Here is a 56,154-nt window from a genome sequence, read left to right on the forward strand (position 1 = left end):
CCGTCACCGCCTGCGCGGTCCGTGTCGAGCAGGGCGCGGAACGCCCCTCGCGCGAGGAGGGCGCCGGGGTCGTCCAGGCCCTGGACGCGCTCGCGGACTCCCTGGACGGCCGAACGCCGGCCACCGTCCGGCCGGAGCTCCGGCAGACCCCTTCCTGCGCGTCTCTCGCCGACGTCGTGGCCGAGCTGCGGCACATCCAGGTCTTCACCGGCGCCCTCACCGCGGGATCCCGTACCGCCCGTACCACATAGCCGCCGGGGCCGGAGCCGTCGCGTGCATTCGTCGCGATCAACCCGGTGGAGCGGCTATGGTCGGGCCAGTCGGCGACACCGGGAGGTTGACGAGGTGGCCGTTTTCCTGCTTGGGGTGGGTGCAGCGTGCTGCCTGGGCTTCGGCTTCGTCCTCCAGCAGCTCGCCGCCCAGCGCGCCCCGCTGTCCAGCTTCCTGTCCTTCCGGCTGCTGCTGGATCTCATGCGGATGCCGCAATGGCTGCTCGGCATTTTCCTGATGATCTTCGGCATGGTGCTGAGCGCGCTCGCCCTCGCCGAGGGGGAGCTCTCCCTCGTCGAACCCCTCACCGCGACGAACCTGCTCTTCGCGATGGCACTGTCGCGCCATCTGACCGGCCAGAGACTCGGCCGGCACGGCTGGTCGGGCGTGGGCTTACTGGCGCTGGGCGTCACCGCCTTCATCGCGGCCGGACGGCCCACCGGCGGCGGCCAGGTCGGCGGCCCCTTGCGGCACTGGCTGGTCATCGGCATCGTCATGGGCATCGCGCTGCTGCTGGTCGCCTGCGCGAGGCGGCTGCGCCCGTCGCCGGAAGCCACCGTCATCGCGCTCGCCGCGGGCCTGCTCTACGGGCTCCAGGACTCCCTCACGCGCACCTCGGGCCAGATCGCCGAGGCGGAGGGCATCGCGGCGCTGCTCGTGCACTGGCAGCCCTACGCCATCCTCGGCATCGGACTCACCGGCCTCGTGCTGGTCCAAAGCGCCTTCGAGACGGCTCCATTGCGCATGTCCCTGCCCGCCCTGACCGCCGCGCAGCCGCTCGCCGGCATCGCCTGCGGTGTCGGCTTCCTCGGCGACCGCCTCCGTGTCACACCCGGGGCCCTCGCCTGGGAGGCGGCGGGCCTGGTCGCCGTCACCGTCGGCGTCGTGCTGCTCGGCCGCCATCCGGCGCTGCCCTGCGCCCAGAGCGCGCGCACGGGCACCCGCCCCGACGCGACGGGCGAGGAGGAGTCGGTCCGGGCGGCCGGCTAGTCACGCCGCCAGGAGCCGGGCGACCTCCGCGAGCGGGGGCCAGGACCACTGGCCGGCACGGGCGGCGAGGAAGTGGCGGCGCGTCCCCACCAGGGGGTCGAGCGGCCGGCACACGACGTCGGCGCGCTGCCGCTCGACACCCGACTCGGCGAGGAGCGCGACCCCCAGACCGGCCCCCGCGAGCAGGTTCACCAGGTGGAGGCTGTCGACGCGGTGGACGATGCGCGGGGCGAAGCCGGCCAGGGCGCACACGCGCTGCACGAGTTCGTCGTCGTCACTGCCCCGGGAGTTGGTGATCCACCCGGCCTCCGCGAGCCGGCGCAACCCCGCCAGGGGCACCGGGCCGCCCGGCCCGGGGTCGGACGGATGGCCCGCGGGCAGCAGCAGGAGCATCGGCTGCTCTGCGAACTGCCGCACCGAAAGCCCCTTCGGCACGGTGCGCGGCACCAGGCTGTAGTCGTACACGATGCCGAGGTCGATGTCCCCGGCGAGCAGCAGCTCCAGGGTCTGCTCGGGCTCGTGCTCGTTCAGCTCCACCTCGACGCGCGGGTACCGCTCGCGCAACCGGAGCAGGGCCGGCATCACGGCGGCCTCGACCGCGCTGACGAAGGTCGCCATCCGCACCCGCCCCACCGGTCCGGGCTCGCCGCGCAGCTCGGCGCGTGCCTCCTCGACGAGTGCCAGGATCCCGACGGCGTGCTCGACCAGCCGCTCCCCGGCGGGGGTCAGCCGGACACGGCGGCCCACCGGCGCCAGCAGCGGCGCGCCGACCTCCTGCTCCAGCACGGCGAGGTGCTTGGAGACGGCGGACGTGCCGTACCCCGTGCGCTCGGCGACCGCCGCCATGGTGCCCAGCCGGCTGAGCTCGACCAGGAGGCGCAGTCTGCCGAGGTCGGGAAGGGACTCGATCATCCACTGATGGTAAACAATGCGTCCACCTATGACGCGTGGACAGAAACAGACGTCGGGCGCTGCAATGGACGCGTGAAGCCGCATACCTTTGCAATGCCCCGTATGCCTGGCGCGGTGCTGATCCTGGCCGCGATGACGGTGCTGCACACCGGCAGCGCCCTGACGACCGAACTCTTCGACGACGTGGGCCCGGCCGGCACCACATGGCTGCGCGCCGGATTCTCCGCGGTCCTGCTGCTGGCCTTCACCGGCCGCTCCCTGTGGGCCGCGCTGCGCGCGGCCGCACTCCGCGACCTCATCGCCGCGGCCCTGCTCGGCATGGTCAGCGGCGCCATGATGCTGCTCTTCTCCGAGGCCGCCGCCCGCATCCCGCTCGGCACGGCGACCGCCCTGGAGTTCCTCGGCCCCCTGGCCGTCGCGGTCGCCTCCCTGCGGCGGCCCCGCGAACTGGCCTGGCTGCTGCTGGCCGCGGCCGGCGTCCTCTGCCTCACCTCGCCCTGGCAGGACGGCGCCGACCTCGCCGGCGTCCTCTTCGGCATGGCCTCCGGCGCCTGCTGGGCGTTGTACGTGATCGGCACCCAGCACGTCGGCAGCCGCTTCTCCGCCACGCACGGCCTCGCCGTCTCCTTCACCGTGGCCGCGGTCTTCACCGCGCCCTTCGGCGCCCCCGGCGTGGTGGCGGGCGGCACATTCCAGGTCGTCGCGGCGGTGGCGGGAATCGCCGTGCTGATGCCGCTGGTGCCGTTCCTGCTGGAAATGAAGGCGCTGCAACGCGTGGGCAAGACGGCCTACGGCACACTCGCCGGTATGGAACCCGCTGTCAGCCTGCTGGCCGCCCTGGTCCTGGTCTCGCAAGTGCCTACGGCCTTGCAGGCCGTGGGGACGGGGCTGGTGGTGGTGGCGGGCGTGGGGGCGGCACGCGGCGAGGCCCGCGGGCGGCGCGAGACCGCGCCGGTCACCATCCCCCCACCCGCGGGCGAGGCGCCCGTCCTTCCCCCTGCGGTCAGTTCCTCCCCCTGAGGACGCGCTGCGCTGGCTGCCTGGGTTTTTCCCCGCCCTCCCTCCCGATTGCCCGGCGCGGTAAGTGCGGGCCCCGCGCTGCGCGCGTTGTGGGGTCGGCGCCGCGCCGGGGTACGTCCTCAGCGCTCGCGGTTTGCCCCCACATCGTTCGGCATCGACCACGCGGTCGCCGCTCGTCGCTTCCGGGCGCACCCCGCCACACCCCCTCCTGGGCCGGTTGGGGCGACTTACGGCCGGTGGGGGTGACTGTTGGGCGGCCCCAGGCACGGTGCCGTCTCATCCACCCACCGGGGATCAGGCGCTTGCAACTACGGAGGGGGCGGGGTCGTAGGGGTGGCGTTCTGGACTGTGGAGCATATTTGGGTGCACAACCCGGAGTGCGCAGCGGAAAGTGCCTGAGGCACCTAAATGTGCTGTCCAGAATGGCAGCCCCGGAGGCCCCGGACCCGGCCCCCAACAACTGGCGTCGGGGCGCCCTGACTTCACAGGGCACACGGGCGGGAGGGCGGGGAAAAAACCCGGTAAGCGGCAACGCTAGCGCTTGCCGAAGTACTTGGGCGGGAAACCCCCGCCCGCCAGCACACGCCCCACCGCCCCACCCGCGATCACCGTGAGGCGCTCCACCCCCTCCGCCCCGAGGTACTCGTACGGCGCGCGGTCGAGGCGGTCCGTCACGGCCTCCACCTCGCGGCGCAGTTCCACGCCGCGCTCCGTGAGTTCGCCCTCCGCGTCGAGCAGGCCCCGGTCGCGGAGGCGGTCCTGCGCGGCGGCCCAGTCCTCGGCGGACCAGCCCCGGCTGCGCTGGACGAACCGCGGGGTGAAGCTCTTGCCCGTGGCGGTGTGCGTGACGAGCGCCTCGATCCCGTCGAGCCCTGCGGCGAGCAACGCGGCGAGATGGCCGTCCCCGCGGTGCTCGCGCAGCAGCGTCGCGGCGTGCCACAGGGCGAGGTGCGGCTGCTCGGGCACGGGGAGTTCCGCGTTGGCGGCGTAGAGGGGACGGGCCTCGCGGGTGCAGGCCTCGGCGGCGCGCAGGGCGAGCACGGCCGCGTCCGCGATCTCGGCGGAGGCGATGCCGTCCGCGCCGAGCAGCCGGGTCAGGACGGTGTCGGCGATGCGCAGCCGCGCGTCGAGGACGGCCGCGGGCGCGGCGAGTTCCCAGGCGCGCGGGATGACGGGCGCGATGACCGCGTGGTTGAAGTTGTAGAAGGTCGCGGCGACCGTTCCCGCCGTCACCGCGCCGAGCGGTGCGGCGCGCCCCGCGAAGTAGGCCATGGCGCCGCGCTCCAGCCCGATCGCCGAGAGCATGTCGTCGTACTCGGGGGAGAAGTAGACGACGGAGTGCAGGGAGTTCAGGGTGTTGTGGCAGCGCCGTCCGGCGCGCGGTTCCAGGGCGGTGGCGGTCATGGACAACAGGTTACCGACCGGTTGGCATGTCATAAGAGGTGCCTCTGGGGACAGCGGATTCCGTGGTGGAGAAGCGGCAACGACACTGTTTCCGCAGACATGGGGCATCACAAGCGCTGATATGGCTAGTCTGAGCGCCGCCCGCCCCGAAGCCCCTGGAGGCCCCCATGCCCGCCGCCGACCGCACGCTCCCGGTCACCGACCGGACCCGTCACCGGCGCCTTCGCGAGCAGGGCAGCGTCTCCCGCGACGACCTGGACGCGGTGCTGGGTGCCGGCTTCGTGTGCCATCTGGCCGTCGTGGTCGACGGCACCCCGCTCGCCGTGCCGACGGTCTACGGTCACGACGCCGGGACCGGCACGCTGTACCTGCACGGCTCGGTCGCCAGCCGCAGCCTCGTGCAGGCGCCCGGCGCCCAGGTCTGCGTCACCGTCACCCACGTCGACGGCCTGGTCCTCGCGCGGTCCGTCTTCGAGCACGGCGTCAACTACCGCAGCGCCATGGTCGTCGGAGTGCCGCGCCGGGTCACGGACCCTGAGGAGCGGTTGCACGGGCTGCGCGTGCTCAGTGAGCAGTGCGCCCCGGGCCAGTGGGACTACGCCCGCCGCCCCGACCGCCGGGAACTGGCGGCCACCGACCTGCTCGCCCTCGCCACCGACGAGGCCTCCGTCAAGATCCGCACCGGCCACCCGGGCGACGGCGACGGCCCCGACGCCGCGCTGCCGCTCTGGGCGGGAGTGGTCCCGCTCGGCACGACCCGGGGCACCCCGGTCCCCGACCCCGCGTTGCGCGCCGGCATCCCCCTGCCGCCGCACCTCGTGGATTAGCCCCCCACCGACCAGCTGAACCGCGGTTCGCGCCGCTCCAGGAACGCCGCCACGCCCTCCGCGGTGTCGCTGCTGTCCGCGGCCTGCCGGGCCCAGTGCTCCACACGGGAGGGGGCGGGGTCCGGGGCCGTGAAGTCCTTGGCTGCGGCCTGGGTGAGCTGCGAGCGGACGGCCAGCAGGCCCGCGTACTCCTCGACGCGCTTGTCCAGGGCGCCGTCCGGCAGCACCTCGTCCACCAGTCCGGTCCGCAGGGCGCGTTCGTGGTCGATGAGCTCGGCGGAGAAGAGCAGGTGCTTGGCCGTGGACGGGCCGACCAGGCCGGTCAGCCGGCGGGTCGAGGAGGCCGGGTAGACGATCCCGAGCCGCGCGGGCGTGACCCCGAAACGCGCGCCCTCGGCGGCGAAGCGCAGGTCGCAGGCGGCCGCGAGCTGGCAGCCGCCGCCGACGCAGAAGCCGCGGACGGCCGCCAGCGACGGCTTGGGGAAGGCGGCCAGCGCCTCCTCCGCCTCGACGGCCGCGCCCTGTGCCGCGCCCGGGCCGCCGGCCGCGTCACGCAGGTCGGAGATGTCGGCGCCCGCGCAGAAGGTGCCGTCGGCGCCGGTGAGCACCAGCACCCGTACGGCGGGATCGTCCGCCAGCCGGTCCAGCAGACGCGGGAGTTCGCGCCACATGGCCAGGGTCATGGCGTTGCGCTTGGCCGGATTGCTGATGGTCACGGTGGCGGTGGCGCCCGCCGTCTCCAGCAGCAGACCGGGCCCGGACGGGTCGGACATGCCCGCATCCCCCACTCGTCGTGTCGTCGCGGGAATCCGCGCCGGCCGTGTGCCCATTGGCGCGCACCACGGTCACGGGGATCCTATCGGTGCCTCCGGCCGGGCAATCGGGGGTATATGTCCGGTAGCCGGCCCGGACCGGTCCCGACGCGTTCAAGGAGGCGGCCATGGCTCCGTTCACGGGACGCAAGAAGTACCCGGACCCCCCGGAGGCCGGGCTCAAGCGCAGTTTCGGCTGGGTCGCCGCGCTCGGCGTGGTCCTCGTCGTCTGCGGCCTGATCGGGCTCTTCTACGTGGGAATCGCGACCATCACCTCCATGGTGCTGTTCGGCTGGCTGCTCCTCATCGGCGGGATCGTGGGTCTGGCGCAGGCCGTGCAGAACCGCGACCACAACTACTTCTGGCTGGCCCTGGTCGTCGCGGCCCTGTACATCGCGGCGGGTGTGGTCGTGATCCGCAATCCGGCGCAGACGGCCGCGGCCCTGACGATGTTCGCGGCGCTGCTGTTCCTGACCGGCGGGATCTTCCGGCTGTTCGGCGGGCTGGTGGTGCGCGGACCGCAGATGGTGTGGACGCTGATCCAGGGGGCGATCGGCATTCTGCTGGCCGTCCTGGTGCTGGCGAACTGGCCGCACAGCAGTGTCTACGTGATCGGCGCCTTCTTCTCTGTGGCACTGCTCTTCGACGGTCTGGGCCTGCTCGGGGCGGGTCTGGGCGGCCGCCGGATCGTCGGCATGGTGGCCGACGCCCGGCAGACCCCACTGGAGCATTGAAACCGGTACCGGCGCGTCATCATGGCGCATCGAGCCCACCAACTCCGGTCACTCCGTGTCGCAGGCGGTCGAAAGCTGCGGATTTACGGTCAGCGACTCGGGGTGGAGTCCCCGGCTGCCGACACTCGGAACGTGAGGCGGACCCCGTCGCCGCCCAGCGGGCCGGGAAGGGGAACCGCGGGGAGCATCGCTGAATGCGAGGGTGAACGCCGCCATGGACGTACGCGGGAGCGTCCCGCCCGAACCGGTGCCGCCGGTGGCACCGGACTTTCCGCGCCCCTATGAGGGCGTGTGGCGCTTCACCGCCTCCGCGCTGGACTCCTCGGTGCCGCAGGCCCGGCACGCCGTCCGGGACCTGCTCGTGCGGCAGCGCGTGCCCATCGACGACGACCTGCTGCAAGGCCTGCTGCTGATCGTCTCCGAGCTGGTGACGAACGCGGTGCGGCACGCCGCGCTGCTCTCCCCGGAGATCGCGGTGGAGGTCGCCGTCGGCCTCGACTGGGTCCGCGTGGCGGTCGAGGACAACCACCCCTACCGCCCCAAGGCGCTCCAGGTGGACGACGCGGACACCAATGGACGCGGCCTGCTGCTGGTCAAGTCGGTCACCGCCGAGGCGGGCGGGATGTGCGACGTGCAGCAGACCGCTTCCGGGGGAAAGGTCATCTGGGCGGCGCTTCCGCTGCCGCCCGGCGCTCCGTTGTGACGGGCGGCGGCTACCAGCCGGCGCGCTCGCCCGTGAGCTCGCGCACGGCGGGCAGTGCCGCCCCCAGCACGGTCCGGAACCAGGCGGAGAACGGCCCGGACTCCTCCAGCGCGGCCAGCTCCCGCGGGGTCACGAAGGCGGTCTCGCCGATCTCCTCCGGGTCCGGGTGCAGCGGCGCGGTCATCAGCCCCACGAAGAGGTGGTTGTACTCCTGCTCCACCAGGCCCGACGCCGGGTCCGGGTGGTTGTAGCGGACCGTGCCGGCCTCGCGCAGCGACGCGGGGGCCGCGCCCAGCTCCTCGGCGGTGCGGCGCGCGGCGGCGACGAATGGCGGCTCCTGCGGGTACGGGTGGCCGCAGCAGGTGTTGGACCACACGCCGGGGGAGTGGTACTTGCCCAGGGCACGGCGCTGCAGCAGCAGCCGGCCCTCGCCGTCGAAGAGGAAGACCGAGAAGGCCCTGTGGAGCCGGCCCGGCGGCAGGTGCGCCGAGAGCTTCTCCGCGGTGCCGATCGTCACGCCGGTCTCGTCGACCAGTTCGAGCATGATCGGAGCCGAGGCACCGTTGGCGGAGGTGTCCGGGGCGGGGGTGAGGGGCCGGCCGGCGGCGGGACTCGTGGGCATGGCCATCCTTTGCATCGACGACAAGACCTCAGTTTGCCTCACGCGGGGGGTCCGGAGGTCGTCGCAGCGCGCTCAATGTCGGTGACGCTGTGTCGATCGCGCCGCCCGGCCGCCCACGGCGTCAGTGGCACAGCCGTGCCTCGTGCTCCGCGTGGCCGCCGGGTTCCAGCTGGAATGTGCAGTGCTCCACGTCGAAGTGGCTGCCCAGGCAGCCCTGCAGGTCGTGGAGGACCTTCTCGTGGCCCACGGCGTCCAGGGTGTCCGGGCTCACCACCACATGGGCGGAGAGCACCGGCATGCCCGAGGTGATGGTCCACACGTGCAGGTCGTGCAGGCCCTCGACGCCGGGCAGTCCGAGGATGTGGTTGCGGACGTCCGCCATGTCGACGTCCCGGGGGGCCGCCTCCAGGAGGACGTCGATGGCCTCCCGCAGCAGCTTCCACGTGCGCGGGACGATCATCACACCGATGAGCAGCGAAGCCACCGGGTCGGCCTGCTGCCACCCGGTGGTGAGGATCACCACGGCCGCCACGACCACCGCGAACGAACCCAAGGCGTCCGCCATGACCTCCAGGAACGCGCCGCGGACGTTCAGGCTCTCGCGCTGCCCGCGCATCAGCAGCAGCAGCGACACCGAGTTGGCCACCAGGCCGATCACGCCGAAGACGACGGTGAGCCCGCCCTCGACCGCGGTCGGGCTGATCAGCCGGGAGACCGCCTCGTAGAAGATGAACGCGCCCACGCCGAACAGCAGCACGGCGTTGGCGACCGCCGACAGGATCTCCGCCCGTGCCAGGCCGAACGTACGGCGCTCGCTGGGCGGGCGGTTGGCGAAGTGGATCGCCACCAGCGCCATGGCCAGGCCCGCCGCGTCCGTGGCCATGTGGCCCGCGTCGGCGAGCAGCGCGAGGGAACCGGTGAGGGCGCTGCCCACCACCTCCGCCACCAGGATCAGCAGCGTGATGCCGAGCGCGATCCGCAGCCGCCCGCGGAACTGGGCCGCCGCCGTCCCGGTCAGCCCCGCGGCGGACCCGTGGCTGTGGCCGTGGTCGTGCCCGTGACCTGCCCCCATCGTCTGGGCCTCCCCTGTCGCCGTCCGTGCTCGGGCGCCGGCCCGCAACGGCCGGCGTGCCCCAGTGAACAACGGTGACCGTCCGTGGGCAACTCGCCACCGATCACCGTTGTCATGTGCGGTGACCTGCGGCGATGGCGCGGGTACGGGGAGTGTTCCGGAGGCCGACGGGTCAGGGGCGGCGGGCCTCCGGGTACCGCAGGCACCAGCCCTCCCACGCCGACTCGACCATCTCCCGGACCCCGCGCACGGCGCTCCAGTCCAGCTCCTTGCGGATCAGTTCGGCGGAGGCCACCACGCTCGCCGGATCCCCGGCGCGGCGCGGGAAGACCACCGGCGTCACGTCCGGGTACCCGGCGACCTCGGTGATGAGGTCGACCAGTTCACGAACGGAGACACCCTCGCCGCGTCCGATGTTGACGGTCAGGTCCTCGGCGGTGTCCCGGCCGGTGACCCAGCGGGCCGCCGCGAGATGCGCGTCGGCCAGGTCCTCGACGTGGATGTAGTCGCGCACGCAGGTGCCGTCGGGGGTCGGGTAGTCGTCACCGAAGATCCGCGGGGGCTCACCCTTGGTGAGCTTCTCGAACACCATCGGGACGACGTTGAAGACCCCGGTGTCCGCCAGCTCCGGCACGGCCGCGCCCGCGACGTTGAAGTACCGCAGGCAGGCAGTGGAGATCCCGTGGGCCCGGCCCGCGGCCCGCACCAGCCACTCGCCGGCGAGCTTCGTCTCCCCGTAGGGGCTCAGCGGCAGGCACGGCGTGGACTCGGTCACCAGCGGCACGTCGGGCAGGCCGTACACCGCGGCGGAGGAGGAGAAGACGAAACGGCCGATCCCGGCCGCGGTCACCGCCTCCAAGAGGATGCCGAGGCCGCCCACGTTCTCCCGGTAGTACCGCAGCGGCTGCTCCACGGACTCGCCGACCTGCTTCCGCGCCGCCAGGTGCACGACACCCGTGACGCCGTGCTCGGCGATCGTGCGGTCCAGCAGGTCCCGGTCGAGTGTGGAACCGGTCACCCTCGGCACGTCGGCGGGGACCCGCGAGGCCACGCCGGCCGAGTCGTCGTCGTAGACCACGACACGCTCCCCGGCGCGGGTCATCGCCCGCACGACATGAGAACCGATGAATCCCGTGCCACCAGTGATCAGCCACGTCATGGCGTTCACCCTAGCGGCGGATCCGCACGGAGGGTTGTCCCTTCGCCCCCGAACCGTGATGATGATCAAGCCATCCGCACGAAGGTCAGGGAAACACCCGGTGAACGGAACCTTCCGGGAATCCGATAGCCTCTGCCCTCACAGCCGCCCCGACATGGCGCGCCAGGATGTCCGGCCGGCATGTCAGCGCTCGGTGCCGACCGGCACCGCCCCACCCGTCCACTGCGTGTCCCAGGGAGTGAGTCCGTCTGTCGACCGTCATACTCACCGGTCCTCCGGTCGCGGGTTCACCGATCGAGGCCGATCTGCGCGGCCTCGGTTTCGAGGTGGTCGCGGCGGACGGCGCCGGTGCCCTCGCGGCACGCATGGCCGCCGTCCCGCCCGCCGAGCGCATAGCGGTCGTCGACCCGCGCTTCGTCGGTCATGTGCACGCGCTGCGGCTCGCGCTGACCGACCCCCGCTTCGACGCCGCCGCCGTGCCGGGCGCCCTGTCCGTCCGCGCGGCCGCCCGCCCCGCGCTCGTACGGGCTCTGGCACCGGCCGGCGGCCGGGACCGGGGCGCGGGCCGTACCGCCGTCACGGGCGCCGAGAGCCTGCCCGACGAGCTGGCCGCCGGCCTGGACGCCGAGGGCGTCACCGTGCAGCGCCCGGAACTCGGGGTCCTGGTCGCCCGGGTCCCGGCCGACGCGCCGGAGCGGGCGCTGGCCCAGGAGGCCGTCGCCGCGGTGGACGACGAGGCGGTGCGCCTGCGCGGCGCCGTGAAGGCCCGCGACGGCTTCTTCACCACGCACTTCGTCAGCCCCTACTCCCGCTACCTCGCGCGCTGGTGCGCCCGGCGCGGCCTCACGCCGAACCAGGTGACGACCGCCTCGCTGCTGGTCGCCCTGATCGCCGCCGGCTGCGCCGCCACCGGCACCCGTTCCGGCTTCGTCGCGGCGGGTGTGCTGCTCATCGCGTCCTTCGTGCTGGACTGCACCGACGGGCAGCTCGCCCGCTACTCGCTCCAGTACTCCACGCTCGGGGCCTGGCTCGACGCCACCTTCGACCGCGTCAAGGAGTACGCGTACTACGCGGGGCTCGCGCTCGGCGCGGCCCGCGGCAGCGACGACGTGTGGGCGCTCGCCCTCGGCGCGATGGTCCTGCAGACCTGCCGCCACATGGTCGACTTCGCGTTCACCGAGGCCACCTACGACGCGGACGCGAAGGCCGGCCGCACCGCCGCCCTGTCCGACCGGCTCGACCGGGTCGGCTGGGCGGTGTGGATACGCAGGATCATCGTGCTGCCCATCGGCGAACGCTGGGCGCTGATCGCGATCCTCACTGCGGTCGCCACGCCGCGTGTCACCTTCGTGGTACTGATCATCGGCTGTGTCTTCGCCGCCTGCTACACGACCGCCGGCCGTGTCCTGCGCTCGCTGACCCGTCGGGCCGTACGCACCGACCGCGCCGCCGCCGCGCTGGCCGAGCTCGCCGACACCGGGCCCCTCGCCGAGGCCGTCGCCCGCCTGCTGCGCGGCCGCGGTCTCCCGGCCGCCGCCGCGGTGGGCGCGGCAGTGATGATCGCCACGTCACTGGCGGCCCCGGCGGGCAGCTGGTGGCCGCTCGTGGCTGCCGCCGTCTACGTGGTCACCTCGGGTCTCGCCGTCGCGGGACCGCTCAAGGGCGGTTTCGACTGGCTGGTCGTGCCCCTGTTCCGGGTGGCCGAGTACGGCACCGTGCTGGCCCTCGCGGCCGCCTCCGAAGTGAACGGGTCCTTGCCGGCAGCTTTCTTTCTGGTTGCCGTGGTCGCCTACCATCACTACGACACGGTGTACCGCATCCGCGGCGGTACCGGGGCGCCCCCCCGGGCCCTGGTACGCGCGACGGGCGGGCACGAGGGACGGACGCTGCTGGTCACGGCCGCGTCCGTGGCCCTGGCGCACAGCACGGGGTTCACGGTGGCGCTGACGGTTCTCGCCGTCGTACCAGCCCTGCTGGTGCTCACCGAGAGCATCCGCTTCTGGATGTCCTCGGGAGCGCCCGCCCTGCACGACGAAACAGGAGAACCCGCATGATCGGCCTCGTGCTGGCGGCCGGCGCCGGAAGGCGTCTTCGCCCCTACACCGACACCCTGCCCAAGGCCCTGGTACCGGTGGACCCGGCGGGCGAGGGCAGGACGACCGTCCTGGACCTGACGCTGCGCAACTTCGCCGAGGTCGGCCTGACCGACGCCGCCGTCGTCGTGGGGTACCGCAAGGAGGCCGTGCATGAGCGCCGGACCGCGCTGGAGGCCAAGTACGGCGTCAAGCTCCACCTCGTCGAGAACGACAAGGCCGAGGAGTGGAACAACGCCTACTCCCTGTGGTGCGCCCGTGACGTGCTGGCCGAGGGCGTGATCCTGGCGAACGGCGACACCGTGCACCCGGTCTCCGTCGAGCAGAAGCTGCTGGAGGCCCGCGGTGGCGCCCGCCGCATCATCCTCGCCCTGGACACGGTCAAGGACCTGGCCGACGAGGAGATGAAGGTCGTCACCGCCGAGGACCAGGGTGTGCGGCGGATCACCAAGCTGATGGACCCGGCCACCGCCAGCGGCGAGTACATCGGCGTCACCCTCATCGAAGGCGCCGCCGCGGCCGACCTCGCCGACGCGCTCAAGGCGACCTACGAGCGCGACCCGCAGCTGTACTACGAGGACGGCTACCAGGAGCTGGTCGACCGCGGCCTGCGCGTCGACGTCGCGCCCATCGGCGAGGTCCCCTGGGTCGAGATAGACAACCACGACGACCTGAACCGGGCCCGGGAGATCGCGTGCCGGTACTGACGAGGCTCATCCCCTCGCCGGTCGTCGTCGACATCCGTGCCGGGGCACTCGACGACCTGGCGGTCGTCCTGGCGGACCAGCGCATATCCAGCTCCGGCCGGCTGGCCGTCGCGGTCAGCGGCGGCTCCGGCCAGGTGCTGCGCGAACGGCTGGCCCCGGCGCTGCCCGGCGCAGAGTGGTTCGAGGTGGCCGGCGGCACCATCGACGGTGCCGTCAGGCTCGCCGACGCCATGCGCGGCAAAAGGTACGACGCGGTGGTGGCCCTCGGCGGCGGCAAGATCATCGATGCCGCCAAGTACGCCGCGGCCCGCGTCGGGCTGCCGGTGGTGGCCGTCGCGACCAACCTGGCGCACGACGGCCTGTGCTCGCCGGTGTCCACGCTGGACAACGACAACGGCCGCGGCTCCTACGGCGTGCCGAGCCCCATCGCCATGATGATCGACCTCGACGTGATCCGTGAGGCCCCGGTCCGCTTCGTGCGCTCCGGCATCGGCGACGCGATCTCCAACATCTCCTGCATCGCGGACTGGGAGCTGTCCCACCGCGAGACGGGCGAGCCGATCGACGGCCTGGCCGCCGCGATGGCCCGTACCGCCGGCGAGTCCGTGCTGCGGCACCCCGGCGGCATAGGCGACGACGAGTTCCTGACCGTGCTCGCCGAGGCGCTGGTGCTCACCGGCATCGCGATGTCGATCAGCGGCGACAGCCGGCCCGCGTCGGGTGCCTGCCACGAGATCAGCCACGCGATCGACCTGCTGTACCCGCGGCGGGCCGCCGCCCACGGTGAACAGGTCGGCATCGGCGCCGCCTTCGCGATGTTCCTGCGCGGCGCCGAGGAGCAGGCGGGGCTCTTCGCGGAGACCCTGCGCACCCATGGACTGCCCGTCACACCCGGCGAAATCGGCTTCACCGAGGACGAGTTCGTCAAGGCCGTCGCCTACGCACCGCAGACCCGCCCCGGGCGCTACACGATCCTCGAGCACCTGGAACTTTCCACCGACGAGATCAGGGACACATACGCAGACTATGCCAAAACCATCGGTAGCTGAGCTGCGGCCGGTCGTTCACCCCGCAGGGCTGAAGGACCGCCGCAGCGGTGAGCACTGGGCCGGGCGCATCTACATGCGCGAGGTCTCCCTGCGCTGGACCCGTCATCTGGTGAACAGCCGGGTGACACCCAACCAGCTCACATATCTGATGATCGTCGCGGGCATCGCGGCCGGCGCGGCACTCCTGGTGCCGGGCCCGGCCGGAGCCGTGGCCGCCGCCTTGCTGATCCAGCTCTACCTGCTGCTGGACTGCGTGGACGGCGAGGTCGCCCGCTGGCGCAAACAGACCTCGATAACCGGCGTCTACCTCGACCGGGTGGGCCACTACCTGTCCGAGGCCGCGCTGCTGATCGGCTTCGGCGTGCGCGCCGCCGACCTCTTCCACCGGGACGGCGCGAGCACCCAGTGGGGCTGGGCGTTCCTCGGGACGCTGGCCGCGCTGGGCGCGATCCTGATCAAGGCGGAGACCGACCTGGTGGACGTCGCCCGGGCGCGCAGCGGCCTGCCCGCGGTGCAGGACGAGGCCTCCGTGCCGCGCTCCTCCGGTCTGGCGCTGGCCCGCCGCGCCGCGGCCGCCCTGAAGTTCCACCGGCTGGTCGGCGGGGTCGAGGCCTCGCTGCTGATCCTGGCTGCCGGCGTCGCGGACGCCTTCCACGGCGACCTGCTGTTCACCCGCGTGGCGGTGTGCGCCCTGGCCGCCATCGCCGTACTCCAGACGCTGCTGCACCTGGTCTCGATCCTCGCCTCGAGCAGGCTGAGGTGATCGCGGTGGGGACGTCGGCGGAATCGGTGCGCCTCGGCGCGGTGATCATCACTATGGGCAACCGTCCGAAGGAGCTCGGCGACCTGCTGGACTCGGTCGCCAAGCAGGCCGGCCCGGCGATAGAGGTCGCCGTCGTCGGCAACGGTTCCCCGCTGCCCGAGCTGCCGGCCGGCGTGCGCACCGTGGAGCTGCCCGAGAATCTGGGCATCCCCGGCGGACGCAACGTCGGCATCGAGGCCTTCGGCCCCGGCGGCCGGGACGTCGACGTCCTCCTGTTCCTCGACGACGACGGGCTGCTGCCCAACGAGGACACCGCGGCGCTGGTCCGCGAGGCCTTCACCGACGACGCCCGGCTGGGCATCGTCAGCTTCCGGATAGCCGATCCGGAGTCCGGCACCACGCAGCGCCGCCACGTCCCCCGGCTGCGCGCCTCCGACCCGATGCGCTCCTCGCGTGTCACCACCTTCCTGGGCGGGGCCAACGCCGTCCGCACCGCGGTCTTCCAGCAGGTCGGCGGATTGCCGGACGAGTTCTTCTACGCCCACGAGGAGACCGACCTCGCCTGGCGGGCCCTCGACGCGGGCTGGCTGATCGACTACCGCTCGGACATGGTCCTGTACCACCCGCTGACCGCTCCGAGCCGGCACGCCGTCTACCACCGCATGGTGGCCCGCAACCGGGTGTGGCTCGCCCGGCGCAATCTGCCCTGGGCGCTGGTGCCGGCGTACCTGGGCGTCTGGCTGCTGCTGACCCTGCTGCGGCGGCCGTCGCGTCCGGCGCTGCGCGCCTGGTTCGGCGGCTTCCGGGAGGGCTGGTCGACGCCGTGCGGCCCGCGCCGGCCCATGCGGTGGTCCACCGTCTGGCGGCTCGCCCGACTGGGCCGGCCCCCGATCATCTGACAAGCTCGAAAGTCGACAGCACTCGGCGCATCCGGCGCCTTCCGGCCGGATGCGCGCCCACGGGACGAAAGTGTCGACAGTGAGCGAGACAACGCACGACGGTACGGTCGCCGCGGGTGCCGGATCGGCGTCGTCCGCGGACGGCCGCCTGACGCCTGCGGAGCTCGCGGCCAAGTACGGCCTCGCCGTCAGCGGCGCCCGGCCGGGCCTTGCCGCGTACGTGCGGCAGTTGTGGGGCCGCAGGCACTTCATCGCGTCGTTCGCCAGGGCCCGGGCGTCCGCGCAGTACACCCAGGCCCGCCTCGGCCAGCTGTGGCAGGTGCTGACGCCGCTGCTCAACGCGGCCGTCTACTACTTCATCTTCGGCCTGCTGCTCGGCACCGACCGCGGGGTCGACAACTTCATCGCGTTCCTGGTGACGGGCGTCTTCGTCTTCACCTACACCCAGTCCTCGGTGATGGCCGGGGTCCGCTCGGTCTCCGGCAACCTCGGCCTGATCAGGGCGCTGCACTTCCCCCGTGCCTCGCTGCCGGTGGCGTTCACGCTGGTGCAGCTGCAGCAACTGCTGATGTCGATGCTCGTGCTGCTGGCCATCGTGCTCATGACCGGCGAGGTGCCGCGTACGGCCTGGCTGCTCGCCGTGCCGGCGCTGCTGCTGCAGTCGGTGTTCAACGCCGGTCTCGCGATGATCATGGCGCGGCTGGGCAGCAGGATGACCGACCTGGCCCAGCTCATGCCGTTCATCCTGCGCACATGGATGTACACCTCCGGCGTGATGTACAGCATCACGCACTTCACGGCGCACGCCACCGCGCCCGTGCAGCTGGCCCTGCAGCTGAATCCGGCCGCCGTCTACATCGACCTCGTGCGCTACGCGCTGATCGACAGCTTCACCGCGGAGCAGCTGCCCCCGCATGTCTGGGCCGTCGCGCTGGGCTGGGCCCTGGCGACCGGTGTGGGTGGTTTCGTCTATTTCTGGAAGGCCGAAGAGCAGTACGGCCGCGGCTGACCGCGAAATTCATCGCCTGTTGGGGCGGCCTTAGTGAGACAAGTGGCCGAAACGGTCATTCGGGACCTGTGTGGCTCCTGATTTTTCCGGGACTTTGCCAGCACCCTGGAAGGCGGCCCTCCGAATGTGCGTTGGAGCTTGCGGATCGACATCGTTGTGCACCCCGGCGCACGCCCGGGTGGCTCTGCGCCGTAAGCTGTAGCGGTACTCAATCGCCGGATCTCAGGTGATACGTCCGGAGAGTCGGTTCGGGTGCGCGGCGGCCCGGAGCAGGAGATATGGCAGCGGCGTGTCCGAAATTGGGTGTTATGGGCTATCAGTGTAGAACGGGGGATGTGACGGCTATGGCTCTGTGGACCCCTGGGGAGAAAGCGCCCACCGCCCGGACACCGGGACGTCCACGGTGACCGGCCTCCGCCCCGCGGCGTCGGGCGACGCGGCTCCGGACGCCCATTCACAGGCAGTGCTCGCCAAGGCGACCAGGGAGAACTTCCCGGTCGCCCCGTTCTTCCTGCCCCGCTCCTGGCGGGGCGACCTGATGGCGGTCTACGGCTACGCCCGGCTCGTGGACGACATCGGCGACGGCGACCTGGCCGGCGGGGGCCGCGAGGACGCCCTGCGCCTGGGGCTGCCCGCCGACGCCGCCGACGACCGCCTGGCCATGCTGGACGCCTTCGAGGCCGATCTGCGCCGGGTCTTCGACGGCCCGCCGGACACGGTCCGGCACCCCCTGCTCCGCGCCCTGCGGCCCACCGTGCTGCGGCACGGCCTCACCCCCGAGCCGTTCCTCGGTCTGGTGGAGGCCAATCGGCAGGACCAGGTCGTCCGCCGCTACGCCACGTTCGAGGACCTGCTCGCCTACTGCGAGCTGTCGGCCAACCCGGTCGGCCGCCTCGTCCTGGGCATCACCGGCACCTCCACTCCCGAGCGGGTCCGCCTCTCGGACGCGATCTGCACCGCGCTGCAGATCGTGGAGCACCTCCAGGACGTGACCGAGGACCTCGGCCGCGACCGCATCTACCTGCCTGCCGAGGACATGAAGCGCTTCGGCGTGACCGAAACCGATCTCACCACCGCTACCGCGGGCGCATCGGTGCGCGCGCTGGTGGCCCATGAAGCGGAACGCGCCCGCGATCTTCTGAATGAAGGCACCCCCTTGGTGGGTAGCGTCCACGGCAGGCTCAGACTGCTGCTCGCCGGATTCGTCGGGGGAGGGCGCGCCGCCCTCCGGGCGATCGCGGACGCCGGGTACGACGTGCTGCCTGGGCCGCCGAAGGCGGGCAAGTACAGCCTCCTGCGCGAGGTGGGGTCGACATTGCGAAGAGAGGGGTGAGCCGGACAGTGAACGGCTCCGATCGCATGTCCGGACCGGTGCTCGCGGCATACGCCTACTGCGAGAGCGTCACCGGCCACCAAGCCCGCAACTTCGCCTACGGCATCCGGCTGCTGCCCACCCCCAAACGGCAGGCGATGTCGGCTCTGTACGCCTTCTCCCGCCGGGTCGACGACATCGGCGACGGCGACCTCGCGCCCGCCGAGAAGCAGGCCCGGCTGGACCAGACGCGCGCGGTGCTGGCGCGGGTCCGCGCCGGCGAGGTCACCGAGGAGGACACCGACCCGGTGGCCGTGGCCCTCGCGGATTCCGCCCGCCGCTTCCCGATCCCGCTCGGCGGGCTCGACGAGCTGATCGACGGCGTCCAGATGGACCTGCGCGGCGACACCTACGAGACCTGGGAGGACCTGGCGGCCTACTGCCGCTGCGTCGCCGGGGCCATCGGCAGGCTCTCGCTCGGCGTCTTCGGAACGGCGACGTCCGCGGAGGAACGCGAGCGTGCCGCCGAGTACGCCGACACGCTCGGGCTCGCGCTCCAACTCACCAACATCCTGCGGGACCTGCGCGAGGACGCGACCAACGGGCGGACCTACCTGCCCGCCAACGACCTTGCCAAGTTCGGCTGTTCGGAGGGCTTCCACTCCGACACCCCGCCGCCCGGGGCGGACTTCGCCGGCCTGATGGAGTTCGAGGTGCGCCGGGCCCGCGCCCTGTTCGCCGACGGCTACCGGCTGCTTCCCATGCTGGACCGCCGCAGCGGCGCCTGTGTCTCCGCGATGGCGGGCATCTACCGCCGGCTGCTGGAGCGCATCGCCGCCGACCCCGAGGCCGTACTGCGCGGCCGGGTCTCGCTGCCCGCCCACGAGAAGGCGTACGTCGCGGCCCGCGGCCTTGCCGGAGTCGATGCCCGCCGGGCGGCCAGGAGGCGCGTGTGACACCCGCCCCAGCCGCCACGGGCGCCGCCGCCGCTCCGGGCGGCGCGTCCGAACCGGGTACGGCAGCATCCCCGCGGCGGACGAACGTGTTTTCGCGCCGGGTGGCAACCGGCACCGTGTCCGGTGCGTCACTGTCGGCAACGGTACGGTGCGCCTTTCGAGGCGGGCCGAGGGGGAGGGCGCATGGCTGAGCACACGGCCGTCGTGGTCGGTGGCGGGCTCGCGGGCACGACCGCGGCCCTGGCCCTGGCCGACGCCGGGCTGCGCGTGACCCTGCTGGAGGCCCGGCCCCGGCTGGGCGGCCTCGCGTTCTCCTTCCGCCGCGGCGACCTGACCGTCGACAACGGCCAGCACGTCTTCCTGCGCTGCTGCGACGCGTACCGCCGGTTCCTGGACCGGATCGACGCGGCCGACCTCGTCACCGTGCAGGACCGGCTCGACGTGCCCGTGCTCGACGTCGGCCGCACGCGGCCGCGGCTCGGCCGGCTGCGGCGTGCCGCGCTCCCCGTGCCGCTGCACCTGGCCGCGAGCCTGGCCACCTACCCGCACCTGTCGCTCGCCGAGCGAGCCTCCGTCGGGCGGGCCGCGCTCGCCCTGCGGGGCCTGGACCTCGCCGACCCCGCGCTGGACGCCGTGGACTTCGGCAGCTGGCTGAGCCGGCGCGGCCAGTCGCCGCGCACGATCGAGGCCCTGTGGGACCTGGTCGGCGTCGCGACCCTCAACGCCACCGCGGGGAACTCCTCGCTGGGCCTGGCCGCGATGGTCTTCAAGACCGGCCTGCTGTCCGACCCGGGCGCCGCCGACATCGGCTGGGCCTCCCGGCCGCTCGGCGAACTGCACGACGACCGGGCCCGCACGGCCCTGGACAAGGCCGGGGTGCGGACCCTGCTGCGGGCCCGCGTCACCTCGGTCACCCGCACGGACGCGGCCGAGCCGGTACGGTCCGGCGGCGACACGGACGACCATGCCGCTGTCTGGGAGGTCGAGGCCGAGACCGGCCCCGGCCGCGCCGAGCGCCTCACCGCCGACGTCGTGGTGCTGGCCGTCCCGCAGCAGGAGGCGCACGGACTGCTGCCCGCGGGCGCCCTGGAGGACCCAGGCGCCCTGCTGCGCATCGGCACCGCGCCCATCCTCAACGTCCACGTCGTCTACGACCGCGAGGTGCTGCGGCAGCCCTTCCTCGCGGCCCTCGGCAGCCCCGTGCAGTGGGTCTTCGACCGTACGGAGCCCTCCGGGCTCACCGGCGGCGGCCAGTACCTGGCCCTGTCCCAGTCCGCGGCCGAGGAGGAGATCGACCTCCCGGTGGCGGAGCTGCGGGCGCGCTACCTGCCCGAGCTGGAGCGGCTGCTCCCGGCCACGCGCGACGCCGTCGTACGCGACTTCTTCGTCACCAGGGAGCGGACGGCGACCTTCGCGCCCACCCCCGGTGTCGGCGCCCTGCGCCCCGGTCCCCGTACCCGGGCACCCGGCGTGTGGCTCGCCGGCGCGTGGACCGCGACCGGCTGGCCCGCGACCATGGAAAGCGCAGTCCGCAGCGGTTTGCAAGCCTCCCGTGCAGCTTTGACCGCACTCCGCCATCCCTTCGACCCACGCCCCTTCGAAATCGAAGGCCTGGAGCCGGCATGAGCCTCACCAGTGCAACCAGAGGAGACAATGTGACCGCTGGCCACGAGCAGATGAACACGGGCGTCGACAGAGCGACCGTGACCGCGCTCCTGGAGCGCGGCCGCGAGCTGTCCACGCCGGTGCTGCGCGCCGCCGTGGACCGTCTCGCACCCCCCATGGACACGGTCGCCGCCTATCACTTCGGGTGGATCGACGCCGCGGGCAACCCCACCCACGGTGACAGCGGCAAGGCCGTCCGTCCCGCACTGGCCCTGCTCTCCGCCGAGGCCGCGGGGGCGGGCCCGGAGACCGGCATCCCCGGCGCGGTCGCGGTCGAGCTGGTGCACAACTTCTCGCTGCTGCACGACGACCTGATGGACGGGGACGAGCAGCGCCGGCACCGCGACACGGTCTGGAAGGTGCACGGCCCCGCCCAGGCGATCCTGGTCGGCGACGCGCTGTTCGCGCTCGCGAACGAGATCCTGCTGGAGCAGGGCACCGCGGAGGCCGGCCGGGCCACCCGGCGGATCACCACCGCCACGCGGAAGCTGATCGACGGTCAGGCGCAGGACATCTCCTTCGAGCACCGCGAGCGGGTCACCGTCGAGGAGTGCCTGGAGATGGAGGGCAACAAGACCGGCGCTCTGCTGGCCTGCGCCTCCTCCATCGGCGCGGTGCTCGGCGGGGCCTCCGAGGCGGACGCCGACGCCCTGGAGGAGTACGGCTACCACCTGGGCCTGGCCTTCCAGGCCATCGACGACCTGCTGGGCATCTGGGGCGACCCGGCGGCGACCGGCAAGCAGACCTGGAGCGACCTGCGCCAGCGCAAGAAGTCGCTGCCGGTGGTGGCGGCGCTGGCCGCCGGGGGCCCGGCCTCGGAGCGCCTGGCGGAGCTGCTGGCAGCGGATGCGAAGGCAGCGGATTCGTTGGACCGTAATGATATTGAGTCCTTCGACGAGGAAGAGTTCGCGACGAGGGCGGCGTTGATCGAGGAGGCTGGGGGTCGGGAGTGGACATCCCAGGAGGCCCGACGCCAGTACGCCACCGCAATTTCCGCACTCGACAAAATGGACATGTCGGGTGACGTTCGCCGTAAGCTCGTGGGCCTGGCGGATTTTGTGGTGGTTCGCGAGAAGTAAGGACGCAAGTGGAGCGCAGTACGTCGCCGGCCGGGAGCGCGTAACGGCCGACGGCAGCCCCAACACCGCAGACAGAACGACTGTGCAAAGGGGAAGCCATGACAGCGACGACCGACGGCGGTTCCGGGGGCATTGCGGCCTCCGGGGCACCCTCGGCCAGCACGAGGACAGCGGGCAGACCGACGCATGCGACGCCCGGTTCGTCACGCGACGGCACGACACGTCCCATCGAGACGGAGGCGGCGCGCGCGGCGCGTCGCGCCACCGACCACCTGCTGGCCCGTCAGCACCCTGACGGATGGTGGAAGGGCGACCTCGAGACCAATGTGACGATGGACGCCGAGGACCTGCTGCTCCGTCAGTTCCTCGGTATCCAGGACGAACGGATCGTCGCGGCCGCCGCCCGCTGGATCAGGTCCCAGCAGCGCGCCGACGGCGCCTGGTCGACCTTCCACGGCGGTCCCGGCGACGTCTCGGCCACCGTCGAGGCGTACGTCGCGCTCCGGCTCGCGGGGGACGCACCTGACGCCCCGTGGATGGCGTCGGCCTCCGCCTTCGTACGCGAGCAGGGCGGTGTCGCCCGGGCCCGGGTCTTCACGAGGATCTGGCTCGCCCTGTTCGGCTGGTGGCGCTGGGAGGACCTGCCGGAGCTGCCGCCCGAGCTGATCTTCCTGCCCAAGTGGGCGCCGCTGAACATCTACTCCTTCGCCAGCTGGGCGCGGCAGACCATCGTGCCGCTCACCATCGTCGCCGCCCACCGTCCGGTGCGGCCGGTCTCCTTCGGGATCGACGAACTCCATGTCGACCCGGCGCTGCCGAACCCGCCGGTCAAGCGGGCGTTCCTGGGCAGCTGGGACGGGGTGTTCCAGCGGCTCGACCGGGCCCTGCACGCCTACCGCAAGGTCAGCGTCCGCCCGCTGCGCCAGGCCGCGCTACGCTCCGCCGCCCGCTGGATCATCGAGCGGCAGGAGAACGACGGCTGCTTCGGCGGCATCCAGCCCCCCGCCGTCTACTCGGTGATCGCACTCCACCTGCTCGGCTACGACCTCGACCACCCCGTGCTCCGCGCCGGCCTGCGGGCCCTGGACGACTTCGCGGTCTGGCCGGAGGAGGACACGCGCATGATCGAGGCGTGTCAGTCCCCGGTCTGGGACACCTGCCTGGCGGCCATCGCCCTCGCCGACGCGGGCGTCCCGGCCGACGACCCGGCGCTGGTCAAGGCGGCCGAGTGGATGCTCGGCGAACAGATCAGCAAGCGCGGCGACTGGGCCGTGCAGCGGCCCGATCTGCCGTCCGGGGGCTGGGCGTTCGAGTTCGAGAACGACACCTACCCCGACATCGACGACACCGCCGAGGTCGTGCTCGCCCTGCTGCGTGTCGACCACCCGGAGCCGGGCCGGCTGCGGTCCGCCGTCGAGCGCGGCGTCCGCTGGAACCTGGGCATGCAGTCCAAGAACGGCGCGTGGGGCGCGTTCGACGCCGACAACACCAGCGCCTTCCCCAACCGGCTGCCCTTCTGCGACTTCGGGGAGGTCATCGACCCGCCCTCGGCCGACGTGACGGCGCACGTGGTCGAGATGCTCGCCGCCCTCGGCATGGAGCACGACCCCCACGCCCGGCGCGGCATCGACTGGCTGCTCTCCGAACAGGAGCCGAACGGCGCCTGGTTCGGCCGCTGGGGCGTCAACTACATCTACGGCACCGGCTCGGTGGTCCCCGCCCTCGTCGCGGCCGGGCTCCCGGGCAGCCACCCCGCCGTCCGGCGGGCCGTGGAGTGGCTGGAGTCGGTGCAGAACGAGGACGGCGGCTGGGGCGAGGACCTGCGGTCCTACTCCTCCGCCGACTGGGCCGGCCGCGGCGAGTCGACCCCCTCCCAGACCGCCTGGGCGCTGATGGCGCTGCTGGCGGCCGGTGAGCGGGAGAGCGAGTGCGTCACACGCGGCGTGCGCCGGCTCGTCGAGACCCAGAAGGAGGACGGCTCCTGGGACGAGCCCTACTTCACGGGCACCGGCTTCCCACGGGACTTCTCCATCAACTACCACCTCTACCGGATGGTGTTCCCGCTCACCGCCCTCGGGCGCTACGTGCACGGGGAGCCCTTCGGCGGCGTACGGAAGGGGGACTGATGGGGCCGTCCGGCCCACCTCTGCTCATCGTCTGCGCGCTGCGGGTGGAACGGTTCGCACTGCGCGGCGGCGGCCGCGCACGCGCGGCGGCGGGGGCCCACCCGCGCGGCAAGGGGGAGGGACCCCCGGTCGTCTTCGTGCGCACAGGTATGGGGCCGCAGGCCGCGGAGCGCGCCGTGACCGAGGCGCTGCGCGACCCCGCGCTCGACGGGGCCCCCGTTCTCACCACCGGCTTCTGCGCCGGACTGGCCACCGGAATGCGGCCCGGCGACGTGGTCGTCGCCGACGGCCCGCAGGACGGTGCGACACTGGCCGCCGCGCTCAAGGCGGCCGGGCACACCGTGCACATCGGCCGGCTCGCCGAGTCGGACCATGTCGTACGGGGACCGGAGCGCACGGCACTCCGGTCCACCGGTGCCATCGCCGTCGACATGGAGTCGGCGGCGATGATGCGGGCCGCGCTCGCCCGGGGTCCTCGCCCGGTCGCGGCGGCACGTGTGGTCGTCGACACGCCCGAGTTCGAGCTCGTGCGTCTCGGCACCCTCCGCACCGGAATCACCGCGTTCCGCGTACTGAGGGATCTTCTTCCGGCGTTTCTTGATTGGCACCGCTCTACCGCGCTCCCCTGGAGGTGAGCTAGATGGCCATGCCTCTCCGTCAGTCCATCCGGGTCGGCACCTACCTCTTCGAACAGAAAATGCTCCGCAGGCGCGAGAAGTTCCCTCTCATCGTCGAACTGGAGCCGCTCTTCGCCTGCAACCTCGCATGCGAGGGCTGCGGGAAGATCCAGCACCCCGCCGGGGTGCTCAAGCAGCGCATGCCCGTGGCCCAAGCCGTCGGCGCGGTCCTGGAATCGGGTGCGCCGATGGTCTCCATCGCCGGTGGCGAACCGTTGATGCACCCGCAGATCGACGAGATCGTGCGGCAGTTGGTGGCGAAGAAGAAGTACGTCTTCCTCTGCACCAACGCCATGCTGCTCCGCAAGAAGCTCGACAAGTTCACGCCGTCGCGGTATTTCGCGTTCGCCGTGCACATCGACGGCCTGCGCGAGCGGCACGACGAATCGGTGGCCAAGGAGGGCGTCTTCGACGAGGCCGTCGAGGCGATCAAGGAGGCCAAGCGGCGCGGTTTCCGGGTCACCACGAATTCGACCTTCTTCAACACCGACACCCCGCAGACCATCGTCGAGGTGCTCAACTTCCTCAATGACGAGCTCGAGGTCGACGAGATGATGATCTCGCCGGCGTACGCCTACGAGAAGGCTCCCGACCAGGAGCACTTCCTCGGCGTCGAGCAGACCCGCGAGCTGTTCCGGAAGGCCTTCTCCGGTGGCAACCGGGCGCGGTGGCGGCTCAACCACAGTCCGCTCTTCCTGGACTTCCTGGAGGGGAAGGTCGACTTCCCCTGCACGGCGTGGGCCATCCCCAACTACTCGCTCTTCGGCTGGCAGCGCCCCTGCTACCTGATGAGCGACGGGTACGTGACCACGTACAGGGAGCTCATCGAGGACACCGACTGGAGCAAGTACGGCCGCGGCAAGGACCCGCGCTGCGCCAACTGCATGGCGCACTGCGGCTACGAGCCGACCGCCGTCCTGGCCACGATGACCTCCCTGAAGGAGTCCATCAGGGCCAGCCGCGAGACCGTCGCCGGAAACCGCGGGAAGTGACGTCGCGATGACAGCAGTCGAGCGTGTGTCGCTCGGCCTGCCCTCCGTACCGGCCCGACCGCTCGCGGAGCGCCGCCGTTCGCGGCGCATCCAGGTCGGGCCGGTGGCGGTGGGCGGCGACGCGCCGGTGTCCGTCCAGTCGATGACGACCACACTGACCGCCGACGTCAACGCGACGCTGCAGCAGATCGCCGAACTGACGGCGGCCGGCTGCCAGATCGTGCGGGTCGCCTGCCCTTCGCAGGACGACGCGGACGCGCTGCCGCAGATCGCGAGGAAGTCGCAGATCCCGGTGATCGCGGACATCCACTTCCAGCCGAAGTACGTGTTCGCGGCGATCGACGCGGGCTGCGCGGCGGTGCGGGTGAACCCGGGCAACATCCGGCAGTTCGACGACAAGGTGAAGGAGATCGCGAAGGCGGCCTCCGACGCCGGTACGCCGATCCGGATCGGGGTGAACGCCGGGTCGCTGGACCGGCGTCTGCTGGAGAAGTACGGCAAGGCGACGCCCGAGGCGCTGGTGGAGTCGGCGCTGTGGGAGTGCTCGCTGTTCGAGGAGCACGGGTTCCGGGACATCAAGATCTCGGTGAAGCACAACGACCCGGTGGTGATGGTCAACGCGTACCGTCTGCTGGCGGCGCAGTGCGACTATCCGCTGCACCTGGGTGTGACCGAGGCGGGTCCGGCGTTCCAGGGCACGATCAAGTCGGCGGTGGCGTTCGGCGCGCTGCTGAGCGAGGGTATCGGGGACACGATCCGGGTGTCGCTGTCGGCCCCTCCGGCGGAGGAGGTCAAGGTCGGCATCCAGATCCTGGAGTCGCTGAACCTGCGGCAGCGGCGGCTGGAGATCGTCTCGTGCCCGTCGTGCGGTCGTGCGCAGGTGGATGTGTACAAGCTGGCCGACCAGGTGACGGCGGGTCTGGAGGGCATGGAGGTCCCGCTGCGGGTCGCGGTGATGGGCTGTGTCGTCAACGGTCCGGGTGAGGCGCGCGAGGCGGACCTGGGGGTGGCCTCGGGCAACGGCAAGGGGCAGATCTTCGTGAAGGGCGAGGTCATCAAGACCGTGCCGGAGTCGAAGATCGTGGAGACCCTCATCGAGGAGGCCATGAAGCTCGCCGAGCAGATGGAGGCCGACGGAATCCCGTCAGGGGAGCCGCAGATCAGTGTGAGTTGAGCGAACCATCCCCGGAGGGGAGCGAGGTGGGAAAGTGTCGCTGCTCGAAAACATCCGTGGTCCGCGCGATCTGAAAGTCCTCCCGCAGGAGCGGCTGGTCGAACTCGCGTCGGAGATCCGTGACTTCCTGGTGCAGGCGGTCGCCAGAACCGGTGGCCACCTGGGGCCCAATCTCGGCGTGGTCGAGCTGACGATCGCGCTGCACCGGGTCTTCGACTCGCCGGCCGACCGGATCCTGTGGGACACGGGTCATCAGTCCTATGTGCACAAGATGCTGACAGGACGTCAGGATTTCTCCAAACTGCGCGGCAAGGGGGGGCTCTCCGGTTATCCGTCGCGCGCCGAGTCCGAGCACGACGTCATCGAGAACAGCCACGCCTCCACGGTGCTGGGCTGGGCGGACGGGCTCGCCAAGGCCAACCAGGTGCTCGGCCGCCAGGACCACGTCGTCGCCGTCATCGGCGACGGCGCGCTGACCGGTGGCATGGCCTGGGAGGCGCTGAACAACATCGCCGCCGCGAAGGACCGCCCGCTCATCGTCGTCGTCAACGACAACGAGCGCTCCTACGCGCCGACCATCGGCGGCCTCGCCAACCACCTGGCCGCGCTGCGCACCACCGACGGCTACGAGCGCTTCCTCGCCTGGGGCAAGCAGGTGCTCCACCAGACGCCGGTCGTCGGCAAGCCGCTGTACGAGTCCCTGCACGGGGCGAAGAAGGGCTTCAAGGACGCCTTCGCGCCCCAGGGCATGTTCGAGGACCTGGGGCTTAAGTACGTCGGCCCCATCGACGGCCACGACGTCGCGGCGGTGGAGTCCGCGCTGCGCCGGGCCCGCCGCTTCAGCGGGCCGGTCCTGGTGCACTGCCTCACCGAGAAGGGCCGCGGGTACGCCTTCGCCGAGCGCGACGAGGCCGACCGCTTCCACGCGGTCGGCGCCATGGACCCGCTGACCTGCGAGCCGCTGACCCCGTCGAGCGGTCCGAAGTGGACCTCGGTCTTCGGCGACGAGATGCTGAGGATCGGTGCCGAGCGCAAGGACGTCGTGGCGATCACCGCGGCGATGCTCCAGCCGGTGGGCCTGGACAAGTTCGCGAAGGCCTTCCCGCGCCGCGTGTACGACGTGGGGATCGCCGAGCAGCACGCGGCGGTCTCGGCCGCGGGTCTGGCCACCGGCGGCCTGCACCCGGTGGTCGCGGTCTACGCGACGTTCCTCAACCGGGCCTTCGACCAGGTGCTGATGGACGTGGCGCTGCACAAGTGCGGGGTCACCTTCGTCCTGGACCGGGCCGGTGTGACGGGCGACGACGGCGCCTCGCACAACGGCATGTGGGACATGTCGATCCTCCAGGTCGTGCCCGGCCTGCGGATCGCCGCGCCGCGCGACGCCGACCAGTTGCGCGCCCAGTTGCGCGAGGCGCTCGACGTGGACGACGCGCCGACGGTCGTCCGCTTCCCGAAGGAGACGGTCGGCGAGCCGCTGCCGGCCATCGACCGGGCCGGCGGCATGGACGTCCTGCACCGCGGTGAGCGCCCCGACGTCCTCATGGTCTCCGTCGGCGCGCTGGGGCACGTCTGCCTGGCCGCGGCCGCCCTGCTGCGCGAGCGCGGGATCGGCGTCACCGTCGTCGACCCCCGCTGGGTCAAGCCGCTGGACGCGGCCCTGCCGGGACTGGCGGCGGCGCACCGCATGGTGGCCGTCGTGGAGGACAACGGCCGTGCGGGCGGCGTCGGTTCGGCCGTGGCCCAGGCACTGCGGGACGCCGACACCGATGTGCCGGTACGGGACTTCGGCATCCCGCAGCAGTTCCTCGCCCACGCCAAGCGCGGTGAACTGCTGGCCGACATCGGGCTCACCCCGGCGGAGATCGCGGGCCGCATCGGCGCGACCCTCGCCCGTCTCGGGGCGCACACGGAGCAACGGACCGAGGAGTACACGAGCGATGACACCGCCCGATCCTGAGCCGAAGGGCTTCGACCTGGCGACGCTGCTGGCCGAGCGGGGCGCGGAGCGCTACGACCTGCACGGCCGCTACCTCAACCACCAACTGCCGCGGATGCTGCACACCATCGGCTTCGACCGGGTCTACGAGCGGGCGGAGGGCGCCTACTTCTGGGACGACGAGGGCCAGGACTACCTGGACATGCTCGCCGGGTTCGGCGTCATGGGCCTCGGCCGCCACCACCCGGTGGTCCGCAAGGCCCTGCACGACGTGCTGGACGCCGGTCTGGCCGACCTCACGCGCTTCGACTGCCAGCCGCTGCCGGGGCTGCTCGCCGAGAAGCTGCTGTCGTACACCCCGCACCTGGACCGGGTGTTCTTCGGCAACAGCGGCACGGAGGCGGTGGAGACGGCCCTGAAGTTCGCCCGCTTCGTCACCGGCAGGCCGCGCGTGCTCTACTGCGACCACGCCTTCCACGGGCTGACCACGGGCTCCCTGTCCGTCAACGGGGAGGGCGGCTTCCGCGACGGTTTCGCCCCGCTGCTGCCCGACACGGCGGTGCCGCTGGGCGACCTGGCGGCGCTGGAGCGGGAACTGGCCCGCGGCGACGTGGCGGCGCTGATCGTCGAGCCCATCCAGGGCAAGGGCGTCCACGCGGCGCCCCCGGGCTACCTGCGGGCCGCGCAGGACCTGCTGCACCGGCACAAGGCCCTGCTGATCGCGGACGAGGTGCAGACCGGCCTCGGCCGTACCGGCGACTTCTTCGCCTACCAGCACGACGAGGGCGTGGAACCGGACCTGGTGTGCGTCAGCAAGGCGCTCTCCGGGGGCTACGTGCCGGTCGGCGCCACGCTCGGCAAGGACTGGATCTTCAAGAAGGTCTACTCCTCCATGGACCGGGTGCTGGTGCACTCCGCCAGCTTCGGTTCCAACGCGCAGGCGATGGTGGCGGGCCTGGCGACGCTGTCCGTGATGGAGGACGAGCAGATCGTGGCCAACGCCCGGGCCAGCGGCGACTTGCTGCGCACGCGGCTGGCCGCGCTGGTGGACCGCTACGAGCTGCTGCACGAGGTCCGCGGCCGCGGGCTGATGATCGGCATCGAGTTCGGCCGCCCGAAATCGCTCGGCCTGCGCAGCCGCTGGACGATGCTGCAGGCGGCCCGCAAGGGGCTGTTCGCGCAGATGGTCGTCGTACCGCTGCTGCAGCGGCACCGCATCCTCACCCAGGTCTCCGGGGACCACCTGGAGGTGATCAAACTGATCCCGCCGCTGGTCATCGGTGAGCCGGAGGTGGACCGCTTCGTGACCGCCTTCACCGCCGTGATGGACGACGCACACGGCGGCGGTGGCCTGATGTGGGAGTTCGGCAGGACACTGGTCAAGCAGGCGGTCGCCCACCGCTGACCGCCCGCCCGACTGCTTTTGCCCCGGAGGCAAGTTTTTTGCCTCCGGGGCGAAGTGTGTCTATACCTGAAGCATGACCTCGACACCGGGGCAGGACGAGCCCCTGCCGGATGTCGCACCCCGGCTGCGGGACCTGCGCCGCCGCGGCGGCCTGACCCTCGAAGCGGCCGCCGCCCGCGCCGGGCTCTCGCCGGCGCACCTGTCGCGGCTGGAGACCGGGCAGCGGCAGCCGTCGCTCCCCATGCTGCTCGCCCTCGCCCGCACCTACGGCACCTCGGTCTCCGAGCTGCTCGGCGAGACCGCCCCGGAGCGCGACCCCGTCGTGCGCGCCGGGACCGCGGAGCCCGCCGACGCCGGCGGCTGGACGTACTGGCCGACGGGGAACCCGGGACGCGCGATGCAGGCCCTGCGCCTGCACGTCCCGCCGGGCCCCCAGGACGGCCTGGTGCGGGTGCACCCCGGGGAGGAATGGCTGTACGTGCTGAAGGGCGAGCTGCGGCTCACCCTCGGCGAGGCCGTGGACCGGCTCGCACCCGGCGACAGCGCCCACTTCGACTCCATGACCCCGCACCGCATCGCGGCCGCCTCGCCCGGCGGCGTCGACCTGCTCTTCGTCCACACGCTGCTGCGCAGCCCCGTCGCGGACCTCTGCCTGGGCAACGGCCGGGCACCGCGACCGCACGGCACCCCCTGACCCGTCCGATGAGAGGACTCCCCGTGTCCGTCAAGACCTCCGGTTCCGAAAAGGCCCCGATGGGCTTCAAGGTCCGTGCCTTCATCTACCTGGTGGGGGTGCACATCATCGCCGCGTTCTTCTTCCTGATCTTCCACCTGGCCGGGGCCAAGTAGACCCCGGCGGGCCGGTTCACGCCGGGTCCGCGGCCCCGTTCTCCAGGAGCAGCGAGCGCAGCCGCTCGCGGCGCTCCGGGGTGAGGCCCAGCCCGTCCTCCAGGTACCGGTCGACCGACCCCCAGTGCTCCTCGATCGTGTCGAAGGCGGCCTCCAGGTACTCCCGGCGGGCGTCGAAGAGCGGGCTCAGCAGCTCCATGACCTCGGGAGTGCCGGCCGGCTCGGCGTGCTCGCCGCGCTGGACGCGGTAGCGGCGGTGCGCCTCGTTGCTCTTGAGGTAGTCCGCCACGATCGCCTCCCGCTCGACACCCAGGGCCAGCAGGATCACCGCGATCGAGGTACCCGCGCGGTCCTTGCCCGCCGCGCAGTGCAGCAGCGCGGGCACGGACGCCTCCTCGGCCAGCAGCTCCAGCATGCGGCTGTGCTCGGCGGTGCGGTCCAGCACGATCCGGTGGTAGGCCTCCAGCATGCGCGCGGCGGCCCGGCCGTCGCCGAGGGTGGTGCGCAGCGCCTCGATGTCGCCCTCGCGGACGGTGGTCCAGAACTCGGCACCATGGGCGGGGTCGCTGAGCGGCATGTTCACGTTGCGCACGCCCGGCAGGTCGACGTCGGGGCCCTCCAGCTTGATGTCGGAGGCGTTCCGGAAGTCGAAGACCGTGTGCAGGCCGAGGGAGGCGAGGAAGGCGGCGTCCTGCTCGGTGGTGTGCGCCAGGTGCCCGCTGCGGAAGAGCCGTCCGTGCCGTACCCGGCGGCCGTCGGTCGTCGGGAGCCCGCCGACGTCACGGAAGTTGCGCACCCCGGTCAGCTCGGGCTCCGACGAGGCGGTCTGCGGCGTCTGCTGGGTCACCGGGGCTCCTTTGCTCGCGGGCCGGGCGGTGCTGGTCACCGGCGGCCGGACCACTGCTGACCCTACGACACCCGGGTTCCGTTGACGTACCGAGCGGTATGTGACGTCCGGGCACGGCCACCCCGTGGCGGGAGGGCCGCCGGACGGCCCGGGGGCCCGCCGTATTCCGCCCGCGGCGCATTTGAGCGGGTGGGATGAATCACCCCGCGTCAGGCCCTGGTTACGGTGGCGTAGCCCGTTTCGGTAGGTGGATGATCTGCTGACGTGGCAGACGATTCGACAAGAGACAACAGTGGCGCGATCGGGTCGTACGCAGCCGTAGGGGACAGCTTCACGGAAGGTGTGGGCGACCCCGGACCGGACGGAAACTTCATCGGCTGGGCCGACCGGCTCGCCGTTCTCCTCTCCGATCGCCGCCCCGAGCACGACTTCCGGTACGCGAACCTGGCGGTGCGCGGCCGGCTCCTCGACCAGATCGTCGACGAGCAGGTGCCCCGGGCCATCGAACTCCGTCCGGACCTGGTGACCTTCTGTGCGGGCGGCAACGACATCCTCCGGCCGGGCAGCGACCCCGACGACGTGGCCGAGCGCTACGAGGCGGCGGTCGCCCGCCTCACGGACGCCGTCGGCACCGTCGTGCTCTGCACCGGCTTCGACACCCGCGGCATTCCCGTGCTGCGCCACCTGCGCGGCAAGATCGCCACGTACACGGCCCACGTGCGGGCCATCGCCGACCGCCACGACAGCCCCGTGCTGGACCTGTGGTCGCTGCGCTCGGTGCAGGACCGCCGGGCCTGGGACTCCGACCGGCTGCACCTGTCGGCGGAGGGCCACACCCGGGTCGCGCTGCGCGCCGGGCAGGTGCTGGGGCTCGACGTGCCGGCCGACCCGGACCAGCCCTGGCCGCCGGAGCCGTTCCGTGCGCCCGCGGAGATCCGCAGGGACAACATCCAGTGGGCGCGGGAGTACCTCGTGCCGTGGATCGGGCGGCGGCTGCGCGGCGAGTCCTCGGGCGACCACGTGGAGCCCAAGCGCCCCGACCTGCTGCCGCTGTAGGTCCCGTTCGGCCGGTTCTCAGCCCGGTCGCCGGACCGCCCGGGCCGCCCGCACGGACGATGCGCTCACACGGCGCTCGCGCCGGCGACCAGTTCGGCCCAGACGACACGGCCCAGGCCGTCGTCGGAGGGCCGGACTCCCCACGCCCGCGACAGCGCACCCACGAGCAGCAGCCCGCGGCCGCCCTCCTCGTCCACGCCCGCCGCACGCGGCCGGGGCGCCGTCGGCGCGCGCCCCTGGTCGGTGACCTCGAGACGCAGCCGCTCGCCGTCGAACCACAGCGCGCACGCGATGTACTCGCTGCCGGTGTGCCGGACGGCGTTGGTGAAGAGCTCGGAGACGATCATCTCGGCGTCGTCGCGCAGACCTTCGTCCGCCTCCCACTCCCGCAGCCGCGCCCGCACGCGATGGCGTGCCGCGGCGACCGAGGACCCGTGGGCGGGCAAACGGAACAGGTCGTGACAGCGACGGGCGTCGAGGTCGCCACGGCGCTCTAACCGCAGAGCGTCTGGTGAGGAGGCCACGTCAGTACTATGCGGTTTCGTTCGAACTGTTGGCAAGATGCGATCTGTAATTTGCAGAACGACCCTCGCGCACTGTTCGATTCCGATGACGGCATGACACACTGCTCTCGGTCGAGGGGAGTTGGGGAAGTGGTCGTGACGGACGCACGGGCGGCCGGTGCTCCCACCGTCCTGCGGGTGGTGCTCGGGAAGCGGTTGCAGGACCTCCGCGAGAAGGCCGGGCTGAGCTTCGAGGACGCGGGCCGGGCGCTGGACGTCACCCATGCCACCATCCGGCGCATGGAGAAGGCCGAAGTCGGCCTGAAGATCCCCTACGTCGAGAAACTGCTGCACACCTACGGGGTCGTGGACCCGGCAGAGGTCGAGGCCTTTGTCTCCCTCGCCCGCGAGGCCAACCGCCCCGGCTGGTGGCACCGTTACCGCGACGTGCTGCCCGACTGGTTCAGCGCCTTCGTCAGCATCGAGGGCGAGGCCGGCGTCATCCGCGCCTACGAACCGCACTACATCCCCGGGCTGCTGCAGACCGAGGACTACGCGCGTGAAGTGCTGCGGGCCGGCCGTCCGCGAGCCTCCGCGGAGGAGGTCGAGCGGGTCGTCGCGGTGCGTCTGGAGCGGCAGGCCCTGCTCGCCCGCCCGGACGCGCCCCTGGTGTGGATCGTCATCGACGAGACGGTGCTGCGCAGACCCATCGGCGGCCCGGAACTGATGCGTGCACAGATCTCCCGGCTCATCGACAGCTGCGCGCTGCCGAACGTGCGGTTGCAGATCATGCGGTTCTCCGACGGCCCGCACCCCGCCATGTACGGGCCGTTCCACATCTTCCGCTTCCGGACCGACGAACTGCCCGACGTCGTCTACTCCGAGAACCTGGTCGGCTCCGTCTACTTCGACGACCGCGACGACGTCTCGTCCTTCCTCGAGGCGCTGGACCGGATGTGCGCACAGGCCGCGCCGGCCCAGCGGACCGAGGAGATCCTCCGCGACATCCTCCGGGAGACATGACGTGCGGCCGCAGCACCCCGACGGCCCGTACCCGGCCCCGGCCCCGTCTCGACGTACGCCCGCCCGGAAAGCACCTGCCCCACGGGCACCGGCGGGGGGATGATGTCATGCACACGGGGCGCCGGAGCGGGCCGGGCAGCCCCTCGACGCCCCGCGCGGCTGCCTCATCTGCCGCGACGCACCCCACCGCACCCCACCGCACCGACCTGGATCCACCCGGACCAGAGGATTCCGAACGGAGTACGGCGTTGACCGACAAGGGCTTCTCCGCGGACGAGATCGACACCAGCAGGCCTCACCCTGCCCGGATGTACGACTACTACCTCGGCGGCAAGGACAACTACGAGGCCGACCGCGAAGCCGCCGAGATGGTCATCCGCATGACCCCCGACGCGCGCCCCAGCGCCCGCGCCAACCGGGACTTCATGCGGCGCGCCGTTCGCCACTCCGCGGCCCAGGGCATCCGGCAGTTCATCGACATCGGCACCGGGATCCCCACCTCGCCCAACACCCACGAGGTCGCCCGGACCGTCGTCCCCGACGCGCGCATCGCCTATGTCGACAACGACCCGATCGTCGCCGCCCACGCCGGTGCCCGGCTCACCAACACCGGCAACGCGGGCTTCTTCCTCGCAGACGTCCGCGACCCCGACTCGATCCTCGAGCACGCCATGCTGCGCGAACTCATCGACTTCGACGAGCCGGTGGCGCTGATGCTCGTCGCCCTCCTGCACTTCGTGCGCGACGACGAGGACCCCACGGGCATCGTGCGCACCCTCGGCAAGAACCTGCCGAGCGGCAGCCGGCTGATCCTGTCCCACGCGACCACCGACTTCCACCGGGACGTGGACGCCGACGCGGGCGAGGCGTACAAGAACGCCACCTCCACGCTCACGCTCCGCGGCAGGGAGCACATCGAGCCCTTCTTCGACGGGTTCCCGCTGGTCGAGCCGGGCCTGGTGCAGGTCCCGAGCTGGCGGCCCGACACCCCGCTGCCCGAGACCGGCGAGCACACCCGGATCGCCTTCTGGGGCGGTGTCGGCCACAAGCCCTGACGGGCCCCTCTGGTCACCGCCCCTTGCCCGTTGCCTACGGCCCACGTCCGGCGTTCAGGCGCCGGGCACGGGCCGCGCGATCGCGTGGACCGGCCGGCGCGCCGCGGCGGGTATCCGCTCCAGGACCCCGCCGGCGAACACGTCGTACAGCGGCAGCGTCTCCAGGTGGACATAGCCGATGTGGCAGTCGCACACCGCCAGCGGGCAGGCGCGCGGCCCCAGCGCGGCCCGGTAGGAGCCGTCGTAGAGGTTGCCCAGCTCGGCCCTGACGAAGTGGCAGCGGCGGACCGTGCCCTCGCCGTCCACGGAGACTACCGATTCGCCGGTGCGGCAGGGCAGTCCCGCGCTGCGGTGCGGGTGGCGGCTCCAGGGGAAGAGCGGGTCGAGGGCGGTCCACTCGTCCGCCTCGGCGTCGGTGTAGGTGTGGCCCTCTGCGGCGTTGATCCACAGGTAGACATGGTCCGGAAGGTCCGCGCGCAGCCGGCGAGCGGCCTCCAGGTGGTCCGGCAGGCCCACCACGCCCACGCTGAAACGAGCCCCTCGGTCAGCGAGTTCGCGGGTCTTGCCGAGGAAGCGGTCATAGGGCGTCTGCCCGGGGTGGAAGGTGCACCACAGGGCGAGCGTGGACAGGTCGGCGGCGTCCAGCCAGTCCGTGCGGCAGCTCAGATTCGTCTGGATCGCCACCCGGCCGATGTGCGGCAGCCGGCTCAGCTCCGCCAGGGTGCGCCGGTACCAGGAGCGCACCAGGCCCTCGCCCCACGGCGTGAACAGCAGCGACAGGCGGTCGCCGTGCTGCGCGGCCGCCCAGCCCGCGAAGCGTTCCAGCGCGGCCCGGTCGGCGGCCAGCTCGGCGCGGCTGTCCCGGCGCTTGGCGAAGGGGCAGTACGGGCAGTCGTAGTCGCACGAGGCGAGCGGGCCCCGGTAGAGAACCGTCAGATCCATGGCGGGCACCCTCACTTCAGTTCGTACGCGGCCATGCGGGCCCGCACCGCCGCGGAGAACAGCGCCGGGCCGATCGCGTCGGAGTGCGCCAGGCCCTCCGGGGACAGGCGCAGCAGCCCCGGCCCCGCGGCGGGGTCCAGCCAGCCGCGATCGGTGAAGCGCTCCAGCTCAGTGGCGAAGTCCTCGCCGGGCGCCGTGCCGAAACGGTCCCGGTAGTCGGCCGCGCGCAGGCCCTCGGCCTGCAGCAGCGACTGCAGGAGGTGCCGGCGGCGGCTCTCGTCGGCGTCCATCGCCCAGCCGAAGTCGGCTTCCGCGAAGTCCTCCTGGGGGCGCGCGGTGTAGTCGTCGACGATCCTGCGTATCTCCTGCATGCCGACGGCGTAGTCGAAGGAGTAGTGCAGGGCCGAGGTGTAGGAACGGGCGCCGCAGCCAAGGCCCACCATGCCGTCGGTCTGGCAGGCGTAGTCCCCGCCGCCGTCGGCCGGTGCGCCGGACCGGCGGAACATGCGCATCGACACCTGCTCGTAGCCGTGTGCGAGGAGGTGGTCGCGCCCGTGGCGGTACAGGCGCAGGCGCTGCTCGTCCCACGCGGTGTCGCCGTCCGTCGAGGCCTCGCCCGCCAGCCGGCCGAGACCGGTCAGCGGGCGCACGTACAGCGGGTAGAGGTAGAGCTCCTCGGGCCGCCAGGCGAGGGCCGCGTCGAGGGACCGCTGCCAGGACGCCTCGGTCTGGCCCTCGATGCCGTAGATCAGGTCGATGTTCAGGACGGGGATGCCGGCGTCCCGGACGCGGCCGAGGGCCGCATCGACGTCGGCGCGGCGCTGCGGGCGCACGGCGGCGCGCGCCTCGGCGTCGTCGAAGCTCTGCACACCCAGACTCAGCCGCGTCGTGCCGCGCGCGGCCAGCACGGAGAGCCGGTCCGCGGTCGCCGTGGCGGGGGAGGCCTCGACGGACAGCGGCACCGCCGTCAGGTCGGCGCCCAGGCCGTGTTCCGCCAGATCGCACAGCCGCTCCAGTTCGGCGGCCTCCAGGAAGGTCGGAGTGCCGCCGCCGAAGGCCGCGTTGGCGAACCGCGCCCCGTCGCCCAGTGCCTCGCGGACGGCCCGCGCCTGGCGTTCCATGGCGTCCAGGTAGGCCGTGGTCAGGCCGTCCGGGGCGCCGATCCGGGTGAAGAGGTTGCAGAAGCCGCAGCGCACTTCGCAGAAGGGGATGTGGAAGTAGAGGGAGAGGGCGTCCTTGGGCTCGTCCGCCCACAGCTCGCGCAGCCGGGCGCTCCCGCGGGGCAGTGGACGGTAGGCCGTCTTGTGCGGGTACGCGTAGACGTAGTGCTGGTAGGGGCGCTCAGGCACGGGCGCTGTCGCCGCCGGTGCCTGGGGGACGGTCATGTCGGTGCGGGTCATCGGGCCTCGTCGAGGAAGAAGTGGGCATAGGGCACGGTCCAGACGACCTCGTGGCCGATGCGGTGGCCGGTGTATCCGTCCTCCCCGTACGCCGTGCCGTGGTCGGAGCAGACGACCGCGAAGCAGCGCCGGCGGCTCGCGGCGGCGGTGAACAGCCGCTCGATGTGGCGGTCGACGTACTCCAGAGCCGCCGCGTGCGAGGCACGGGTGTCGCCGGACTCGCGGGTGGCGCCGGGCAGGTGGAACCAGTTGGGCTGGTGCAGCGCCGAGACGTTCACGAACAGGAAGAGCCGCTGCTCACGCGGCAGCCCGGCCACCACCTTCTCCGCGCGGGCGACCTGCGCCTCGAAGGAGGTGGGGGAGGGCACCCCGAACTCCGGCTCCCAGTGGCTCTCCTGGAACACCCCGGGCAGCACCGAGCCCAGCGGCCCCTGCTTGTTGAAGAAGCCCACCCCGCCGACGCACACCGTGCGGTATCCGGCGGCGGCCAGCCCCGACACCAGGTCGGGTGTGTCGTACACGAAGGTGCCGTCCGCGGTGCTCTCGCTGCCCGCGAACCGCGCGGCGAACAGCCGCGGGTGCGGGCCCGGTTCGGCGGGCGTGGGCAGGAAGCCGGCGAACATCGCCTGGTGGGAGGCGTAGGTGAAGCTGCCGGGCGCATGCCGGCGCTCCCACCGGCCACCGGGCAGATGCCGCGCCAGGTGCGGGATACGGCCCGCCGCCGCCAACTCCTCGGCCACGTCGTAGCGGAGGGTGTCGAGGGTGACCATCAGGATGTCGTGGCTGCCCACGACCTCGTTCATGTCAGGCTTCGGCGGTGCCGGCCGGGTTCTCACGGTCTCGCTCCTTGCGTCGTGCTCGCTCGCGCTCCATCACGGTCGGTACGGCGGCGACCTGTGCGGCGTAGGTGTCCAGGCCCTCGGCTCCGCTGCCGGGCAGTCCGGTCAGCCGCGGCAGGAGGTCCCCGAAGGCGTTGACCTCGCCGACGGCGAAGCGCCGCCAGCCCGTCGCGGGCAGGACGTCGACGCCGACGCAGAGGGTGCCCGGGAAACAGGCCGCCGCGCGCTCCGCGAGGCGCAGCGCGTCGTCCAGGGCCCCTCCGGCGGCTCTGATGGCCGCGCGGGCCGCGCCGAGGTCGCCGCGGCTGCCGCCGAGGTGAAGGTTGGTCATCGGGTGCCGGCTCGTGCGGACGACGGCATGCGTGGCCCGGCCTGCGACGACCACCACGCGCAGGTCGGCCGCGCGGCCGCCGAGGGAGGCTTTCGGCAGCCACCGCTCGACGTGCAGGCCGTCGGGGGCCAGGGCGTCGACCAGGGCAGCAACCTGCGGCTCGGTCGTGTAGTGCCGCACCCGCAGCGAGTTGAACAGCCGCCCGTCGTCCGTGGTCTCCACCGAGGTGGTGGCCCGGACCCTGCCGGGTCCGGCGACGGCGAGCGCCACGACCCCGGATGCGGACGAGCCGTGCGCGGCCTTGACGAAGGCCCGCGGGACACCCGCGTCCCTCAAGCCGTCCCGCAGGTCGTCCCAGCCGCCGACCGGGCCGGTCAGGGCGGGCGGGACCGGGACCCCCGCGGCGGCGAGCCGGGCGTGGCAGCGCCGCTTGTCGAACATGACGGCGACGTCCTCCGGGTCGGCGGAGGGCACCGCGCCGGCCCGGCGCGCCGCGTCCGCGACCTCCCGCACCGCCGCGGTGAAGCGGCGGTACCACAGCGCCGAGCCCTCGACCCGGGCCGGATCGCCGGCACCCCGCAGCAGACGGTCCACGTCGGCGTTCTCGCCGGGGGAGTCGATCCGCACGAACTCGCCCGGCTCGAACCCGTACCCGCCGCCCAGCACCTCCCGCCAGGCCAGCACCCGCGGAGCGGGGTGCCCCGCGGCGCGTACGGCATCGGCGAAGAGTGACGTGCGGCGGTTCTCGGGATTGCCGACGACGGCGAAGCGGACCGCCTCCGCGGCCGGCCCGCTCCGCGCGGGATCATTCGGAGACGGCGACATAGCGCCACTCCTCGTCCCGCCACCGGCGTGCCGTCTGGGCCTCGGAGAGGTCGACCTCGGTCCCGGTGGCACCGAAGGCGGCCCGCACCCGCTCGGCAACGGCCTCGCTCAGGAAGTGGTGGTGCAGGTCGAGCCGCTTGAGGTGGGTGAGGGGCTGCCCGTTCAGCAGTGCCTCGGCGCCGGTGTCGGTGAGGGTGCCCATGGACAGGCTCAGCGACTCCAGTTGCGCCACCACCGGCGCGGATGCCACAGCGGCGGCGATCTCGTCCTGCAACTCGCTGTCCTGGAGACCGAGGTGACGCAAGTCCGGATGCCGGCCGCCCGCCAGCAGCGGCGCCAGGTCGGCGACGGTCGCGTCGCCGCCGTAGTTCGACACCCCGAGCCACAGCTCCAGGCGCTCCAGGGCGGGCAGGTCGCTGGCGCCGACGGCGCGGACGACCTGCCCCGGCAGTCCGCCGGACTCGAAGCGCAGCACGCGCAGCGCCTCGTGCCGCACCGGGCGCAGGGTGAGGGGCTCCTCGCCCGCCCCGTGGGACCCCCCGCCGCGCACCCCCAGCTCCTCCAGCAGCGGGAAGCGTTCCAGCACGGGTGTGACGTCGGTCAGCGGGACCCAGGAGATCTCGCACTCCTCGCTGGTGACGTCGGCGAGGAACAGGGCGCGCAGGGCGGGGAAGCGCGCCGCGTCGGCCAGGATCAGCTCCAGGGCCGGGCGCAGTTCGGCGTACTCGTCGTCCCACCACGGGCCGAGGACCAGGGCCCGCACCTGCCGGGTGTCGACGGCCTGCGTGAAGCCCCGCCACAGTTCGTCGAAGGGCGTCTCGTCGGCCGCGAAGCAGTCCAGCCGCCAGGCCACGTCGCCGGCCGCGGGCAGATCTGCCCGGTCGGTCCCGGTCAGGGTGTGCACGGGCAGCCCGTGCAGAGTCCGAAGGTGTTCGGCGAAGGTCATGGCTGCCTCACTCCGCCACGGCGGTGTAGCGGAAGACGGAGCCGTCCTCGTCCTCGTCCTCGTCACCGGGCTCGGACAGGTCGACCTCGACGCCGGAGGGCTCCAGAGCCGCGCGCACCCGTTCGGCGACCGGGTCGCTCACGAAGTTGTGGTGCAGGTCCAGCCAGGACAGATGGGTGAGAGGCTGACCGGCCAGGAGGGCGGCGACGCCCTCGTCGGTGAGCACACCCAGCGACAGGTCCAGCGACTTGAGCTGTGCCACGACCGGCGCGGAGGCGACGGCGGCGGCGATCTCGTCCTGTATCTCGCTGTTGCGCAGGCCGAGATGGCGCAGTGCGGGCAGGCGGCCACCGGCGAGGAGCGGGGCGAGGTCGGCGACCGTCGCGTCGCCGCCGTACTCGTCGACGCCGAGCCACAGCTCCAGGTACTCCAGCGCGGGCAGTTCGCTCGCCGCGACACCGCGCACCACCTCGCCGGGCAGGCCGCCGGCCTCGAAGCACAGCGTGCGCAGGCGCTTGTGGCTCACCGCGGGGAAGCGCAGGCCCGTGCCGCCGCGGACGCCGAACTCCTCCAGCAGCGGATAGGCGTCGAGGACCGGGGTGACGTCGGACTGCTCGATCCAGGAGATCTCGGCCTCCTCCATCTCCAGGTCGCCGATGAACACGGCCTGCAGGGCGGTCAGCCGGTCCCGGGCTTCGACGAGCCGCTGTACGACGACCCCGGAGTCGTTGTCGTAGGGCTCGCCCCACTGGCCGATCACGAGGGCGCGGACCGATGCCGTGTCCACCGTATTGAGGAACCGGTCCCACAACGCCTCGAACGTCTCCGGGGCGTTGTTGCGGTAGGGGTCGACGGCCAGCCGCCAGGCCACGGCCCCGGCCTCCGGAAGTTCCCGCCGGGCGTCGGGTCCGGGGAATGCGAAGGCCGGCAGGCCGTGCAGTTCCTGCAGGTGTTCGACGTGGGACATGTCGCTGGTCTCCTGACGTGACGGGCCGGTGCTCTGCGCTCGCGAAGAGTTGTACCAAGCCCCTCCGACAGCGGTACGCGCGGGCTGTGGACGGCGAAGCCGCGCGGGGCCGTTGTCGGACCCCCCGCGTAGCGTCGTGGACATCGGGTCGGCGAGGCGCGCCGACGGCGAAGGGAGACACGCATGTACCGGCAGGGGGACGTCCTGATCGTGCCCGTCGCGGAGGCCGCCGTGCCACCGGGCACGGACCGGCTGCCGCGGCAGCCGAGGGACGGGCGGGGCAGGCTCGTGCTCGCGCTCGGCGAGGTGACCGGCCACGCCCACGCGGTCGTCGGGCCCGGCACGCTGGTGCGCGAGGCGGGGCCCTTCGGGGTGGCGTACCTCCATCTCCCCGACGGGGGACGGGTGGTGCACGAGGAGCACGCCGCCATACCCCTGCCGAAGGGCTGGTACCGGGTGGTGCGGCAGCGCGAGTACGTGCCCGGCGCGGTGCGCGTCGTGGCGGACTGAGAAGGACCGGGGAGCGGGAGCGATGACGGTGGCAGAGGCAGCAGGGGCAGTGGCGGTGGAAGCGGCGATCGGGGCGGCGGCGACCCCGATGGAGACGGCCGCGGTGTGGCGCGAGGTCGCCGCGGCGACGGGCCCGGCAGACCGCGCGGCGGCCGAGGAGGGGGTGCGGCAGTCCTACCGGCTGGCGGGTCTGCCCGTGCCGGAACGCATCGTGTGGGCCGGTTCGCCCCGGGAGGGCGTGGCCCTCGCGGCCCGACTGAGGCGGGAGGGGTCCGCGGGCCCGAGTGTCCGCGAGCGGGTGCGCACCCTGCCGTGGGCGGCGGCACGGGAGCGGGTCGCCGAGCGGATGGGCCCGGCCGGATGGGCGGCCCACTGGGCCCTGACCGGGGCCCCGTTGTGGGACGGCACCGTGCTGCTCGCCGAGCGGATACGGACCGGGGTCGCCGAGTCCGCCGCGAATGTGCCCGGCGGGGAGCCGGCGGTCCGCTCGGCCCTGCTCGACGCGGTCCTCGGCCAGCACGACGCGGCCTGGCTCGCGGCGTTCGACGGCCAGGAGGGCACCGGGGACTTGGCGGGGCTGGCCGCGGTGGCCCGGTCCGCGGGCTGGTGGTGGCCGTACGAGCGGATCGCCGTCGTCGCCGAACGCCCCGTGGAACTGCACCGGGACGAGGCCGGCCGCCTCGACCGGGGCGACGGCCCCGCGCTCGCCTTCCCCGACGGCTTCGCCCTGCACGCATGGCGCGGCATGCCGGTGCCGGCCGCGTTCCTCGACGGGCTGTCGGAGCTGACCCCGGCCCGGATACGCGAGGAGGAGAACGCGGAGCTGCGCCGGGTGATGCTGGAGTTCTACGGCTACGACCGCTACTTGGAGGAGTCCGGGGCGCAGCCGGTGCAGCGCGACGCGGCCGGCGTGCTGTGGCGGATCGAGCTGGTGGGGGACGAACCGCTCGTGATGGTCGAGGTCGTCAACTCCACGCCGGAGCCGGACGGCACCCACCGCACGTACTGGCTGCGGGTGCCGCCGCGGACCCGGACCGCGCGGGAGGGCGTCGCCTGGACCTTCGGCCTGGAGGAGGCGGACTACATACCGGAACGGGAGACCTGAGCGTCCAGGGTCTCCGCGTCCACGAGGGCGGCATTGCCCTCCGTGGCGCAGGCGTGCGCGCCGGCGACCGCGCCGAGCCGGGCACTCTCGGCGAAGTCCAGGCCGCGCGCCCTTCCGTACAGGAAGCCGCAGACGAAGGCGTCGCCCGCGCCGTTGGAGTCCCGCACGGGGCCGGGCGGGGGCACGGCGGGGATGTGCCGCGGGGTCCGTCCGCCGTCGCGCGCCAGGAGGTAGGCGCCCCCGGCGCCGGCGGTGGCGACAACCGCCGTGGCGCGTCCGTCGCGCAGGATGCCGCGCATGACGTCCGCGATGCGCTCGCCCGAGCCCGCCGCGCTGAGGAACACCAGGTCGGAGCGGCGGGCGAACTCCCGCTGGTGCTCAGCGAGTCCGTCCCAGTCGTGCAGATCGGTGGAGACGGGCAGGCCCAGCGCCTCGATGTCGTCGTACAGGAAGCGGGTGAAGTGCGAGATCGACAGATGCACGTGCCGGGCGCGCCGCAGGTGCGGGAGGTAGAAGTCGCGGGGCATCCGCAGGTCCGCGGGGTCACGGCCGTCGTAGAAGGACATACGGCGCCCGGTGGTGTCCACCAGGTTCACCGCCCGGCGGGTGCCCGCCGGTGAGATCAGTGCCTCGAAGTCCACGTCGCCCTTGGTGAGGCGCTCGCGGACCAGGCCGCCGAGCCAGTCGTCGCCGGTGAAGTCGAGGAACTTCACCGTCATCCCGAGCGCGCGGCAGCCGAGCGCCACATTGCCACCGGTCTGCCCCGGCCACTCCAGGATCGGCGGCACACCGAGGGAGTCCGCGGCCGGCACGGGCAGGCTGTCGACCCGCACCACCGTGTCCACTCCCGAACCGCCGACGACGAGGATGTCGTACAGCGCCTCATCCGTGGTCATGTGCACCTCCAATAGACCGCCCGGTGCGCCATGTTACGGCTGTGGCGGCCGTTCGGACGTGCGCTCGGCGATACGTTCGGACGCCCACTGGGCCCACTCCTCCTGCATGCGGGTGAAGCGCAGCCCCCATTCCAGGGCGAGCCGGCCGTAGAAGGAGAGGTCGCCCTCGTCCCAGTCGACGGTGCGTTCCAGTTCGGCCAGTTCCTGGTGGTACGCGACCGCGGTCGTGCCCTCGCGCTCCACGTACGTCCTGGCCTGCTCCGGGGCGACCTGGTTGAGGAAGAACACGCGCAGCAGTCCGTCGCTGCGGCGGACGCGCTGCGGTTCCACCTCGACGAGCCAGTGCAGCAGTTCCCGGCGGCCCTCGTCGGTGAGCGTGTACTCCTTGCGGCCGCGCGGGCCCTCGGCGGTGACGGCGACCAGCCCGGCGTCGGCGAGCCGGTTCAGCTCGGTGTACAGCTGGCTCTGGGTCGCGGGCCAGACGTTGACCAGTGACGTCTGGAACCTTCCGAGCAGGTCGTACCCGCTGGCCGGGCGCTCGGTGAGCAGCCCGAGGACGGCATGGCGCAGGCTCATGCCGCGCATCGTAACATGTCACCTTTGACAGGTGGCGGGTGGACAGTCCCCGCCGGACATGTCAGGAGTGAGGCGTCCCGTGCCGTCCGGGACGGCCACGGTCCGGCCGCGGGACGGGTGATCGCCCGTCCCGCGGCTCGGCCGCTCAGTGTGCCGCGGAGCCGGTGAGCAGCTCGGTCCACGCGGCGCGGACCTTGTCCAGGCCGAAGGACTCCCGGAGCCAGCCGCGCGCGTGCCCGGCCTCGGCCTCCCAGCCGTCCTCGACCAGGGTGTGGATCGCATCCGCCATCGCCTCGGGGGAATCGTGGATCCACCGGCGGTCGTAGATCGTGTCCGCGCCCGGCCAGGGCAGCAGTGCCGGGACGGCGCCGGAGGCCATTCCCTCGGCCGGGGCCAGGTGGAAGCTCTCGTCGTCGCTCGTGGAGAGCACGAAGCCGATCCGCCGCAGCCAACTGGCCACGTCGGCGCCGAAACTGTCGAAGACGACCGCGTCCTCCAGCAGCGGAGCGGACTGCACCCGGCGCAGGATCGCGTCGTAGTGCGTGCGCTCCTCAGGCTTGTTCCAGATCCACCAGTAGTCCCACGGCATCTTGGACTTCACCGACAGCTGCCAGCGCGGGTCCCGCGCGCGCAGTGCCTCCAGCACGTCCAGCCCCAGGTCCAGCCGCTTGCGGGCGGGGGCGATGCCGATCATGCCCAGGCGGTAGCGGGCGTCGGCGGACTTGGGACGGTCGAGCTGGCGGTCGTCCACCCAGTTGGGGATCGTCACGATCTTCTCGGCCGGCCAGCCGGTGCGCTCGCGGGTCAGCTCGCTGTAGTGCGGGCTGACGCAGACGATCTGGTCGACGGCGTCGATGTCGACCTTGTCGGGGTAGCCCGCGTACAGCTCGAAGCGGTGCAGCCGGACCAGCAGCCGGGAGCCGCGCCGCTTGTTGTGGCTGTACCAGATGGCCGCCGGGCCGCACCATTCCACGACCACGACATCGGCCCAGGCGGCCAGTTCACGGCTGACCGCCACATCGTGCTTGGCCAGCGCGGGCCACGCGTCGATGCGCACCTCGACCCCGGGCAGTGCCTGGAAGTGGTCGAGCAGCCGGGTGAAGAACTTCAGGTCGTGGCTGGCCACCACGACGCGCAGTGGCCGCGTGCGCTTCCCGAGTCCCGCCGGCTCCGGGGGGAAGGCCCGGTCGAGGTGACCGCGCAGCCGCTCGGCGGCCCGTTCCAGCGAGAAGTGCGCCGCGGCCTCCTGGCAGCGCTTCGCCGCCAGCCGGTAGGCCTCCTTGGAGCCGGCGGCGACGGCCACCGCCTCCGCCGCGTCCTCCAGGGTCCCGCGGCCGGGGACGAAGAGCGGGTAGTCGGCACCGAGCAGTGCCTCGTGCGCGGGTGTGCGGTTGAGCACCACCGGCAGCCCCAGGGTGCCGAACTCCAGCACCTTCGTGGACAGTTCGAGGCTCGCGTCCAGATCCGGGTGGCGCCAGCCGAGCCCCACGTCGCAGCCCGCCGCGATCCGCATCGCCTCCTGGCGGGGCATGCCGCCGTGGTGCACCACGCCCGGGGTGGTGCCGAGCGCGCGCTCCATGCGGTCGTGGAACTCCGGGTGCAGCGGGTCCTCATGGATCTTGTCGCCCACCGTGTGGAGCTCGGCCCGCACACCGCGCGCGGCGAGCGCGCGCGGCAGCTCCGTCATCTCCAGGGTGTTCCAGCGCGGCGCGAACTTGCCCGTGTAGACCATGCGTACGGGGTCACCCGCCGCCTGGTGCTCCTGCAGGTCGAAGTCGGGCAGCGGCACGCTCGGCGGGTAGAGCACGCACTTGCCGCAGGCCTCGGGCACGTACGCCTCGATGAAGCAGCGCAGTTCCTCGGTCTGGCACAGCAACTGCTGCGAGGCCTCGGCGATCCGGGCCAGGTCCTGGGCGGCCTCGGCGGTCATCTCCGCCGCCGACTGCGGGATGTCGGTCAGGTACGCCCAGATCCGCCCGTCGAAGTCGCCGTCCGCCACGATCTGGGTGACCGCCCGGCGGCCGCGCAGCACCAGCAGGTCGCAGGGCTGCTCCTCGTCCAGGGCACGCAGCTTCCGCGAGGCCTGGACGGGGGAGAGCACCCGGTCGGTCGTCACGACGGTGACACCCGGCAGAGCCGCGAGCGGGTCGACCAGCCGCCCGGTGCGCACCGGTGCCTTGAGGACCAGCCGGACCTCGCACCCCGCCAGCGACAGGGCCTGCACCATCGACTGCGCCCAGACCGCGGAGCCGTCGATGAGATTGAGGTCCACGTCCCCGTAGACCATCGCGCGAATCGTGCGCGGCGCCGTCATCGTGCGTCCTCCTGGCGGATCGTGAACAGCCGTGCCGCGCCCTCCGGGGCGCGCCACAGTGACTTGCGGACGAGTGCGGGCCGGAACCCGTTGACCTGCGGCACGAACCCCGAGCCGTCGGCGCTGTAGCCGACCGCGTCGGCGCCGGAGCACTCCTGGGCGCACATCAGGTCGAGAAGGTGGGCCGCCTCGCGTTCCTCGCCGAGGTCGGTCCAGTCGGCGACCCAGGGCGTGGTCGGCCCGTCGCCGGAGGCCCGTACGGTGACACCGCCGGCGGTGAGTTCCGCCAGTTCCGTGCCGGGCGTGGGAACCAGCACCTCGGCGGGCCGGTGGAGCTGCGCCAGGACCTGCCCGATGAGCCGGGAGATCTCCTCGCCGTCACGCGGGTCGGCGAGCACGGCGATGCGCCGGCCGTCCAGCGGGTCGACGGCGCCGGCGATCCGGGCGAGCTGCGACAGCCGGACCCGGGTGGCCCGGGCGGCGAAGATCTCCCGCAGGTCGGCCCGTTCCGTGGTCGCCAGGTCCAGCCGGGCCGGCTGCACGCCGGTGTCGCCGTCGATGACGGCGTCCCAGGGGAAGCGGGACAGCCCCGGGGCGCCCGACGCGGGACCGTCGCGCCACAGGACGGTCGGGCGGCCCGCGGCGCGCGCGGTCGAGAGCAGCTCGGCGAGCCGCCGGTCCAGGTCGGGCGCGAGTCCGGTGCCGGTGTGCGTCCACGGGCCGGGGCCCGTGCAGGCGCTGAGCTGCACGACCAGCACGTCGGGGTCCGTGCGCTCCGCGACGAGCGTGGCGTCGTGCGGCAGCGCGCGGTTGACGACCGCGTCATGGGCGAAGTCGGCCGCCGTCGCCGCGTTGAGCACACCGGCGACGACCAGGCGGTCCCGGGGCCCCGCGGAGAAGGCGCGGTGCGCGAGGTGCAGCCGGTCCCCGTCGGCCGCGGCGGCCTCGGCCAGCGCGGAGGCACCCGTCTTCGGCCGGGCCGCGACCGGCCCGCCGCTCTTGCTGCGCCCGCGCCACATCCCGTACAGCTCGCGCGGCAGCCGTGCCGAGCCGCGCAGCGGGGAGCGGGCCGCGGAGATCAGCACCTGGCCGACCCGCAGCGAGGTGGAGCCCTGGAGCATGGCGACCCGGGCCTCCAGCACGCCGACCCGGTCCCGGGCCTGGCGCAGCGCCGCGGCGATCTGGTCGCGTTCGCGGACCGCGGCGACCGCCCGGTCCGCGCCGCTCTCGTCGCGCAGCGTCTCCAGGGCCCGGCTGTCCTCCTCGTGGCGCCGTTCCAGGTCGAGCAGCCGGTCGCGCTGGGCGCGTGAGACGAAGTCGGTCAGGACGTACTCGCCGGCGATGCGCAGCGCGGTGGCGTTGCCGTCGCCCTCGCCGGGCACCGGGCGGCCCGCACCGTCGTGGAGCGGCAGCAGGCTGTCGGTGCACGCGAAGACGGCGCCGCCGTGCAGGTGGACGTAGCCCAGCCCGGCGGCGCGCAGCACCTGGCAGCGGTGGGCGACCAGCCCGTCCAGCAGCCGGTGGTAGGGCAGTTCGGTCGTGGTGTGGCCGAAGACGACGAGGCCGCGGCCGCCGGGCCGCATCCGGCCGAGTGCGGCCGTGAACGCTTCTTCGTTTCCGTGCCGCGCGGGATCCGGGCCGTACGACAGCAGGAGGAGCTGTCCCTCGCCGACCGGTTCCCGGTCGTCCGGGCCGGAGCGGGTGAGGCCGATGCCCTCGGGCAGGTGCAGATACGGCTCGAGGGGAATGCCGCCGCCGGTCGCGTCGACGATCTCGGTCACGCCGTCAAGGTGCGGGTGGAGCAGATCGAGCAGGCGCATCAGGAGGTCCTCGTGAAGACATGGAAACCGACCCGGTTCTCCCGGAAACCGTACGGCGTGAAACCCGTGTGGCGCAGGCCCAGCGGTTCCACGACGGCCCGGTACTCGGCCGCGGGGCGGTGCAGGATGTAGTCGCCCCGGGGCGTCCGGACCGGCGCGTCCTCGTCGGAGACGATGAGACGGCCGGTCAGGCGCACCAGGGAGGCGAGGTTGATCAGGGACGACTCCCAGAGCGCGTCGTCCATGACGTGGAAGAGCACATCGACGCCGAGCACCACGTCGTACAGCCACGGGCTGCGCCACGCGTCGAGCTGCGAGACCGCGTAGCGCGGGCCGCCGCCGAGTGCGCGGGCCTGCTCGACGGCCTCGGGGCTGGCGTCGAAGGCGTCGACGCGGTGGCCGCAGCGGCTCAGGGCGCGGGCGAACCACCCCTTGCCGCAGCCGGCGTCGAGCACGAACAAGGGGTCGGTGCCGTTGCCGGCGTCGCCGGTGTGGCGCAGCAGCTCGGCCAGGCGGACGGCGTAGAAGACCTCGTTGCCCGCGCGTTCCAGGCCGATGTGCCCGCTGGAGGCCAACTCGTCGTGGCGCCGGTGGCGGTTCTCCCAGTAGTCCCGGGTCTTCTGCCCCGACGGATCAGACATGGTGCTCCAGCCATTCGGTCATGATCCTGGCGATGCGCTCGCCCGAGCGGCCGTCCCACAGGGGCGGCCCCTCCGGGGCGGCCAGCCCGCCGTTCAGCACCTTGAGCAGCGCGGGCACCAGGCTGTCGGGGTCCACCAGCCGGTTGGTGCCGTGGGTGACGGTCACCGGGCGCTCGGTGTTGGGGCGCAGCGTCAGGCACGGCACGCCGAGTACGGTCGTCTCCTCCTGCACGCCGCCGGAGTCGGTGATGACGGCGGTGGCGCCGCGCAGCAGGCCCATGAAGTCGAGGTATCCGAGCGGTTCGACGATCCGCACGCCCGGCGCCCCGGCCAGGCCCGCCGCCTCCAGGGCGGCGCGTCCGCGCGGGTGCAGCGGGATCACCAGCTCCAGCTGCTCGGCGGCGCCGCGCAGTGCCTGCACGGCGGCGGCCGCCGCGGCCGGGTCGTCGACGTTGGCCGGACGGTGCAGGGTCACCACGCCGTAGCGTTCGGACAGTCCGTGCGCGGCGCGGGCCGCCTCGGGGTCGAAGCGCGGCAGGTGGGACATGAGGGTGTCGATCATGGGGTTGCCCACGAAGTGCACCCGTGCCGGGTCCACACCCTCGTTGGCGAGATGGCCGACGCCCTCGGGGCTGGTGACGAAGAGCAGGTCGGACAGCTGGTCGGTCACCCGCCGGTTGACCTCCTCCGGCATGGTCATGTCGAAGCTGCGGAGCCCCGACTCGACGTGGGCGACCGGCAGTCCCAGCTTCGACGCGACGAGCGCCGCCGCGAGCGTGGAGTTCACGTCACCGTAGACGGTGACGAGTGCGGGGGAGCGGGCGGACAGCTCGTCCTCCAGCGCGACCAGCAGCGCGGCGGTCTGCCGCGCGTGGCTGCCGGAGCCGACGCCGAGGTCCACATCCGGCTCGGGCAGGCCGAGTTCCCGGAAGAAGATGTCCGACATGCGCTCGTCGTAGTGCTGCCCCGTGTGCACGACGGACTGCGGCTGACCCGCTGCCCGCAACGCGGCGACCACGGGGGCGGCCTTGACGAAGTTCGGCCTGGCGCCGACTACATGGACTACCGAGCCGAGCACGGTGACTCCTGTTGGGTGGAGGTGCGTAGGGTGGACTTGTGCGACGTCGTACTGTGCGTGCCTTGATTCTTGCCGCTTCCGTAGCGGCCCGTCATCTTCGTAGCGATCCGGTGCGGGCTGCCGGCCTCGCCCTGCGCCTTGCGCCGGGCCCGGTCCGCCGTCCCGCCGGCTGGGCCCTGTCCCGGCTCCCGGCTCGTGATCCGCACCGGGTCCGTGGTGCAGGGGGTGATGCCTACGGACCGACCGCGGTGCTCGCGCCGCGCGGTACTCCGGGGACCCCGGTACCGGGGCGTGTGCTGCACCTGGTCACCAACTCGCTGCCGTACCGGAACGCCGGGTACACCGTACGCACCCACGCGATCGCGCGCGCCCAGCGACAGGCCGGGCTCGACCCGCAGGTGGTCACCCGGCTGGGCTTCCCGGTGGCGCAGGGTGTGTGGGACGGCCGGCCCACGCAGGTGGTGGACGGGGTGCCCTACCACCGGCTGCTGCCCGCGACCATGCCGGCGGCACCCGGTGCCGTTCTGGCCCGCAACGCGGAACTGGCCGCCCGTCTGGTCGAACAGCTGCGCCCGTCGGTGCTCCACGCGGCCACCGACCACCCGAACGGCCGAGTGGCGCTGGCGTTGCGCGAGTCGTTCGGACTCCCCGTCGTGTACGAGGTGCGCGGCTTCCTGGAGGAGACCTGGCTGACCCAGGGGCCCGGCCGTAGCCCGGACTCCGCGTCCTTCCGCGAGCGGCGGGCGCTGGAGACGCACTGCATGCGCGAGGCCGACATGGTGTTCACCCTCGGTGAGGCCATGAAGGAGGAGATCGTCTCGCGCGGAGTTCCCGAGGAGCGGATTCTCGTTGTGCCGAACGCCGTGGACGACGTCTTTCTGGAACCGCTTCCGGACGCGGGTCCGCTGCGTGCCCGGCTGGGTATCGCCCCGGACGAATTCGTCGTCGGCACGGTCTCCACGCTCACCCCGCACGAGGGCATCGGCACCCTGCTGGCAGCGGGCGCCGAACTGCGGCGCCGGGGCGTGCCCCTGCGCCTGCTCATCGTCGGTGACGGACCGTTGCGCCCGGCGCTCGAGCGGCAGGCGGCCGAGTTGGGCCTCGGCGACAGCGCGATTTTCACCGGCCGCGTACCTTACTCGGAGGTGCGGTCGTATCACGCGGTATTGGACGTTTTCGCTGTTCCGCGGACGCCCGATCGGGTATGTCAATTGGTGACCCCACTGAAACCGGTCGAGGCGATGGCGAGTGGTCTTCCTGTTGCTGCAAGTGATCTCAAGGCCATGGGCGAACTCGTCGAAGACGAAGTGAACGGAAAACTAATTTCATCAGACGATCCTTACGCGTGGGCAGAAACGCTCGAAGTATTGCTCTATAGTGCGAAACTACGACGGATCATGGGTGAGGCTGCCCGCACCCGAGTGGCTAGTGATCGTACCTGGGCACATATCGCCGGGCGGACGCGCGACGCCTACCGGAGGCTGGGCGCCTCATAGCGCTCGGGATGGTGCGGCAAATGACGGTGGACCTCGCAGTTGTAGGCCTCGGATACGTGGGACTTCCTCTCGCCCGCGAAGCCACGGCAGTGGGACTCAGTGTGGTGGGGCACGACCTCGACGCCAGAGTGGTGGACGGGCTCAACGCCGGCCGTTCCCACGTGGACGATGTCTCCGACCTCGATCTGGAGCGGATGCTGGCGGCGGGTTTCACCGCCAGCACCGCGCCGGACAGCCTCTCGGAGGCCCAGACGGTCATCATCTGCGTCCCGACCCCGCTGTCCGCCGACGGCGGGCCCGACCTCACCGCCGTCACCGGCGCCGGTGAGGCCATCGCGGCCCGCCTGCGGCCCGGGATGCTGGTCGTCCTGGAGTCGACGACCTACCCGGGCACCACGGACGAGGTCCTGCGGCCCATCCTGGAACGCTCGGGACTTCGCGCGGGAGTGGACTTCGCGCTCGCCTTCTCACCCGAGCGCATCGACCCGGGCAACAAGAAGTACGGCCTGCGCGAGACCCCCAAGATCGTGGGCGGGCACACCCCGGAGTGCGCGGAGCGCGCCGTCGCCTTCTACAGCAAGCTGGTCGACACCGTCGTCCAGGCCAAGGGCACCCGCGAGGCCGAGATGGCCAAGCTGCTGGAGAACACCTACCGGCACGTCAACATCGCGCTGGTCAACGAGCTGGCGGTGCTCTGCCGCGAACTCGACGTCGACATCTGGAACGCCATCGACTGCGCGGCGACCAAGCCGTTCGGCTTCCAGGCCTTCCGGCCCGGCGCCGGCGTCGGCGGCCACTGCATCCCCATCGACCCGAACTACCTTTCCTACAAGGTCCGCACCCTCGGCTACGAGTTCCGCTTCGTCGAGCTCGCCAGGGAGATCAACCACCGCATGCCCGAGTACGTGGTGCGCCGTTCGCAGGACCTTCTCAACGAGGCGGGCAAGCCCGTGAACGGCTCACGGGTGCTGCTGCTCGGCGTCACCTACAAGCCCGACATCGCCGACCAGCGGGAGACCCCGGCGATCCCCATCGCCCGGCTGCTGCGCAAGCTCGGCGCCCATGTGAGCTATGACGACCCGTACGTGGACAGCTGGACCGTCGACGGCAAGCCGGTGGCACCGGCCGGGGACCTGCCCTCCGCCCTGGCTGAGCACGACCTGACCATCCTTCTCCAGGACCACAGCGCGTACGACCTGCAGGACATCGCCGATCGGGCGCGCCTGCTGTTCGACACGCGCGGACGCGTGAACCGGCCCGACGTCGAGGTGCTGTGATGCACGTTCTTGTGGTGACCATCGTGCACCACCCCGAGGACGCCCGGATAATGCACAGGCAGATCGCGGCGCTCCTCGACCGCGGGCACACCGTCACGTACGCCGCGCCCTTCAGCGCGCGGGGCGTGACGCCACGGCCCGACGTGGAAGCGGTCGATCTGCCGCGCGCCATGGGGCGCGACCGGCGCGCCGCGGTGCGGGCCGCGCGCCGGATGCTCGACGCGCGCGGACCCGCGGCGGACGTCGTCCTGCTGCACGACCCGGAGCTGCTGCTCGCCCTGCCCGGTGCGCTGCGGCACTGGCGGCGCATCGGCGCCCGGCGGCCCGCCGTGGTCTGGGACGTGCACGAGGACACGGCGGCGGCGATCGCGATGAAGGGCTGGGTGCCGAAGCTGCTGCGCCCGCCGGTGCGGCTCGCGGTGCGCGCCGCGGAGCGGATCGCCGAACGGCATCTGCACCTGCTGCTCGCCGAGGACGCCTACCAGGAGAGGTTCCGGCGCATCCACCCCGTCGTGCCCAACCTGGTGACGGTGCCGCCGGGCAACCCGGTGCCCCCGGGCGACGACCGGGTGGTCTACCTCGGGCAGCTGTCCCGTGCCCGGGGCACCGAGGAACTCATCGCCATGGCACGGCTGCTGGCCCCTGAGGTCAAGGTCGAGGTGATCGGCGCCGCCGACGGCGACGTTCGGGCTTTACTGTCCGCCGCCGACCGCGACGGCGTGCTGCGCTGGCACGGTTTCCTGCCCAACGACGAGGCGCTCGGCCGGCTGCGCGGAGCGCTCGCCGGGATGTCCCTGCTGCGTGACGAGGCCAATTACCGCCATTCCCGGCCGACCAAGGTCGTGGAGTACATGGCGTACGGCATCCCCGTCGTCAGCACCCCCAACCCGCTCGCTGCCGATCTGGTCAAGGAGCACGACTGCGGGATCCTCGTGCCCTACGAGGACCCCGCCGCGGCGGCGGAGGCCGTGCGGCGGCTGCGCACCGACGCGGAGCTGCGCGGCCTGATGGGCGCGCGGGGGCACGCGGCGGCGCTGTCGGTTCTCAACTGGCCCGACCGGGCTGGGGAGTTCGTCGCAGGTCTGGAGGACTGGGCGGCAGCGGCCGCTGCCGCCGCCGCCCAGCCGGGTGCCGCGGCGATCACCTCACGGTGAGCGCGGTGTCGTCGATGACGAAGGACGTCGGGATCTGCGAGCCCTCGGTGCCGGTGAACCTGAGCGTCACCGTCTGGCCCGCGAAGCCGGCGAGGCTGAAGCTCTTGAGCGCCCAGCCGGAGCCGGCGTCCAGGTTGGACCAGGTGCCCAGGGTGGTGGAGCCGGCGGCCGCGGTCAGCTTGTCGTAGGCCGTGGTCGTGGTGGTCTCGTCGGTGTCCACGTGCAGGTAGAAGCTGAACGTGGCCGAGGTGCAGGCCGCGGGGATCGTCACCGTCTGGGCGAGGGTGTCGGTGTGCGCGGAACCGTAGCCGTCGAGCCACGCCTTGTAGGAGCCGGTGCGGGCCGCCTGGTCCGCCGAGTTGGTGATGACACCGCTGGAGGCCGTCCAGGCGGTGCTGCCCGACTCGAAGCCCGGGTTGCCGAGCAGTTGGGCGGCGGTGCAGGTGCCGCCGCCCCCGCCCCCGCTGCCGGTCGCGCCCGAGAGCCACTCGGTGGCGTTCAGGGCGAGCGCGGCGTTGGTGGCGCCGGAGTCGTTCCAGCCGTCGTAGAGGGTGTTTCCGGAGGCGCCGGTGCCGTCGTCGATGGGCGAGCTGTCGCCCCAGAAGGCGACCCGGCCGCTGCCGAAGGTGCTGGTGGCGAAGAAGGCGCCGGTGTTGCCGGAGTAGCCGGTGCGGTAGAGCAGGCCCTTGACGGAGGAGTTGTCGGCGGGCTTCAGGGTGGCGGTGGTGCCGCTGGCGATCAGGCTCTTGGTGACGGTGCCGAAGGAACCGTGCAGCACGGCGTTGGTGCTGTCGCTGACGGCCTTCGGGTAGTCCGAGCCGATGCTGAGCGTGTCGACGGAGAAGCCGAACGGGTCGGTGCTGTCGACGGAGTTGTTGCCCATCAGGTCGTTGATGACCTCGACCGCGTCCTCGCCGTCGTTGTTGCGGTCGGCGCCGGTGTGGTCGGAGATGAGGAAGAGCCCGCCGCCGGCCTGCACGAACTTCATCACGGCGGTCTTCTCGGCGGCGGTGAGCAGCACGTTCGGCTCGGGCAGCACGAAGGTGTCGAAGTTCTTCAGGTCCGTGGCGCTGGACGTGCCGTAGGTGATGGTGCCGCCCGACGGCAGGGTCTTCAGGGAGTAGGCGCCGGTCCGCTGCAGGGCCACGCCCCAGGAGGACAGGGCGCCGGTCCAGTCGGTTTCCGCCGAGGGGGTGGCGTCCTGGCCGAGCGGGTCGGGCTGGCTGGTGCTGATGACCCAGTCGGCGTTGCCGGCCGTCTCGGCGTGGGCGTTGTCGAACAGGACGCGGTGCGGGGTGGCCGCGTGGACGGCGGTGGGGGCGGCCGCCTGCAGG

The 56,154-nt window shown here is 72.4% G+C and carries 53 protein-coding genes (2 of these 53 cut by a window edge); 32 read left to right on the forward strand and 21 right to left on the reverse strand.

Annotation, left to right across the window (positions count from 1 at the left end; all coding sequences use genetic code 11):
* On the forward strand, positions 1-251 hold the final stretch of the coding sequence (locus ACIP64_RS13910) for an FUSC family protein (RefSeq protein ID WP_401585355.1). It extends 1,804 nt beyond the left edge of the window; 251 of the gene's 2,055 nt are visible here — the last part of the coding sequence; its start codon lies beyond the left edge, outside the window; its stop codon occupies positions 249-251.
* 94 nt (positions 252-345) lie between these two features.
* On the forward strand, positions 346-1,260 hold the full coding sequence (locus ACIP64_RS13915; RefSeq protein WP_401585358.1) for a DMT family transporter: 915 nt from the start codon (positions 346-348) through the stop codon (positions 1,258-1,260).
* Here ACIP64_RS13915 and ACIP64_RS13920 read toward each other — a convergent pair whose 3' ends face one another.
* Positions 1,261-2,172, reverse strand: coding sequence for a LysR family transcriptional regulator (locus tag ACIP64_RS13920; protein ID WP_401585361.1), 912 nt, complete (start codon positions 2,170-2,172; stop codon positions 1,261-1,263).
* 93 nt (positions 2,173-2,265) lie between these two features.
* Between ACIP64_RS13920 and ACIP64_RS13925 the strand changes: the two genes are divergently transcribed.
* Positions 2,266-3,192, forward strand: coding sequence for an EamA family transporter (locus tag ACIP64_RS13925; RefSeq protein ID WP_401585364.1), 927 nt, complete (start codon positions 2,266-2,268; stop codon positions 3,190-3,192).
* Between the two features lie 534 nt (positions 3,193-3,726).
* Here ACIP64_RS13925 and ACIP64_RS13930 read toward each other — a convergent pair.
* Positions 3,727-4,596 (reverse strand): hypothetical protein, encoded by an 870-nt coding sequence (locus ACIP64_RS13930; protein WP_401585367.1) that lies wholly within the window; start codon positions 4,594-4,596, stop codon positions 3,727-3,729.
* Positions 4,597-4,763: 167 nt separating this feature from the next.
* Here ACIP64_RS13930 and ACIP64_RS13935 point away from each other — a divergent pair, with 167 nt between their 5' ends.
* Entirely contained in the window at positions 4,764-5,423 is a 660-nt protein-coding gene (locus ACIP64_RS13935; RefSeq protein WP_401585369.1) for a pyridoxamine 5'-phosphate oxidase family protein, read from the forward strand.
* On the opposite strand, the gene ACIP64_RS13940 is transcribed toward ACIP64_RS13935, so the two are convergent.
* Positions 5,420-6,196: an enoyl-CoA hydratase/isomerase family protein gene (locus ACIP64_RS13940; RefSeq protein ID WP_401585371.1), complete on the reverse strand. Its 777-nt coding sequence runs from the start codon at positions 6,194-6,196 to the stop codon at positions 5,420-5,422. The genes ACIP64_RS13935 and ACIP64_RS13940 overlap by 4 nt on opposite strands.
* 167 nt (positions 6,197-6,363) lie before the next feature.
* Here ACIP64_RS13940 and ACIP64_RS13945 point away from each other — a divergent pair, with 167 nt between their 5' ends.
* Together ACIP64_RS13945 and ACIP64_RS13950 are read left to right on the forward strand one after the other, a co-directional pair.
* On the forward strand, positions 6,364-6,969 hold the full coding sequence (locus ACIP64_RS13945) for an HdeD family acid-resistance protein (RefSeq protein WP_401585373.1): 606 nt from the start codon (positions 6,364-6,366) through the stop codon (positions 6,967-6,969).
* Between the two features lie 214 nt (positions 6,970-7,183).
* Positions 7,184-7,672 carry an ATP-binding protein gene (locus tag ACIP64_RS13950; protein WP_401585375.1) on the forward strand — a complete coding sequence of 163 codons (489 nt, stop codon included), beginning with the start codon at positions 7,184-7,186 and terminating at the stop codon, positions 7,670-7,672.
* A 10-nt stretch (positions 7,673-7,682) separates the two neighbouring features.
* Here ACIP64_RS13950 and idi read toward each other — a convergent pair whose 3' ends face one another.
* The 3 genes from idi to galE all read right to left on the reverse strand — a co-directional run bounded on the left by idi (position 7,683) and on the right by galE (position 10,525).
* Entirely contained in the window at positions 7,683-8,294 is a 612-nt protein-coding gene (gene idi, locus ACIP64_RS13955) for an isopentenyl-diphosphate Delta-isomerase (RefSeq protein ID WP_401585377.1), read from the reverse strand.
* Between the two features lie 121 nt (positions 8,295-8,415).
* A complete protein-coding gene (locus ACIP64_RS13960) occupies positions 8,416-9,366 on the reverse strand; it encodes a cation diffusion facilitator family transporter (RefSeq protein ID WP_401585380.1) in 951 nt (316 codons plus the stop codon).
* 172 nt (positions 9,367-9,538) lie between these two features.
* The gene (galE, locus tag ACIP64_RS13965) at positions 9,539-10,525 is read right to left on the reverse strand and encodes a UDP-glucose 4-epimerase GalE (protein WP_401585383.1); all 987 of its coding nucleotides are present in this window, start codon (positions 10,523-10,525) and stop codon (positions 9,539-9,541) included.
* A gap of 248 nt (positions 10,526-10,773) precedes the next feature.
* Between galE and ACIP64_RS13970 the strand changes: the two genes are divergently transcribed.
* From ACIP64_RS13970 to ACIP64_RS14055, 18 genes are all read left to right on the forward strand, one after another.
* Positions 10,774-12,579, forward strand: coding sequence for a DUF5941 domain-containing protein (locus tag ACIP64_RS13970; protein ID WP_401585638.1), 1,806 nt, complete (start codon positions 10,774-10,776; stop codon positions 12,577-12,579).
* On the forward strand, positions 12,576-13,325 hold the full coding sequence (locus tag ACIP64_RS13975) for a sugar phosphate nucleotidyltransferase (protein WP_401585385.1): 750 nt from the start codon (positions 12,576-12,578) through the stop codon (positions 13,323-13,325). Before ACIP64_RS13970 ends, ACIP64_RS13975 begins: the two co-directional genes overlap by 4 nt.
* Positions 13,313-14,374: an iron-containing alcohol dehydrogenase family protein gene (locus tag ACIP64_RS13980; protein WP_401585387.1), complete on the forward strand. Its 1,062-nt coding sequence runs from the start codon at positions 13,313-13,315 to the stop codon at positions 14,372-14,374. The genes ACIP64_RS13975 and ACIP64_RS13980 overlap by 13 nt, the downstream gene beginning before the upstream one ends.
* Positions 14,352-15,137 (forward strand): CDP-alcohol phosphatidyltransferase family protein, encoded by a 786-nt coding sequence (locus tag ACIP64_RS13985; protein WP_401585389.1) that lies wholly within the window; start codon positions 14,352-14,354, stop codon positions 15,135-15,137. The genes ACIP64_RS13980 and ACIP64_RS13985 overlap by 23 nt, the downstream gene beginning before the upstream one ends.
* A 53-nt stretch (positions 15,138-15,190) precedes the next feature.
* Positions 15,191-16,036 (forward strand): glycosyltransferase family 2 protein, encoded by an 846-nt coding sequence (locus ACIP64_RS13990; RefSeq protein WP_401585641.1) that lies wholly within the window; start codon positions 15,191-15,193, stop codon positions 16,034-16,036.
* Between the two features lie 79 nt (positions 16,037-16,115).
* Positions 16,116-17,045, forward strand: a complete 930-nt coding sequence (locus tag ACIP64_RS13995; RefSeq protein WP_401585391.1) for an ABC transporter permease — start codon at positions 16,116-16,118, stop codon at positions 17,043-17,045.
* 403 nt (positions 17,046-17,448) lie between these two features.
* Positions 17,449-18,378, forward strand: a complete 930-nt coding sequence (gene hpnC / locus ACIP64_RS14000) for a squalene synthase HpnC (RefSeq protein ID WP_401585393.1) — start codon at positions 17,449-17,451, stop codon at positions 18,376-18,378.
* Positions 18,379-18,404: 26 nt separating this feature from the next.
* Positions 18,405-19,313 carry a presqualene diphosphate synthase HpnD gene (hpnD, locus tag ACIP64_RS14005; RefSeq protein ID WP_401585395.1) on the forward strand — a complete coding sequence of 303 codons (909 nt, stop codon included), beginning with the start codon at positions 18,405-18,407 and terminating at the stop codon, positions 19,311-19,313.
* 183 nt (positions 19,314-19,496) lie between these two features.
* Positions 19,497-20,939: a hydroxysqualene dehydroxylase HpnE gene (hpnE, locus tag ACIP64_RS14010; RefSeq protein WP_401585398.1), complete on the forward strand. Its 1,443-nt coding sequence runs from the start codon at positions 19,497-19,499 to the stop codon at positions 20,937-20,939.
* Positions 20,936-22,057, forward strand: coding sequence for a polyprenyl synthetase family protein (locus ACIP64_RS14015; protein ID WP_401585400.1), 1,122 nt, complete (start codon positions 20,936-20,938; stop codon positions 22,055-22,057). The genes hpnE and ACIP64_RS14015 overlap by 4 nt, the downstream gene beginning before the upstream one ends.
* Positions 22,058-22,155: 98 nt before the next feature.
* Entirely contained in the window at positions 22,156-24,183 is a 2,028-nt protein-coding gene (gene shc / locus ACIP64_RS14020) for a squalene--hopene cyclase (protein ID WP_401585403.1), read from the forward strand.
* The gene (locus ACIP64_RS14025) at positions 24,183-24,818 is read left to right on the forward strand and encodes a 1-hydroxy-2-methyl-2-butenyl 4-diphosphate reductase (RefSeq protein ID WP_401585405.1); all 636 of its coding nucleotides are present in this window, start codon (positions 24,183-24,185) and stop codon (positions 24,816-24,818) included. Before shc ends, ACIP64_RS14025 begins: the two co-directional genes overlap by 1 nt.
* 5 nt (positions 24,819-24,823) lie before the next feature.
* Positions 24,824-25,852 carry an adenosyl-hopene transferase HpnH gene (hpnH, locus tag ACIP64_RS14030; RefSeq protein WP_401585407.1) on the forward strand — a complete coding sequence of 343 codons (1,029 nt, stop codon included), beginning with the start codon at positions 24,824-24,826 and terminating at the stop codon, positions 25,850-25,852.
* 7 nt (positions 25,853-25,859) lie between these two features.
* The gene (gene ispG / locus ACIP64_RS14035; RefSeq protein ID WP_360899392.1) at positions 25,860-27,026 is read left to right on the forward strand and encodes a flavodoxin-dependent (E)-4-hydroxy-3-methylbut-2-enyl-diphosphate synthase; all 1,167 of its coding nucleotides are present in this window, start codon (positions 25,860-25,862) and stop codon (positions 27,024-27,026) included.
* A gap of 34 nt (positions 27,027-27,060) precedes the next feature.
* A complete protein-coding gene (dxs, locus tag ACIP64_RS14040) occupies positions 27,061-28,986 on the forward strand; it encodes a 1-deoxy-D-xylulose-5-phosphate synthase (protein ID WP_401585411.1) in 1,926 nt (641 codons plus the stop codon).
* Positions 28,967-30,370 (forward strand): aspartate aminotransferase family protein, encoded by a 1,404-nt coding sequence (locus ACIP64_RS14045; protein WP_401585413.1) that lies wholly within the window; start codon positions 28,967-28,969, stop codon positions 30,368-30,370. Before dxs ends, ACIP64_RS14045 begins: the two co-directional genes overlap by 20 nt.
* A 73-nt stretch (positions 30,371-30,443) precedes the next feature.
* Positions 30,444-31,064 (forward strand): helix-turn-helix domain-containing protein, encoded by a 621-nt coding sequence (locus tag ACIP64_RS14050; protein WP_401585416.1) that lies wholly within the window; start codon positions 30,444-30,446, stop codon positions 31,062-31,064.
* Between the two features lie 23 nt (positions 31,065-31,087).
* Entirely contained in the window at positions 31,088-31,219 is a 132-nt protein-coding gene (locus ACIP64_RS14055; RefSeq protein ID WP_401585419.1) for a DUF6126 family protein, read from the forward strand.
* A 16-nt stretch (positions 31,220-31,235) separates the two neighbouring features.
* On the opposite strand, the gene ACIP64_RS14060 is transcribed toward ACIP64_RS14055, so the two are convergent.
* Positions 31,236-32,066: a tyrosine-protein phosphatase gene (locus tag ACIP64_RS14060; RefSeq protein ID WP_401585422.1), complete on the reverse strand. Its 831-nt coding sequence runs from the start codon at positions 32,064-32,066 to the stop codon at positions 31,236-31,238.
* 264 nt (positions 32,067-32,330) lie between these two features.
* On the opposite strand from ACIP64_RS14060, the gene ACIP64_RS14065 reads away from it, so the two are divergent.
* A complete protein-coding gene (locus tag ACIP64_RS14065; RefSeq protein WP_401585425.1) occupies positions 32,331-33,122 on the forward strand; it encodes an SGNH/GDSL hydrolase family protein in 792 nt (263 codons plus the stop codon).
* A 65-nt stretch (positions 33,123-33,187) separates the two neighbouring features.
* Here ACIP64_RS14065 and ACIP64_RS14070 read toward each other — a convergent pair whose 3' ends face one another.
* Positions 33,188-33,568 (reverse strand): ATP-binding protein, encoded by a 381-nt coding sequence (locus tag ACIP64_RS14070; protein WP_401585427.1) that lies wholly within the window; start codon positions 33,566-33,568, stop codon positions 33,188-33,190.
* Between the two features lie 213 nt (positions 33,569-33,781).
* On the opposite strand from ACIP64_RS14070, the gene ACIP64_RS14075 reads away from it, so the two are divergent.
* Both ACIP64_RS14075 and ACIP64_RS14080 read left to right on the forward strand, forming a co-directional pair.
* Positions 33,782-34,648, forward strand: coding sequence for a helix-turn-helix domain-containing protein (locus tag ACIP64_RS14075; RefSeq protein ID WP_401585429.1), 867 nt, complete (start codon positions 33,782-33,784; stop codon positions 34,646-34,648).
* 248 nt (positions 34,649-34,896) lie between these two features.
* Positions 34,897-35,703 (forward strand): SAM-dependent methyltransferase, encoded by an 807-nt coding sequence (locus ACIP64_RS14080; RefSeq protein ID WP_401585432.1) that lies wholly within the window; start codon positions 34,897-34,899, stop codon positions 35,701-35,703.
* Between the two features lie 54 nt (positions 35,704-35,757).
* Here ACIP64_RS14080 and ACIP64_RS14085 read toward each other — a convergent pair whose 3' ends face one another.
* Genes ACIP64_RS14085 through ACIP64_RS14110 form a run of 6 tightly spaced genes read right to left on the reverse strand, consistent with a single transcriptional unit; the run spans position 35,758 to position 41,953 of the window.
* A complete protein-coding gene (locus ACIP64_RS14085) occupies positions 35,758-36,645 on the reverse strand; it encodes an STM4011 family radical SAM protein (protein WP_401585435.1) in 888 nt (295 codons plus the stop codon).
* An 11-nt stretch (positions 36,646-36,656) separates the two neighbouring features.
* Positions 36,657-38,045 (reverse strand): STM4012 family radical SAM protein, encoded by a 1,389-nt coding sequence (locus ACIP64_RS14090; protein ID WP_401585437.1) that lies wholly within the window; start codon positions 38,043-38,045, stop codon positions 36,657-36,659.
* Positions 38,042-38,848 (reverse strand): STM4013/SEN3800 family hydrolase, encoded by an 807-nt coding sequence (locus tag ACIP64_RS14095; RefSeq protein ID WP_401585439.1) that lies wholly within the window; start codon positions 38,846-38,848, stop codon positions 38,042-38,044. The genes ACIP64_RS14090 and ACIP64_RS14095 overlap by 4 nt, the downstream gene beginning before the upstream one ends.
* Position 38,849: 1 nt before the next feature.
* Positions 38,850-40,040 (reverse strand): STM4014 family protein, encoded by a 1,191-nt coding sequence (locus ACIP64_RS14100; protein ID WP_401585442.1) that lies wholly within the window; start codon positions 40,038-40,040, stop codon positions 38,850-38,852.
* Entirely contained in the window at positions 40,021-40,986 is a 966-nt protein-coding gene (locus tag ACIP64_RS14105; RefSeq protein WP_401585445.1) for an STM4015 family protein, read from the reverse strand. Before ACIP64_RS14105 ends, ACIP64_RS14100 begins: the two co-directional genes overlap by 20 nt.
* A gap of 7 nt (positions 40,987-40,993) precedes the next feature.
* Positions 40,994-41,953 carry an STM4015 family protein gene (locus ACIP64_RS14110; protein WP_401585447.1) on the reverse strand — a complete coding sequence of 320 codons (960 nt, stop codon included), beginning with the start codon at positions 41,951-41,953 and terminating at the stop codon, positions 40,994-40,996.
* Positions 41,954-42,136: 183 nt separating this feature from the next.
* Here ACIP64_RS14110 and ACIP64_RS14115 point away from each other — a divergent pair, with 183 nt between their 5' ends.
* Positions 42,137-42,463 (forward strand): hypothetical protein, encoded by a 327-nt coding sequence (locus ACIP64_RS14115; RefSeq protein ID WP_360899440.1) that lies wholly within the window; start codon positions 42,137-42,139, stop codon positions 42,461-42,463.
* Positions 42,464-42,551: 88 nt separating this feature from the next.
* On the forward strand, positions 42,552-43,568 hold the full coding sequence (locus ACIP64_RS14120; protein WP_401585644.1) for a DUF6745 domain-containing protein: 1,017 nt from the start codon (positions 42,552-42,554) through the stop codon (positions 43,566-43,568).
* Here the strand turns inward: ACIP64_RS14120 and ACIP64_RS14125 are convergent.
* The 6 genes from ACIP64_RS14125 to wecB form a co-directional block, all read right to left on the reverse strand.
* Positions 43,544-44,464, reverse strand: a complete 921-nt coding sequence (locus ACIP64_RS14125; RefSeq protein WP_401585449.1) for a carbohydrate kinase family protein — start codon at positions 44,462-44,464, stop codon at positions 43,544-43,546. The two genes, ACIP64_RS14120 and ACIP64_RS14125, sit on opposite strands and share 25 nt — an antisense overlap.
* Positions 44,465-44,497: 33 nt before the next feature.
* The gene (locus tag ACIP64_RS14130; RefSeq protein ID WP_401585451.1) at positions 44,498-45,040 is read right to left on the reverse strand and encodes a PadR family transcriptional regulator; all 543 of its coding nucleotides are present in this window, start codon (positions 45,038-45,040) and stop codon (positions 44,498-44,500) included.
* A 145-nt stretch (positions 45,041-45,185) separates the two neighbouring features.
* The gene (locus tag ACIP64_RS14135; protein WP_401585454.1) at positions 45,186-47,354 is read right to left on the reverse strand and encodes a glycosyltransferase; all 2,169 of its coding nucleotides are present in this window, start codon (positions 47,352-47,354) and stop codon (positions 45,186-45,188) included.
* A complete protein-coding gene (locus tag ACIP64_RS14140; protein ID WP_401585457.1) occupies positions 47,351-49,174 on the reverse strand; it encodes a hypothetical protein in 1,824 nt (607 codons plus the stop codon). The genes ACIP64_RS14135 and ACIP64_RS14140 overlap by 4 nt, the downstream gene beginning before the upstream one ends.
* Positions 49,174-49,815, reverse strand: a complete 642-nt coding sequence (locus ACIP64_RS14145) for a class I SAM-dependent methyltransferase (RefSeq protein WP_401585460.1) — start codon at positions 49,813-49,815, stop codon at positions 49,174-49,176. Before ACIP64_RS14145 ends, ACIP64_RS14140 begins: the two co-directional genes overlap by 1 nt.
* Positions 49,808-50,893 (reverse strand): non-hydrolyzing UDP-N-acetylglucosamine 2-epimerase, encoded by a 1,086-nt coding sequence (gene wecB, locus ACIP64_RS14150; RefSeq protein WP_401585462.1) that lies wholly within the window; start codon positions 50,891-50,893, stop codon positions 49,808-49,810. The genes ACIP64_RS14145 and wecB overlap by 8 nt, the downstream gene beginning before the upstream one ends.
* Positions 50,894-51,186: 293 nt before the next feature.
* On the opposite strand from wecB, the gene ACIP64_RS14155 reads away from it, so the two are divergent.
* The 3 genes from ACIP64_RS14155 to ACIP64_RS14165 are packed head-to-tail and all read left to right on the forward strand — an operon-like array spanning position 51,187 to position 54,820.
* Entirely contained in the window at positions 51,187-52,389 is a 1,203-nt protein-coding gene (locus ACIP64_RS14155; protein WP_401585465.1) for a glycosyltransferase, read from the forward strand.
* Between the two features lie 20 nt (positions 52,390-52,409).
* On the forward strand, positions 52,410-53,666 hold the full coding sequence (locus ACIP64_RS14160) for a nucleotide sugar dehydrogenase (protein ID WP_401585468.1): 1,257 nt from the start codon (positions 52,410-52,412) through the stop codon (positions 53,664-53,666).
* Positions 53,666-54,820, forward strand: a complete 1,155-nt coding sequence (locus tag ACIP64_RS14165) for a glycosyltransferase (protein ID WP_401585471.1) — start codon at positions 53,666-53,668, stop codon at positions 54,818-54,820. Before ACIP64_RS14160 ends, ACIP64_RS14165 begins: the two co-directional genes overlap by 1 nt.
* Here ACIP64_RS14165 and ACIP64_RS14170 read toward each other — a convergent pair.
* Positions 54,807-56,154, reverse strand: partial view of a hydrolase gene (locus tag ACIP64_RS14170; RefSeq protein WP_401585474.1) — the 3' portion only. It continues 74 nt past the right edge of the window; only the last 1,348 of its 1,422 coding nucleotides appear in the window; its start codon lies beyond the right edge, outside the window — the gene reads right to left on this strand; it ends in the stop codon at positions 54,807-54,809. The genes ACIP64_RS14165 and ACIP64_RS14170 overlap by 14 nt on opposite strands.

This window comes from Streptomyces sp. NPDC088733 (genome assembly GCF_044751185.1).
Classification (GTDB): Bacteria; Actinomycetota; Actinomycetes; order Streptomycetales; family Streptomycetaceae; genus Actinacidiphila.

Coding starts and splice junctions, on each gene's coding strand:
- ACIP64_RS14120 (WP_401585644.1), top strand. CDS start 42,552: ATGGAGACGGCCGCGGTGTGGCGCGAGGTCGCCGCGGCGACGGGCCCG.
- ACIP64_RS14085 (WP_401585435.1), bottom strand. CDS start 36,645: ATGGATCTGACGGTTCTCTACCGGGGCCCGCTCGCCTCGTGCGACTAC.
- ACIP64_RS14165 (WP_401585471.1), top strand. CDS start 53,666: ATGCACGTTCTTGTGGTGACCATCGTGCACCACCCCGAGGACGCCCGG.
- ACIP64_RS13920 (WP_401585361.1), bottom strand. CDS start 2,172: ATGATCGAGTCCCTTCCCGACCTCGGCAGACTGCGCCTCCTGGTCGAG.
- idi (WP_401585377.1), bottom strand. CDS start 8,294: ATGCCCACGAGTCCCGCCGCCGGCCGGCCCCTCACCCCCGCCCCGGAC.
- galE (WP_401585383.1), bottom strand. CDS start 10,525: ATGACGTGGCTGATCACTGGTGGCACGGGATTCATCGGTTCTCATGTC.
- ACIP64_RS13950 (WP_401585375.1), top strand. CDS start 7,184: ATGGACGTACGCGGGAGCGTCCCGCCCGAACCGGTGCCGCCGGTGGCA.
- ACIP64_RS14025 (WP_401585405.1), top strand. CDS start 24,183: ATGGGGCCGTCCGGCCCACCTCTGCTCATCGTCTGCGCGCTGCGGGTG.
- ACIP64_RS14140 (WP_401585457.1), bottom strand. CDS start 49,174: ATGCGCCTGCTCGATCTGCTCCACCCGCACCTTGACGGCGTGACCGAG.
- ACIP64_RS14050 (WP_401585416.1), top strand. CDS start 30,444: ATGACCTCGACACCGGGGCAGGACGAGCCCCTGCCGGATGTCGCACCC.
- ACIP64_RS14045 (WP_401585413.1), top strand. CDS start 28,967: ATGACACCGCCCGATCCTGAGCCGAAGGGCTTCGACCTGGCGACGCTG.
- ACIP64_RS14110 (WP_401585447.1), bottom strand. CDS start 41,953: ATGTCCCACGTCGAACACCTGCAGGAACTGCACGGCCTGCCGGCCTTC.
- ACIP64_RS13990 (WP_401585641.1), top strand. CDS start 15,191: ATGGGCAACCGTCCGAAGGAGCTCGGCGACCTGCTGGACTCGGTCGCC.
- ACIP64_RS14105 (WP_401585445.1), bottom strand. CDS start 40,986: ATGACCTTCGCCGAACACCTTCGGACTCTGCACGGGCTGCCCGTGCAC.
- ACIP64_RS14100 (WP_401585442.1), bottom strand. CDS start 40,040: ATGTCGCCGTCTCCGAATGATCCCGCGCGGAGCGGGCCGGCCGCGGAG.
- hpnH (WP_401585407.1), top strand. CDS start 24,824: ATGGCCATGCCTCTCCGTCAGTCCATCCGGGTCGGCACCTACCTCTTC.
- ACIP64_RS14145 (WP_401585460.1), bottom strand. CDS start 49,815: ATGTCTGATCCGTCGGGGCAGAAGACCCGGGACTACTGGGAGAACCGC.
- ACIP64_RS13945 (WP_401585373.1), top strand. CDS start 6,364: ATGGCTCCGTTCACGGGACGCAAGAAGTACCCGGACCCCCCGGAGGCC.
- hpnE (WP_401585398.1), top strand. CDS start 19,497: ATGGCTGAGCACACGGCCGTCGTGGTCGGTGGCGGGCTCGCGGGCACG.
- ACIP64_RS13935 (WP_401585369.1), top strand. CDS start 4,764: ATGCCCGCCGCCGACCGCACGCTCCCGGTCACCGACCGGACCCGTCAC.
- ACIP64_RS13925 (WP_401585364.1), top strand. CDS start 2,266: ATGCCCCGTATGCCTGGCGCGGTGCTGATCCTGGCCGCGATGACGGTG.
- ACIP64_RS14160 (WP_401585468.1), top strand. CDS start 52,410: ATGACGGTGGACCTCGCAGTTGTAGGCCTCGGATACGTGGGACTTCCT.
- ACIP64_RS13985 (WP_401585389.1), top strand. CDS start 14,352: ATGCCAAAACCATCGGTAGCTGAGCTGCGGCCGGTCGTTCACCCCGCA.
- ACIP64_RS13960 (WP_401585380.1), bottom strand. CDS start 9,366: ATGGGGGCAGGTCACGGGCACGACCACGGCCACAGCCACGGGTCCGCC.
- ACIP64_RS14125 (WP_401585449.1), bottom strand. CDS start 44,464: ATGACCACGGATGAGGCGCTGTACGACATCCTCGTCGTCGGCGGTTCG.
- ACIP64_RS14095 (WP_401585439.1), bottom strand. CDS start 38,848: ATGAACGAGGTCGTGGGCAGCCACGACATCCTGATGGTCACCCTCGAC.
- ACIP64_RS14115 (WP_360899440.1), top strand. CDS start 42,137: ATGTACCGGCAGGGGGACGTCCTGATCGTGCCCGTCGCGGAGGCCGCC.
- ispG (WP_360899392.1), top strand. CDS start 25,860: ATGACAGCAGTCGAGCGTGTGTCGCTCGGCCTGCCCTCCGTACCGGCC.
- ACIP64_RS13940 (WP_401585371.1), bottom strand. CDS start 6,196: ATGTCCGACCCGTCCGGGCCCGGTCTGCTGCTGGAGACGGCGGGCGCC.
- ACIP64_RS13930 (WP_401585367.1), bottom strand. CDS start 4,596: ATGACCGCCACCGCCCTGGAACCGCGCGCCGGACGGCGCTGCCACAAC.
- ACIP64_RS14135 (WP_401585454.1), bottom strand. CDS start 47,354: ATGACGGCGCCGCGCACGATTCGCGCGATGGTCTACGGGGACGTGGAC.
- shc (WP_401585403.1), top strand. CDS start 22,156: ATGACAGCGACGACCGACGGCGGTTCCGGGGGCATTGCGGCCTCCGGG.
- ACIP64_RS14015 (WP_401585400.1), top strand. CDS start 20,936: ATGAGCCTCACCAGTGCAACCAGAGGAGACAATGTGACCGCTGGCCAC.
- hpnD (WP_401585395.1), top strand. CDS start 18,405: ATGTCCGGACCGGTGCTCGCGGCATACGCCTACTGCGAGAGCGTCACC.
- ACIP64_RS14130 (WP_401585451.1), bottom strand. CDS start 45,040: ATGAGCCTGCGCCATGCCGTCCTCGGGCTGCTCACCGAGCGCCCGGCC.
- ACIP64_RS14090 (WP_401585437.1), bottom strand. CDS start 38,045: ATGACCCGCACCGACATGACCGTCCCCCAGGCACCGGCGGCGACAGCG.
- ACIP64_RS13975 (WP_401585385.1), top strand. CDS start 12,576: ATGATCGGCCTCGTGCTGGCGGCCGGCGCCGGAAGGCGTCTTCGCCCC.